Raw genomic sequence first — 46,049 nt, forward strand, 5'->3', positions numbered from 1 at the left:
AGGTGGTCGACCTGCGCAGCCTGAGCCCGTTCGACGACGAGACCGTCACGGCCAGCGTGCGGCGTACCGGCCGGGCCGTGGTCGTGCACGAGGCGGCGGGGTTCTGCGGGTACGGGGCCGAGGTGGCCGCGCGTCTCACCGAGCAGTGCTTCCATTCCCTCGCCGCCCCGATCCTGCGCGTCACGGGGTACGACATTCCTTATCCACCGCCCAAACTCGAGCACCAGCACCTGCCCGACGCCGATCGCGTCCTCGACGCGGTCAGCCGCCTGCAGTGGGAAGAGGGGCCCCGTCATGGCTGACTTCCTCCTGCCCGACCTGGGCGAGGGCCTGACCGAGGCCGAGATCGTGACCTGGCTGGTGGATGTCGGCGACGAGGTGAGCGTCGACCAGCCCGTCGTCGAGGTGGAGACCGCCAAGGCCTCGGTCGAGGTCCCGGTCCCCTTCGCCGGTGTCGTCACGGTGTTGCACGCCGAGCCGGGCGACGTCCTGGCCGTCGGCACACCCCTCATCACCGTCGCCGAGACCCGGCACTGGGAGCCGTCCTTCGGTGGCCTGCGCGAGCCCGGCGTGGAGGTCGCCCCGCCGGAGACAGACGCTGCCGGCGGTGACGAGAACACCGGCAGCGGCAACGTCCTGGTCGGCTACGGCACCTCGGCCGAGGGAACCCCCACGCCCCGCCGCCGCAGACCCCTGCGTCGGCCGGGCACACAGACCACTGCCCCCGAAGCTGCCGCCGTCACCGGCGCGGGCACCCCCTCACCGGCTCCCCGCGCTCTTCCACCGGGCACGGAAACACACGCCCTGCGCGTCATCTCCCCGCTGGTCCGGCGCCTGGCCCGCGACGCCGGGATCGATCTGCGTCAGGTGAGCGGCAGCGGCCCCGGCGGCCTGATCCTGCGGGCCGACGTCGAGCAGACAGCCCGAACCCAGACCAACCAGCTTCCCGGGCCCGGCGATGTACCGCACCCGGCCCCCACCACCGCGAAGGCCGCATCACCCGGCCCCGCATCACCCGGCCCGGCATCACCCGCACCCCTCTCGCCGGGAACTGGTTCCTCCGAAAGTCTCCGCACCGCAGCATCTCCGCGTCCCTCTTCCAGCCCCGCCTCCGCACCGTCCCCCGACCGCGGATTCGAGCGCATCGCCCTGACCGGGATCCGGCGGATGGCTGCCGAGAAGCTCAGCCGGTCGCGGCGGGAGATTCCCGAGGCCACGATCTGGGTCGATGCCGATGCGACCGGGTTGCTCGAGGCCCGGGCCGTTCTCAACGGCTCATCTCATGGTTCGGCCCAGGGGCCGTCGGTCAGCATCGTCGCGTTGCTGACCCGGTTCACCGTGGCGGGGCTGCGGCGGTATCCGGAGCTGAATGCCACGGTCGAGGGTGGGGAGATCCATCGGCATCGGGCGGTGCATCTGGGGTTCGCGGCGCAGACGGATCGGGGTCTGGTGGTGCCGGTGGTCAAGGACGCGGATCTGCTCAGTACCCGGCAGCTGGCCGGGGCGATCGGCGCGATGGCGGAGAGAGCGCGGGAGGGGGTGCTCACGCCGGGTGATCTGAGCGGCGGGACGTTCACGGTCAACAACTACGGGGTGTTCGGCACCGATGGCGCGGCGGCGATCATCAATCATCCGGAGGCGGCGATCCTCGGGATCGGGCGGATCGTCGAGCGGCCCTGGGCCGTGGCTGGTCAGGTGGTGGCGCGGCAGGTCACGCAGCTGACGCTGAGCTTCGATCACCGGGTGTGCGACGGCGCGGTGGCGGGTGGTTTCCTGCGGTTCGTCGCCGACTGCGTGGAGAGGCCGGTGACAGCGCTGGGTGACCTCTGAGGTAGCGTGAGGATGCCGTGGTGTTCGGGAATTCCGGTGTGATACCGGAGCGGCCCTCGCCACTGTGATCGGGAAGCTGCCGGTTCGCACAGTCCGAATCGGGCGCCACTGGGTGGGACCGTCCTGACGGGACCGCCTGGGAAGGTTCGCCGGCAGCGCTTGACCCGAGAGCCAGGAGACCGGCCACGGCACTTGTTTCGCAACCACGAGGTGCTGGAGGCGGTCTGTTCCATGGACCATGCGCGTGTTCTGAAGACTTCGGCGATCGCTACGGCGTTCGTCCTCTCCCTGCTCCCCCTGGCCGCCTGCGGCAGCGATTCCGACGCTGCCGGTAGTGACGGGCCCCAGACCCTGCGGTACGCCTACGCGTTCACACCGGTCGCGGCGCTCTCCCCGTACAGCGACGACGCGGTGACCAGCTACGGCGTCGGCGCCACGGAGACCCTGGCCAAGCTCGACGCCTCCGGCAGCCCCGAGGCGTCGCTGGCCACGGGCTGGGAGCAGACCGACGCCAGGACCTGGGAGCTCACGCTGCGCCCGGGCGTGACGTTCCAGGACGGCACCGCTATGGACGCCCAAGCCGTGGCCGGCTCCCTGACACACGCCACCGAGGCCGACCCGGCGCCGCGCTCGCTGTCGGGCACCGACCTGACCGTGACCGCCGACGGCGACACCAAGGTCACGATCGTCACCAAGACCGCCGACCCGGTGTTGATCCAGCGGCTGACCTCGCCCGAGCTGGCGATCCTCTCGGCGAAGGCGTACGCCGACCCGGCCTCGCCGTCCGTGGTCGGCACCGGAACCGGTCCGTACACGATCACGCAGCTGAACGGCACGACCTCGGCCGACCTGACGGCGAACACGAGCTACTGGGGCGGGCAGCCCGCGCTGGCCGGTATCGAGCTGAGCTTCGTGGCGGACGGCGACCAGCGCGCGTCCGCGCTGCGGGCCGGTCAGACCGACGTGGCGCAGGCCGTCCCGGCCGACCAGCTGGAACCGATCGGCACCGATCACGTGCTGGCCGTCCCCCTGCCGCGCACCGTGTCGCTGCACCTGACGCAGAGCTCCACGGTGTTCAGCGACCCGGCCCAGCGCGAGGCCTCCCGCGCGGCCCTCGACGGCCTGGACCTGGCCGGCACCATCTACGCCGGTGCCGCCGACCCGGCCAAGGGGCTGTTCTCGTCCGTGTCCACCTGGGCCGACGACCGCCCGACGCCGGACTACCCGAAGGCCGCGACCCCGCAGAAGCAGAAGATCACCCTGGCCACGTTCTCCGACCGCCCGGAGCTCGCCGAGATCGCCACCGTCGTCGCCGACCAGTGGCGCAAGGCCGGGTTCGACGTCAAGACGGTCGTGCAGGAGTACAACCAGATGGAGAGCGACTACCTGGCCGGCACCTACGACGCCGTGATCATGAGCCGCTCGTACGGGCAGGACACCGCCGACCCGATCAGCTACCTGCAGGCCGACTTCAGCTGCGACGGCGGCTACAACATCAGCCGGTTCTGCGACAAGACCCTCGACGCGGACCTGGCGAAGGCCGCCACCCAGACCGACGTGAACGCCCGCAACCAGGCCGCGGTCGCCGCCGAGCACGTGGTGCTGTCCGACGTCGCCGTCATCCCGCTGATCCACGACCGCACCCAGTTCGGCCTGGCCGACGGGGTCTTGGGACTGGCCGGTGACCCCTGGGAGCGTGCGGTGATCACGGCGAAGACCACGATCAGCCACTGATCGTCGCCCCATGAACGTGCCCGTCGTGTCCCCGCTCCTGCACGGTCCAGGGGCCCGGCGATGCGGCGGGCCGGGCCCGATGGCCGACCACGCCCGCCCCACCACCTCTTTCGTGGTCAGGCAGTCCCTCAGCACCCGTCCGGGGAAGGTCTGCATGATCACGAATAAGGTCGGGCGCCACCGCACCCGCACCCGTGCTCGTCACGTCACCGGGACAGGCCGATGAGCCGCGGATCGGCACCGTCCGGGCTGCGTTCCGTCCCCGGCACTTTCGCCACGTTCCTGCTCCTGCTGGTCGTGGTCGCCGCGCTGCCCTGGCTGCGGGGTGAAGACCCGGCGCAGACCGTGCTGCGGGTGCGCTTCACCGCACGGGGTGACGACCCGGCCGCGGTCGAGGCTCTGCGCCGGGAACTGGACCTTCCCTCGTCCCCCATTTCCGGGGTGCTGACCTGGCTCTCCCACGCCCTGCGGGGTGATCTGGGCACCAGCTGGGTGAGCCGCCGGCCCGTCGGTGAGCTGGTCGGCCCGGCGCTGGGCACGTCGCTGACCCTGGCCGGCACCGCCCTGGCGATCGCGATCGCCGTCGCCGGGCTGCTGCTCACCCCGACGATCCGGCGGGGCGCCCGCTCCGGCCCGAAACCCCGCTCCCGCCGTCCGGGTCTGCTCTCCGGGCCGGTGCCGGCGGCGCTCGCGGCCCTTCCCGAGGTCGTGGTGGCGGTCGCCGGGGTACTGCTGTTCGCCGTGACCTGGCGGGTACTACCGGTCTTCGGCTGGAACGGTCCGGCGAGCGCGGTGCTGCCGGGACTGTCACTGGGTCTTCCGGCGGGAGGGCTGCTCGCCCGGATGCTCTCGGCCAGTGCCGAGCAGATTCTGACCGAACCGTGGGTCCGGGCGTGGCGGGCGTCCGGTCTGGACCTGCGTCCTCTGCGCCGTGCGGTCGTGCGCCGCGTGGTCGCGGTGGGGGCGCCGCAGGCCGTGGTGGTGGGTATGTCGATCGTCGGTTCCTCGGTCGCGGTGGAGAAGGTCTTCTCGATCCCGGGGGCAGGCACGCTCGCTCTCGACGCGGTGCTGGCCGAGGACCTGCCCGTGGTGCAGGCGGTGCTGGCCGGGGTCGTCGTGGTCGGTCTGGTCGCCGCGGCGGTGGCCGCCGCGGTGCACCGGGTGCTCGCCGTGCCCGATGCCGAGCGCGCCGCCGGCGAGCCCACCCACCGGGGCACCCAGAATGAAGGACGACGCACCGCCTGGGTCCTCGTCCTCACTTTCGCGCTGGTGGTCGCGTCGGTCGGGTGGTTCCGCAACGGCACCGCGACCGATCTCTCCCTCCGCCTGGCCGCCCCGAGCCTCGCCCATCCCCTGGGCGCGGACGCCGTCGGGCACGACCAATGGGGACGCCTCGCGCACGGCACCCTCCTCACCGTGTCGCTGGCCGCGGGCATCACGCTGCTCGCGCTGGTGATCGGGGCACTGGCCGGCACGGCGGCGGGTCTGGCCGCACCGGGCCCCACCCCGGGCGCTCTCGACGTGCTGGCCACCGTGCCCTCGAACCTGGCCGGGCTGCTGGTCGCGGCCGCGCTCGGGCCGGGCCTGCGCGGGGCCTGCCTGGCGGTGCTGCTCGTAGCCTGGATCCCGCTGGCCGTGCACGCCCGCACCCTGGCCTCCGAGGCCCGGTCGGCCGGATACGTGCGGGCCGCGATCCTGACGGGGGCCGGTCCCGGGCGACTGCTGCGGGTGCACGTGCTGCCCGCCGTGCTCGGACCCCTGTTACGTCACGCCCTGGTCCGCCTGCCCGCCGCTGCCCTCGGCATAGCCGGCCTGAGCTTCCTCGGCCTGGGCGCCGACCCCGACCGCCCGGAACTGGGCGCCATGCTCGCGGCCGGGGTCGGCTACCTGGAGACCGCGCCCTGGCTCGTGCTCGGCCCGGCCGGCATCCTCGTCATCCTGGCCGTGCTCACCACCAGCAGCGCCCGTTCTGCTCAGCACTGATCAGACTGATCAGAACGGCACCCGCACCGCCACGAGAAACCCGAGCACCACGAAGACCACGGCCAGCACCACCACGCCCAGATCCGCCCCCGATGCCGCCCGCCGCCGCGGGAAGACCCGCACCCGGGGCAGGCCCAGCGAGGGCAACGCCGGCAGTCCCAGCCGAGGCCCGCGCGGCATCCCCACCCGCGGAAACCGCGGTAATCCCAAGCGCGGCAGGCGAATACGCCGCCGTCGCCGAGGACCCCGCGGCGACGAGACCCGTGAACCAGTACCCGTCCGGTGAGGATCGGTGAAGGGCACGGACGAGGCGGGTGGGGTGGGCCGGGCAGCGGGGCGAGCGCTTGGCCCAACCCCTTGTCCGTGATCATGCGAACTTTCCCGGGGAATGTATGCACGATCACGCCCGGATGAGGGGGATGTCGTGGTGCGGGCGGCCGGGCGGGTATGCAGCCCGTCTTCGCCGTCGTGGTCAGGGGTTCCCACCTTCGGCCCGGAAGCGTACTCACCGCCCTGGGGAAAGTTTGCATGATCACGAACAGGGGTGGGAGTGGCTCCGCCCGGGGCCGAAGGCTCACTGCCGGAAGCCGACTCGGGCCGGGTTCGGCGTTCCTCCTCGGCTTCCCGCCGCTGCCGGCGACGTTTCGCCACCTCCGCGCGGCTGGCGTCCAGAGGCCCGGTGCCACCTCCGGACTTCCACAACGCCGTATCCCGGTCACGGCCGTCCCACTGCTCACGACGCTGCCGCTCGGCCCACTCCGCCGCCCGCTCGGCCATGCGCTCGCCCGCCGAACTTCTCAGGGCCGAGGTTCTCAGAGCCGGACGACGGGTGGCCCGCCCCGAGAACCGCCCCCAGTACGGATCGGCCTGCCGCCGGGTCAGCACGAACGCGTCGTACGCGGCCCGGTGCCGGATCAGCCAGCGGTGCGCGGTGGTGACCTGGTGGGTCTCGTCCTCGACCCCTGAGTCATCACCACGCTCCGGCCGGCGGTCCGGATGCAGCTCGAGCATGCGCTGCCGGTAGCCCTTGTTGATCTCGTCCGGCCCGGCGCTCTCGGCCACCCCCAGTACCTCGTAGGCACTGCGACCGGAGAGGTCGTGGAAGCGGACGGCGTTCACCGGGAGATTGTCCCGCACCCGGCCGGGCGTCGAGGCGGCTTAACCCAAGGTCTCCGAGAACAGGTCGAGCATGGCCCGCCAGCTGCGCCGGTCGGCGAGCTCCCGGTACGGCGGGATACCGGGCAGCGTGAACGCGTGCGGGGCCCCGGCGTAGACGGTCACGGTCCAGTCCAGCTCCTCGCGGGTGCGCAGCTCGTTCTGGAACGCGACCAGGGTCTCGTCGGGCACCACCGGGTCGGAGCCACCGGTCAGCACCAGCAGTGGCCCGTTGATCTTGTCGACGTCGGCGGGCTCGTGCACCACCAGAGCACCGTGGAAGGACACCGTCGCGGCCACCGGGGCGCCGGTGCGGGCGAACTCCAGCGCCGCGCTGCCGCCGAAGCAGTAGCCGATCACGGCGATGCGGGCGTTGTCGGCGCGCTCGTCGAGCACCACCCGGTCGTAGGCGGCACCCACCCGGGCCTGCAGCAACGGCAGGTCACCGTAGTACTTGCCCGACTCGGTCTCGCAGTCTTCCATCGCCTCGAACCGGCGCCCCTGGCCGTAGACGTCCGCGCAGAACACGAAGTAGCCCAGCCGGGCCAGCATGTGGGCGCGGGCCTTGGGGTACTCGCGCAGACCGGTCCAGTCGTGCACCACGACGACCGCCGGGCGGGGCCCGGTGAGCGCGGCGTCGAACACCACGAAACCTTCGAGCGTGACGCCGTTGTGGTCGTAGACCACGACCTCTTCCTCGATCCGCGCGTCCGGTGAGAGCGGTACGCGGTCGATCAGGTCACGATGCACGGGGGAAAAGTCGGTCACTCTCGGTCTCCCAGGTCTAGAAGGACGGGTGGTTGCCCTCTCAACCTATTCGCAGGCCGGGTCTCACCGCTCGCCGAGCCGGTTCACATCGATGCGCGTGTACACCTCCCGCAGGACCGCCAGGTGGCCCCGCATCGCCCGGCTCGCGGCCCGGCTGTTGCGATCGCGCACGTGCTGAAGAATCTCGACGTGATCGGCCCCGACCCGGTCCCAGAACTGCGGGTCGTTCTGCTCGCGCCCGAACCGGTCGCGCAGCACCGCGAACACCGGCCGGGCCGTCATGTCGAGCACCGGATTCCCCGCCGCCCGCAGCAGCAGGATGTGGAACTCGCCGTGGTCGCGGCCCCGATCGGCCTCGGGCCCGGTCAGGGTGGCCTCGAGCCGCCGCAGGTCGTCGTCACTACGCCGCCGGGCCGCCAGATCGGCCGCCGGAACCTCCAGCTGAGAGCGCATTTCCAGCAGCTGACCGACGGTGACGCGGCTGCGCGACAGCAGGGTGAGCGCCGTCTGCAGGTAGTCCGCCACGTCATCGGGCGACGGCTCGGCGATGAAGGTGCCCCCGTTGACACCGCGCACACTGGTCAGCATCTTCTGCGCCGACAGCACCCGCAGGGCCTCGCGCAACGTGCCCCGGCTGACGCGCATCCGGGCCGTCAGCTCGCCCTCCGGGGGCAGGCGGTCGCCGGGCCGCAGATCGCCCTCGACGATCATCCGCCGCAGTTCGCCGGCCACCCGCTCGTACTCCAGCGGACGAGGCCCATTCTCGGACATGCGCCCACGCTAGCGGCAGATCAGGCACTCAGCGCACATCGCACCCGACCTACCGTGACGCTACGACGCTCCGGAACCAGACGGGTACGCAGGGCCATGGGGATCGACGGTATTCGGCGCGAACCGTACCCTTCGGCGCATGACCCCGGACCTCGCGACCATGCTCGACGACCTGCGCACGCTGATCGAGGTGGAGTCCCCGTCCGGCGACCTGACCGCTCTGAATGCCTCGGCCCAGGCGGTCGCCACGCTGCTGGAGACCCGGCTGGGCGGCACCGCGACTCTGGTCGAGAGCCCCGCGGGCCCGCACGTGCGCTGGAGCGGCGGCGGCGAGCCCCGCGTCCTGATCCTGGGCCACCACGACACCGTCTTCCCGCTCGGGACCCGGCACCGGCGTCCCTTTGCCGTGACCGACGGAAACGTCTACGGACCGGGCGTCTTCGACATGCTCGGGGGCCTGGTCCAGGCCGTTCACGGCCTGGCGCTGCTGGACGGCCTCTCCGGCGTGGAGATCCTGGTGACCTCGGACGAGGAGATCGGCTCCGCAGCGTCCCGCCCCCTCATCGAGGAACTGGCCCAGCAGTGCGGCGCCGTCCTGGTTTTCGAGGGATCCGGCGACGGTGGCGCGCTGAAGACCGCCCGGAAGGGCTGCGGCACCTTCGAGATCACGATCACCGGCCGCGCCGCGCACGCCGGCCTGGAGCCCGAGAAGGGCATCAACGCCCTGGTCGAGGCGTCCCACCAGATCCTCGCGATCGCAGCCCTGGCCGACCCCGGCCTCGGCACCTCGGTGGTGCCGAGCATGAGCACGGCCGGCACCGCCAGCAACGTGGTCCCCGCCCAGGCGACGATCACGGTGGACGTGCGGGTCGAGTCGTCCGGTGAGCGAACCAGAATTGAGGACGCCGTAGCCGGCTTGGTCCCGCGCCTCACCGGTGCGACGATCACTGTGAGCGGGGGCATTCACCGTCCACCCATGACCCCCGACCTGTCCGCCGACCTCTTCGCGATCGCCCAGAGGTTCGACCCCACCCTGAAAGCCGTTGCGGTGGGCGGAGGCAGCGACGGAAACCTGACCGCGGCGGTCGGCGTACCCACCCTCGACGGCCTCGGCGCCGTCGGCGGCGGGGCCCACGCCGACCACGAGTACCTGGTGGCCGCCACGATGCCCGACCGTGCGCGCCTGGCCGCCCACCTCGTCCATCATTTGATCTGCATCTGAGCCTATTTCACCGCCCCCGCCACCAGCCCGGCCACGTAGTACCGCTGCAGCAGCAGGTACAGCGCGACACAGGGAATGGCCGTCACCGCGACCCCGGCCTGCATGATGCCCCAGTTCAGGGTGCCGAGCTGGTTGGACGCGAGCACGGTCAGGGTGACCGGCAGGGTGAACCGGGCCTCGTCGGTCACCAGGACCAGGGCCGCGAAGAATTCGTTCCAGCAGGTGAAGAACGTGAAGAGGGCGGTGCTGATCAGGCCGGGGATCGCGATGGGCAGCATCACCCGGAGCAGGGCCGAGAGGTAGCCGCAGCCGTCGATCAGGGCCGCCTCCTCGATACTGGCCGGGAGGGCGGCAAAGCTGTTGCGCATGAGGAAGATCCCGAACGGCAGCTGGAACGTGGTGTAGACCAGCACCAGACCGAGCAGGCTGTTGTTCAGGCCCAGGGTGTGCAGGATCGAGAACAGCGGAGTGATCACGGCCTGGAACGGGATCATGAAGGTGGCCAGGATCAGGAAGAAGAGCACGCCGCTGCCGGTGAAGCGCATTCTGGCGAAGCCGTACCCGGCGAGCGTGGCGAACACGACGGTCAGCAGGGTGGCGCCGGCCGAGACCAGCACGCTGTTTCCGACGTGGGTCCAGATACCGACGGCCCCGGTGTTTCCCAGGGCCTGGTAGTTCTCCGGCGAGATCCCGTGCGGGTACAGCGTGGGCGGGTTCTGCGTGGCCTCCGCCGAGCTCTTCAGCGACTGGCTCAGCATGATCCACAAGGGATAGAGCACGATCACGCTGACACACAGGCAGGCGGCCCACCAGGCGGCCCGGGGCAGGCTCTGGCGCACGTCGGTGATGGTTCTCATGAGAAGTCCGTCTTCCGCAGCAGGAGCATCTGAACGGCGCTCACCGCACCCAGCACGATCATCAGCTGGGCCGAGAGAGCCGCTCCGTAGCCGAGGTCGAAGTTGATGAACGAGGTGCGGTAGATCTGGTAAACAGCCGTGATCGTGCTGTTCGAGGGCCCGCCGGCGGTCATGATGAAGAACTGGTCGAACGCCAGCAGCGATCCGGCCACCGAGAACACCAGCACCAGGGCGAGGGTGGGACGCAGCAGGGGAAGAACGATGTGCACGAACGACTTCCAGGGTCCGGCACCGTCGATACGCGCCGCCTCGGTGATTTCGGCCGGGATGGCCTGCAGGCCGGACAGCAGCAGGATCATTTGCATGCCGGTCACCTTCCAGACCACCATGAGCACCACCACGACCAGGGCACCGGCGCTCGTGGAGAACCAGTTCGACTCCCGGGTGCCGAGCCCGGCGTGCACCGAGAGGTCGCTCAGTGGGCCGATTCCCGGCTGGGCCAGGTACAGCCACAGATACGCGGCGGCGGCGAACCCGATCACCACCGGCAGGAAGAAGACCGTCTGGAACACCCGCGCCGGGCGGCCCGGACGGTTGACCAGCACCGCCAGGGCCAGGCCGGACACGAACAGCAACGGCGTGATGAACACCGTGTATTTCAGGGTGAACATCACCGAGTCCAGCCAGTTCCGGTCGTGCAGGGCGCGGGTGTAGTTGTCCAGCCCGACCCAGCGGTGCTCGCCCAGCAGCGGCCAGTCGTGCAGGCTCATCCAGAACGTCATGACCAGCGGGATCAGGAAGAAGATCCCGACGACCAGGAGCGCCGGCGACACCAGCGCCAGACCGGCGAGCTGCCGGCGGCGGCGCTGGGTGAGCCAGGGGGTGGGGCGGCGACGGGCCGTGGCCGTGCGCGGCGTCGGACTGAGCGTGGTGACCATCGTCGATCAGCCCGCGTCGATGATGGCCTGAGCGGCCTTCTGGGCCTCGGCCTGAGCCGCCTTCACGTCGCCGCCGCCGAACACCGCCTTGTTGATCATTGTCGCCCAGGGGCCGTTGTTGTCGTTGATGATGGCGTTCTCCACCACGCTGTACGGGGTACGGCCGGTGCTCATCGACTCGCCGAGCACCTGGTACCGGTCGTCGTCGGTGCCGTAGATCGAGCCGACCAGGTCGGTGCGCACCGGCACGATCGAGTTCTCCGCCAGGATGGTCTGGGCCTGCTCGTCCGTCGCCCACTTGACGAAGTCGTAGGCCACGGCCTTGTTCTTCGCCCCGGCTGTCACCGCGATCTCGTCACCACCCGCGAAAGAGGCAGTTCCACCATCTTTCCCGACGATCGGCGCGACCCCGAAGTCGATCTTGTGGTCCGCCGCCAGGGTCTGCACGAAGAACGCGCCGAGGTTGACCATGCCGATCTTGCCGGACTGGAAGGTCGAGCCCTGCGTGGCCCCGCTGTCGGTCTTGGACGAGGGCGCCATCAGGCCCTCCTGCCACAGGGTGCGGTAGAACTCCAGCGCGTCGGTGACCTCCGGGGAGTCGAACTGCGCGCTCCTGCCGTCCTGGCTGAGCACCTCTCCCCCGCTGGCCCACACGTGCGGGGCGAACTCGAAGATGTTGCACCCACCGCACTGCCCGGCCATCACGAACCCGTAGTTCCCGCCGCCGAGCTTCTTGATCGCCCGGGCCGCGTCGAGCATCTGCGCGTAGCTGGTCGGTGGCTTGTCCGGGTCCAGGCCCGCCTTCGTGAAGAGGTCCTTGTTGTAGAACGTCACCGAGGCCTCGGCGGTGAACGGCAGCGCGTACGTCTTGCCCTCGTACACCGCCAGTTTGCGGTGCGCCTCGCTGAGGCTGTCCTTCCAGGGGAGTTCGTCCTGCACGGCGGTCAGGTCGTCGAGCACCCCCTTGGAGGCGAAGTACGGCAGGTACACCAGGTCGATCGAGGCGATGTCGGGGCCCGAGCCCGACGCCGCCGCGGTGCCGAACTTCTGCACGAAGCTGCCCGTCGGCACCACCGACACCTTCACCTTCCCCTCGTGCGAGGAGTTGTAGGCGCCCGTCAGCAGATTGATGAAACCCTTCTGGTTGTCCCGGGCCCAGAGCGTCGCCGTGCCGACGGGCTCGTCGGTGGCGCTGCTGGTGTTCTCGTCATCACCGCCGCAGGCCGCCAGCCCCAGGAGGGCGGTGGCGACAGCGGCGGCAACTGCCACGAACCTCGTTGTCCTGACCGTTCTGCGCATGACGACTTCGCTTTCCGCCCGCGTCCGTCCCTGGCACAGCGGGCTGCCGGATTCAGCGATGATGGGTGGATCTCAGAGCAGGGGGAGCCACACTCGCATAGCACCCGGGCCGCGATTGGCCCAGGCGTGGTACGGAATCATGGTGAACTCGATGTCCTGAACGGTTTTCGCCGCAGCACCGGAGGTGTAAAGGGCCGGCTCCGGGGCCTTCACCACACCCGAGAGCCGCAGACGCACCGGAACGACGTCCTCGACCGTGATCGGCGCGGCCGGGTCCAGACGCACCTGCTCCACCAGCACGCCTGCGGGCAGGTCGGCCTGTTCCAGACAGAAGACCAGCGGCCCGTAGGTGACGGCCACGCAGCCGCGCACGGCGTCCACCCGCTCGTCCGCCCGCACCGCCACCGGGCGCAGGGACAGGCTGATTCGCAGCTCCTCCCCCTCCGCCAGCGGGGTTTTCAGATACTGCCCGGCGACCGCGTCCACCCGTACGTCACCGATCCGGGCCACCACCCCGCCCGCCCAGGACGGGATGCGCACGCTCAGCTCACCGGAGCCGGTCGCGGTGACGACCAGATCACCGGCGTACGGGTACCCCGTCTCCACGTTCACCGAAAAGCCATCGGTGGCGTAGGTTCCGGCATGCAGCAGATGCAGCTGCAGGGTTCCGGCCGATCCGGTGGCCACGTAGCCCTGCAACGAGGCCAGCAGCCGGGCGATGTTCGGCGGGCAGCAGGCGCAGTTGTACCAGGGCAGGCGCTCGCTCGGGGAGTCCTCGTCCGAGCCCTCGTGACCGGTGCGCAGCTGCAACGGGTTGGAGTAGAAGAACGCCGTGCCGGTGTGCGAGGTCGAGGCCGCGATGTTGTTGTAGAGGGCGCGTTCCATCTCCTCGGCGTAGCGCGCCTCGCCGGTGGCCAGCAGCATCCGCCAGCACCACTGGAAAGCCGCGATGGCCGCGCAGGTCTCGGCGTAGGCCCGGTCGGGCGGCAGCTCGAACGGGTCGCCGTAGGCCTCGTCGCGGTGACGCGATCCGTGCCCGCCGGTGATGTACATCTTCGTGCCGAAAGCGCTGTGCCACAGCTCTTCCATGGCCCGCAGCAGCGTCTCGTCGCCGTTCTCCAGGTACACGTCGGTGGCCCCGGCCGCGAGGTACAGCTGCCGCACCGAGTGCCCGAGTGCCTCGGTGCCCTCCCGCACCGGCAGATGGTCCTGGACGTAGATCGGGCCGAAATGCCCCCGGGGCAGGGCGCCACGGCCCCGGTGGTCGATGTGCCGCTGCGCCGTGGTGAGGTACTCCGCCTCCCCCGTCTCGCGGTACAGCTCGACCAGGGCGGTCTCCACCTCGGGATGCCCGTCCAGGATCGGGTTGCCCTGCCCGTCGTCCAGCGTCACCACCAGGTCGGCGCAACGCCGCGCGATTCGCAGGAACCGTTCGTCGCCGCTGCCCCGGTGCAGGGCCACGGCCGCCTGGATCAGGTGCCCGGCCGTGTACAGCTCGTGCGTGCGCTCGGGCTGGGCGAAACGCTCCTCCCCGGCCACCCCCTGCACGAACGTGTTCAGGTACCCGTCGTCGGCCTGTGCCTTCTCGAGCAGCCCGGCCAGGTCGGCCAGCCAGCCGTTCCAGCGGTCGGTGCCGGTGCGCCCGATCTCCCAGCCGATCGCCTCGACGCTCTTGTAGAGGTCGGTGTCAGCGAACCAGGGCCCGGCGAACTTCCCCGCCGGACCGTCCGCCCCCGCTTCCGCCAGACGACGGAAATTCTCGATGGCACCGGAGGATTCGAGATTCGCCAGGCAGTGCGGGATGGTCGCCGCACCGTTGCGTCGCTGCCAGTCACCGAGCATCGATTCCGGGTGCAGGGTGGCACCCCGCAAGGGCAGCGGGGTCAGGGCCGCCGGGCGGCGCGGTGCGGCCGGGCCCGGGGCCAGGAGATCGGTGTCGAGGCTCACGTGTCGCCCTCTCGTTCGGAGCCGGCCGGAGCACGCCGATCACGTCGGCCCCGCTGCCGGAAACTTCAGGAAACCGTTGGTTCGAGCATTAACGTAGGTCGCCTCGGTAAGCCGGTCAAGACCTCGAAACCATCAGAATTATGGACGACGGGTAGCGGCGAGTTGTCAGGCAAAGGGTTTCCTGATTACCTGATTCCCTCGTCCTTGTTCGTGATCAGGCACAACCTCCCCGGGGAGGTTGTGCCTGATCACGAACAAGGGGCATGCCGAACAGGAACGGACCTCCCGACGACCATGAACGACGCTGACCCCCGCTCCACGCCCTCGACCACCCCCGCCTCCCCCCGGCGGGCCGGGATCGCCGATGTCGCCGCGCGGGCGGGAGTCTCGGTGGGCACCGCGTCCAAGGCGCTGAACGGGCGCGGCACCCTGAAGGAGGAGACCCGGGCCCGGGTGCGCGCCGCGGCGCAGGAACTGGAGTTCGCCCCCAGCACGGTCGCGCGCAGCCTGCTCACCGGGCGCACGTTCACCGTCGGGATCATCACCTCCGACAGCTACGGCCGCTTCAGCATCCCGATCATGCGCGGGGCCGAAGACGCGCTGGGCCTGGGCGAGATGCTGGCCTTCCTGTGCGACAGCCGCGACGACCCGATCCGCGAACAGCACCATTTGCGGCGGCTTCTGGAGCGCCGGGTGGACGGCATCATCGTGGCCGGGCGCCGCACCGACGCCCGGCCCCCGATCGGCACGAACCTGCCCGTGCCCGTCGTCTACGCCCTGGCCCCCAGCGCCGACGAGGCCGACATCAGCGTCACCAGCGACGAGGGCGGGGCGGCCCGGCTGGCCGTCGAGCACCTGGTGCGCACCGGGCGCCGGCGGATCGCGCACATCACCGGGCCGCACTCCCACGCCTCCGCCCGCGAGCGCGCGTCCGCCACGGTCGAGGCGCTCTCGGGCCACGGCCTGGAGCTGGTCGGGGATCCGTGGTTCGGGGGCTGGACCGAGGCCTGGGGGCGGTTCGCGGTGACCCAGTTGCTGCGGGCGCATCCGGATGTCGACGGGGTGTTCTGCGGTGCCGACGTGATTGCCCGGGGAGCGACGGACGCCCTGCGCGAGTCCGGTGCCTCCCTGCCCCTTGAGGTCGGGGTGGTCGGGGTGGACAACTGGGGGGTGGTGGCCGAGGCGGCCCGCCCGCCGCTGACCACGGTGGACCTGGGTCTGCAGGAGATCGGGCGGCGCGCGGGCGAACTGCTGCTGGCTGCCATCGACGGGACGCCGGCTCCGGGACTGCACGTGGTGGCGGGTCATCTGGTGGTCCGCGAGAGCTGACCGTTCACCGCACATCACCGGCGATCGACCCCTTTTCGACACGGAAACGCCTCGCTCAGCGGACTTTCACCGCCACTGAGGTAAAGATGGCATTTCGGGTGCGCTACCGGCCCGTGATCGCCGAGGAGGGGTGTGTGGTCGTCGCAAGGCTGGTGCAGGTGCGGCCGCTGGTGACGCTGGACGAGGACGGCACCGGCCGGGTCGAGGTGCAGGTCCGGGTCGAGCGCGCGCCGGGTGGGGCCGCACCGCTCGAGGTTCGCCTCACGCTCGGTGACCCGGGAGACTGGGGCTCCACGTCGTGCGTCATGGGTGCGGGTGACACCACCGTGACCCTCGCCCTCACCGTGCCGGAGGCCCCGGTGTGGTGGCCCGTGGGGTACGGGGGGCAACCGCTGGTCGGGTTGGTGGTCACGCTCTCAGCAGAGGACGAGCTGGACCGGTACCAGCGGCGGATCGGTTTCCGCTCGGTGCGGGTCCAGGAGCCGGTGGACGAGGACGGCACGGTGTTCGGGCTCACGGTCAACGGACGCGCGGTGTTCGTCAAGGGGGTCGTCTGGTCTCCGGAAGCGGTTCGGCCACAGCGTCTTACCCGGCGTGATCGGGATGCGGTGGTGGGCCGGGTGGTCGCGGCCAACGTGAACCTGCTGCGGATCCGGGGCGAGGGTCCCGGGGAGAGCCTGGAGTTCTACGAGGCGTGTGACGAGCAGGGCGTGCTGGTGTGGCAGGACACGCCCCGGCCCGATCCGCATCCCTCGCTGGTGGTGTGCGGCGGTGACGGACGCAGAGCGCTGAGCGCGGTGCCTGCCCCGGAGGTTCCCGGTGACCGGCAGGCCGATCGGCAGTGGGAGAGCCAGCTGCGGCAGGCCCGGGCCACGACTTTCGCCGTGGACCAGGCCCGCGCGCGGGCACCGCGCACGGGTGGCTGCGTGATCGGGACGGACGACGGCATCCCGCCGGATACGTCCTGGGCTCTGGTGGACGGCGAGAACCGGCCGCTCCCGGCCTGGTTCGCCTTGCGCCGGGCCTGTGCGCCGCGTCTGCTGAGTCTGCGGCCGGACGGCGAGGGGGGCCTGGGGATAGCCGTGGTCAACGACAGCGACGAGCCGTTCCGGGGGCATCTGACCCTGCGCCGGATCACGTTCGGCGGGGCGGTGGTGGCCGGGGTGTCGTTGGCCCACGACGTGGCGGCCTGGTCGACGCAGCTGCTGGCGGTGCCGCGGGTGCTGGCCACGCCCGGTGACCCGGCCGCCGAGACGCTGGTGGCCGAGGCCGGATTCCTGCGCGCCACGTACCTGTTCGCCCGTGACCCGGATCTGTCCTACGCGCCCGCGCCGGTGCGCACGTCCGCCCGCCGCCTCCGGGACGGCTACGCGGTGACCGTGACCGCGCAGTCGTTCACGCGGGACGTCACGCTGCTGGCCGGTCACGCCCACCCGGACGCGGCCGCCGACGAGGCGCTGGTCTCGCTCCTCGCCGGCGAGTCGCACACGTTCCTCGTGCGGGCGCCGGGACCGCTCGCGCTCACGAGCCTGACCGGCCCGCCGGTGGTGCGCAGTGCGAACGAGGTCAGGCGAGCTCCGTCCGGGTCGTCCGGGCCATCAGGCGCGAGGCGACCTCTTCCAGCACCTTCACCCCTCCCTGGTACGGGCCGGAGGGGCGCGGCCAGTGAGTGATCACGTCGGTGAAGCCGAGTTCGCCCACCCGGCCGGTGATCTCCTCGTAGAAGTCGGCGCTGGACAGTGAGAACGGCACGTCGGGGCGGGAGCCCGGCGCGTCGAGCATCAGGTAGCGGGGGAAGTCCGCGCCCTCGCGCCCGGCCCCGGCCAGGGCCTCGTCCAGGAGCTTCTGCTGCCCGGCCAGCCCGGTGTACCACTCCTCCAGGGTGCCGGCGGCCGGGCCGAGCGTCATCCAGCCGTCGCCGGCCCGGGCCGCGTAGCGCACGCTGCGCGGGCCGTTGGCCGAGATGATCACGGGCAGGTCCGGCACCGCCGGCAGGGTGCGCGCGTCGTCGGTGGAGAACCAGCGGCCCTGCTCGCTGACGTGGTCCTCGCTGCGCAGGCGCAGCAGCTGACCGGTGAACTCCTGGAACCGGTCGACGCGCTCCCGGGTGGTCATCGGGGCCTGGCCGAGCACGCGGGAGTCGAGGTCACCGCCGGTGCCGACGCCCAGCACGAACCGGCCGCCGGAGATGTCGTGCACGGCCTGGGCCTCACGCAGCAGGGCGAAGGGGTGGCGGAAGTTCGGCGCGCACACCGCCGTGCCGAGCCGGATGCGGGAGGTGAGGGTGGCCGCGGCGGTGAGGGTCGGGATGCCTCCCAGCCAGGGCGAGTCGGGCAGGCCGCCCCAGATCAGGTGGTCGTAGGTCCAGGCGTGGTCGAACCCCATCTCCTCCGTCGCGGCCCACATCGGGCGCGACTGCGCCCATGGCTGGTCGGTGAGAATGGTGACGCCGTGCTTCACGGTGCTCCTTCTGATCAGCGGTCCTGGTCGCCGGGATGGCGGCCCCAGAGTATCGGCTCACGCGAAACCTCCTGATGCTCAGTCCAAACCGGTTCTCCGGGGCGGGATTGCCGGAACCGCTCGACGAGAAAGGTACATATCGGGAAGTTAGGGCCGTTGACTTCCCGTTAGGTGGCTGCCTGTAATGGGGTGCGTACGGCCACGGGAGGATGAGCTCACATGCACGACGACGTCGCCTGCATCATTGCTGAGATCCGCCGTTTGGCAATGGATTTCCCTGGCGAGAGCACACCGCCGACGGTGGCCGGGCGCAGCGGCTGGTTCAGCGGGTTGCACACCGGCGTGGCAGTCGCGACGGTGCTGCGCCTGAACACTCCCGCGCGGCACGCCCTGGCCCTGAGCGCCCAGGGGTACTCGGCCAGTCAGATCGCCCGCCTGACCGCCACCACCTCCGGGGTGGCCGCGCAGCGGGTGCGCCGGGCGCGCGAGGAACTGGGCGTCAGCGAGCGGTTCGGCGTGCTGTCATGACCGTCACGGCGTCACAGCTCGACGACACCCGGCGGATGTTCGCCCAGCTGCGCTGCCTGGCCGGCGCCACGAGCGATCCGGAGGCGAAACGGCGTCTGCAGCAGAAGGCGTCCTTGCTGCTGGAGGGCCTGTCGCCGTCCGGGCTGTCCACGGGCCGGTCCGTGCGCAGCCACGTCGTCTATCCCCAGCACCTGACCGGGCGGGAGGTGGACGTGCTGGCCGTCGTCGGGGTGGGTGCCACCAACAGCGAGGCGGCCGAGCGCCTGGGGGTGACCACCGAGACGGTCAAGGGCTATCTGCGCACCGCGATGCACAAACTCCAGGCGACGAACCGCTACAGCGCCGTCCAGTCGGCGCGCCAGCAGCGCTTCATCCCGTGAGCAGACCCGTGGTGACCACGACGGTGGCCGTCGTGACCCGCGTCCACCATTCTGGGTGATCAGCGCCGGGCAGACTCGGCGAACACCACCCCGGAATCGAACGGACGCCGGCCGGGGCGCCCGAAAAGCGCTGTGATGAATTTCGTTCCGCAGAACAGCGGGATGCCCGAGCCTGGGGCGGTGACCACGAAGGCCGGCCACCTTCCTGTTCGTGATCACGCAAGATCTCCCCGGGGAGGCTTTGCCTGATCACGAGCAAAGGAGGGCACCGGGCTGGCTACACGGGGGTCTTCTCCGGTTCTTCGGGCGCGGCGGGCCGGCGGGACAGCTCGCCCGGCCACCAGAACCAGCGTCCGAGCAGGGTGACCAGGGCCGGTACCAGCACGCTGCGCACCAGCAGGGTGTCGAGCAGCACGCCGAACCCGACGATCACGCCGATCTGGGTGAGGGTGATCAGGGGCAGGACCCCGAGCACCGCGAACACCGCCGCGAGCAGGATGCCGGCGCTGGTGATCACCCCGCCGGTCACCGCCAGGGCCACCGAGATCGGGCCGCGGGCGACATCTTCCGGTGACTTCGCGGCCTCCTCCCGGGCCCGGGTGGTGAGGAAGATGTTGTAGTCGACGCCCAGGGCCACCAGGAACAGGAACGCCATCAGGGGCACGATCAGGTCCAGCGCGGGGAAGCCGAACCAGCGGTCGAACGCGAACCAGGCGGCGCCCATCGCGGCGGCGTAGGTGGCCACCACGGTCAGCACCAGCAGCCCGGCCGCGACCAGGGAACGCAGCAGGACCAGCAGCACGGCCAGCACGACGAGCAGGACCAGGGGAATGACGATGCGGCGGTCGCGGTCGGCGATCCGGTCGGCGTCCAGGGCCTGGGCGTCGGAGCCACCCACCAGTGCCTGCGGGTCGATCCCGTCCACGGTGGTACGGATCTGCCGGATCGTGTCGAACGCCGCGCCGGAGGCCGGGGCGGCGTCGAGCACCACGTCGATGACGGTGCGGCCGGCGGTTGCGGACGTGTTCCGCTCGGGCCGGGCCGAGCGCACCCCGTCAAGGTCGGCGAGCGCGGTCTGGGCCTTCGCCGCGGCGTCGGTGGCGACCACCACGATCGTGGGCTGGGACGATCCGGCGGGGAAGTGCTCGCCCAGGGTCTCCTGGCCGGTGACCGACTCCGGGGTGGCGCGGAACTGCTCGGTCTGCGAGAGACCGGTACGCAGGCCGGCCAGGGGGATCATCAGCACCCCGAGCAGGACCAGGCTCGCGGAGCCGACCAGGACGGGGCGCCGGGTGACGCCCGCGGCCACGCGCCACCAGAAGCCGGAGCGCTCGGCGACCTCCTGCCCGGCGCGCGGCACGAACGGCCAGAACAGCCGACGGCCGGGCACGGTCATGGCGGCGGGCAGGACGAGCAGGGCGTACAGGACAGCGGTGACGATGCCGAGCGCGCCGCCCAGGCCGATGTTGCGGCTGGAGGGACTCTGCGCGAAGCCCAGGCACAGCAGGGCGAGCACGACCGTGCCGGAGCTGGCCAGGATCGCCGGGGCGGCCCGGTCGACGGCGATCCGCATGGCCTCGTACCGGTTCTCGTGACGCCGCAGCTCCTCGCGGTAGCGGGCGATGAGCAGCAGGGCGTAGTTCGTGCCGGCGCCGAACACCAGCACCGAGGTGATGCCGACCGAGGCACCGTCGGTGGTGAACGGCAGCACCTTGGTGCCGACCGCGACGACGGAGACGGCCACCTGGTCGGCGACGCCGACCACGGCCAGGGGCACCAGCCACAGCCAGGGGCTGCGGTAGGTCAGGAGCAGCAGCACGGCCACGACCAGGGCGGTGACCATCAGCAGCCGGGTGTCGGCGCCGTCGAACACCCCGGCCAGGTCGACGGTGAAGGCCGGGCCGCCGGTGACCTGGGCGCGCAGGCCGCCGGTCAGTTCCCGCCCCAGGTAGGTGCGCATGTCGCCGACCGTGGCGACCAGCTCGTCGTTGGAGGCCCGGGCCGACAGCGGCACGCCGACGATCGCGGCCGCCCCGTCGTCGGAGAACTGCTGAAACACGGTGGAGCCCTCGACGGCGTACCGCTGCAGGCTCTTGACCAGGGTCTCGACCGTGGCCCGGTCGTCGTCGGTGAGCTGGGCGCCGTCTGAGCCGGTGGCGCCGGCGCGGTCGATCACCACGATCGCGGGGACGATCTCGCTGCCGCCGAGTTCGTCGCGCACCTGCTCGGCCTGCCGGGACTCGGCGCCGGCGGGCACGTTGGCCACCCCGGCGTCCGACTCGTCGGCGGTGATCGGCAGGGCGAGCGCGAGGCCGGAGAACAGCACGGCCAGGAGCACGACCAGCCAGCTCAGTCGCGGGCCCACCAGATGCGGCAATCGGCGTTTAGTTCCACCGTCGAATAGTTCCACAGTCGAAAGAGTAGGATGGCGACGTGCCGGACCACCATTCGAGACCCGCCGAGGCCACCGCGCGTCCCCACTCCCACGGCGACCGGCGGCCCGAGGCGGTGCGGGCCGTGCGGGCGATGGCAGCGTTCGCCACCGAGTCGGAGATGTACCTGGCCGCGACCGGGCGTGACGAGGCGCTGCACCGCACCGACCTCAACGGCCTGCGCGTGGTGATGTCCTCCGGTGACGAGCCGGTCACGCCGCGGCGGCTGAGCCAGGCACTGCAACTGAGCGCGCCGGCGACCTCGGCCATGCTCGACCGACTGGAGCGGCTGGGTCACGTGGAGCGGCGCCCGCACCCGCACGACCGGCGCTCGGTCGTGGTGGTCGCCACCGATCACGCCCACACGGTGGGGGCGTCGATGTTCGGACGCGTCGGGGCCCGGATGGCACCGGTCCTGGCTTCCCGTAGCGCCGGCGAACTGGCCGTGATCGCACAGTTTCTCGAAGACGCGGCGGTGGCCACCGGGTCGGCCCGGGCCGACATCCGCACCACCTCCTGACCAGCGGCCAACTACCCGATGGGTCCCGGAAGCGGGCTGAAAGTCGTTGTTCCCGAACCAGATTCCGTACGCTCACGGCCCAGTCCGGCTCCGGCCACTGCACTCCGGCCGGTCACGACGGACCTGGGCCACACCTGATCGTCCTCTTCTCCGGCCCGGAGGGCTCGCCGGTCCAGATCACCGTGGCGGGCACCGGCGGCCGCAGATCCGGGCCGGACCAGCGTCACGGTCGAGCGGAAGCAGGACGAGAACCAGATCATGTTCCACGACCCGCTCGGTCCGGCCCCCGATCCGGACCCGATCACGCCGGACTGAACCCCACCCGGGATGTGCACGTGATGCAGGACAGGTGCAGGGCTGCACCTGTCCGGCATCCCCCTCCCCCGGAGGCAGCACGTTGGTCCAGCGCACCCTTCCCGCCCGGCGCGGGATCGTCCGCACCGGCCGTCCCGGTGTCCAGGCCGCGGTGGCCCTCACCCTGGCCCGCGCGGTTCTGGTGCTGCGGCTGGTCGGCTGCCTGATGGCGGCCCTGGCCGGGCTGGCCACCGTCGGCCCGCAGGCCTGGGCCCGGTTCCTGCTCCCCCTGGCCCTGGTCCTGGCCATCACCCTCGTCCAGGAACGGGTGCTGGACCGGCTCGGACCGGGACGGCCCCGCGTCGCCCTGATCGCCGCCGACACCGTCATCGGGCTGGGCGTCCTGCTCCTGGGCATCGGTGACCCGGTCTGCCTGATCTACCAGGCCGGCACCTCCGCCCTGGCCGGCGCCCTGCTGGGCCGGATGGCCACGCCGGTCTGGATCGGCCAGGCCCTGCTCGCGGCCGCCACCGAGGGGGTCGTGCTCGGCGAGAACGCCGCGTCCCCGGCCGGGGCGGCCTTCGTGCTCGTGGTGCCGATGCTGGTGTTCCTGGCCGGTGCCGGCGCCGGCGGCGCGGGTGGCCCGCTGCTCACGCGGCTCCAGAACGAACTGGAAGACGAACGGGAACAGGACGAGACCCCCACGGCCGACCGGGTGCGGAACCTGCTGCGCTCGGCCTCGCTGTCCGTGGTCCGGGCCTCGGCCCGGCCCGGACTCGCCGACCGGCTCGCCCGGCTGCTCGTCGATGACGCCTCGACCGCCCGGCAACTGGCCCGGACCCCGGTACGGGGGCTGCGTTTCGACGACCCGCGGACGGACTTCGCCGATCTGGTCGGGCGGATGTCGCGGGAATGGGCGGCCGGGCGGCCGATCCGGGTGCGCACCGAACTCACCCCGATCGCGCCCTCGCCGCCCGTGCGCCACGCCCTGGCGGTGATCCTCGACGAGGCCCTGGAGAACGTCCTGCGCCACGCCCACGCCACCCGGGCCGGCCTGGAACTGCGCGGGCAGGGACAGCATCTGGAACTGACCATCCAGGACAACGGCCGGGGATTCGCCGTCCCCAGCCACGACGAGGTCCTGTACACCGGCCGCTACGAGGGACTGAGACTGATGACTGCCCACGCGACCGGGATCGGCGCGACGCTGACCGTCACGTCCGAGCCGTACTCCGGCACCACGATCAGCGTGCGGCTGCCGGCATGAGCGCCCCCTCGCGGCGTTCCCTGGTCACCTCGCCCACCACCTCGCTGTGGCCCTCCGGGCGCCCGGTCTGGCTGATCAGCCTCATCGGACTGTCCGGGGGCCTGGCCGCGCTGGCCGTGCCGTTCCTGCCGCCGGTACTCGCCGAGGCCGGGCCGCCACCGACGGCCGCGACAGCCGCGACGGCCGCGACGGCCGCGACGGCCCAGGAACCCTCCGGTGAGCCCGGCACCCCGGCCGCGATGACGCAGACGACCGAGGTCAGCGAGCCCGCCCGGGCCGTCAGGACGTCCCGGGCCGCCGCGACCACGCCACCGGCCACCCCGAAGACCACCACCTCGTCCACCATCCCCCGGCCCTCGAAAACCTCTGCTCCCGAGCGGAAGACCCCGACCAGCAGACCACCGGCCCCGACCTTCGCCCCGGTGACCGTCAACGCCACCGACAGCGGCAACACCCGCGCCGACGTGCAGGCCGTGGACTGCCCCACGTGTGCGGCGGGCAGCCGCATCGCCTACCTGGCCGGGGCCTCCGGCCTGACCGTGCCGGTGAACGATGTGGCGGTCGCGGGCACCCGCACCCTGACGATCCTCTACGAGAGCGACGGCGCCCGTGACCTCTACGTCAGCGTGAACGGCGGCGCCGACCAGCAACTGGCCGGCCTGACCGGGCGCGGCGACTGGGAGACCCCGGCCGGCACCACCCTGCGCATCACCCTGGAGAAGGGCAGCAACACCCTCCTGTTCCACAACCCGGTCGGCCCGGCGCCGGACCTGGACCAGTTCAGCATCCGGTGATCAGATCGGGCGGAACCGCATTCCGGTAAGCTCGGGATCCACCCGCCGCTTTGGAGAACCGTCCTATGTCCGAGACACCGCCGCCCCGGCGGGTGCGTGCCGACGCCCAGCGCAACGTCGACCTGCTGCTGGAGGCGGCCACCGAAGTGTTCGCCGAGTCGGGGGTGGACGCGCCGGTGCGGGAGATCGCCGTGCGGGCCGGGGTCGGGGTGGGCACGCTCTACCGGCACTTCCCGCAGCGCTCGGACCTGATCGTGGCCGTGTTCAAGACCGAGGTGGACGCCTGTGCCGAGGTCGCGCCGGTGCTGGCGGCGCAGCACGACCCGCTCGAGGCCCTGATCCGCTGGCTCATGCGGTTCACCCGGTTCATCATCACCAAGCGGGGCCTGGCCAGTGCCCTGCAGTCGGGCGACCCGGCGTTCGAGCAGTTGCCCGGCTACTTCGACACCCGCTTCTCCCCCGTGCTCGGAGAACTGCTGAAGACCGCCGAGACGGCCGGTGAGATCAACGCGGACGACGTCGAGCCCATCGACCTGCTGCGGGCCGTCGCCAACCTGTCACTGCCCTCCGCCGAAGACCCGGACCACACGCTGCGCATGGTCCGGCTCCTGATCGACGGGCTCAGGTTCAGCGCTTTACGGCAGTAACCGGAACCCGGCCCGGTCGACCGACACCGAGGTCGCCGACAGCACCACCGCACCGGTACCGGCCTCGCGGTCCAGCCCGAGCCAGCTCCGGAACCCTCCGGTGCCGCCGTTGTGCCAGGTCACGGCCCGGCCCTTGTGCTCCTGGGTGAGCCAGGCGGCGCCGATCATCACGCCGCTGCTGCCGAAGCGGGCCACCGGGTCGAGCGCCGAGTGCCCCACGGCCCGCTCGTCCAGCAGCGCCTTCGCCAGGTCGGCGAGGTCGCCCACGCTCGAGCGCACTCCCCCGGTCGGTGCCAGGGCCTCGCCGGTCCAGACCTGCCGGGGCCGCCCCCGCCGGTCACGCCCGGTCAGTGACATGGCCCGCAGGTCCACCGGCAGCGACGGCGCGTACCAGGACTTCAGCCCGAGCCGCCCGGCCAGGCGATCGGCCACCAGCTCCGGGTACGAGGTGCCCACGGCGCTCGCCAGCGCGTGGCCGAGCAGCTCGAAGGCGAAGTGGGAGTAGCGCGGCCGGGGCGGGCCCGGAATCGCCGACCGGGCCTGGGCCAGGAGCTCCTCCAGCGTGTCGCCGTACGGGTTCTCGCCCCGGACCCGGAATCTCAGCGCCCGTCGCACCGGCGACGGGACACTCGGCAGCCCGGAACGGTGCTGGCTGATCGCGCCCAGCTCGATCCTCGCCACCGGGCTGTCGTCCAGCGGCAGCAGCTCGCCGAGGCTCGTGTCGGCCCGCACCACCTGACGCTCGACCGCGTCGCGGTACAGCAGACCGGTGATTCCCTTGCTGATGGAGCCGATCTCGAAGTCGGCCTCGGGCGCGCAGCCCCAGCCCGCCGTCACCACACCGCTGCGCGTCACGGTCGCCACCGCGGCCACCGGATGCCGCGCACCCAGCAGGCCCTGTGCCCTCTCGGCCAGAGCCGGGTCCCCCCAGAACGTGTTCACTAATGCGCCCCCAGCAGTCGGTCCCCACCGTACCGGCGGTGCACGGCCTGTTTGGTCACGCCGAGGGCCTGCGCGATCTGGGACCAGGTCACCCCGTCGAGGCGGGCGCGGCCCACCAGCGTGGCCTGACGCTGCTCCAGGCCCCGGGCCAGTTCGGCCGTGGCGGTCAGGGCGCTGAGCGGGTCGGGGGCCTGGGCGTCACGCGCCAGGTCGACGAGATGGGCACTGTCCATCGGTCAATGCTTGTTGACCCCTCCACCTCTGTCAACGCGAATTGACACCCCTGGGGCGGTTGGGCGCGATGAGGCAATTGGGACTCTCGATGGCGCGACGGCCGTGAGAACTCCGGGGGCCGGGCGCTACCGTGACGCGGTGAGTTCCCCGCCCGCGCGACGCGTCACCGAGTCGGTCCTGGGGGCCTGGCTGATCAAGGGCAATGCCGACGCCGGCGCGCTGGACGACCGGTTCCGCGCCGACCCCCACGTCACCCGCTGGTGCGTGCAGCGCAACTACCGGTCGGACCTGATGCGGGAGAAGCATCCGGTGGTGTTCTGGGCCAGTGGCAGCCGCTCCCGGGGCACCCCGTACGGCGTCTGGGGCCTGGGCCACCTCACCGGGCCCGTGTTCCGGGACGAGCAGGAACGCTGGTCCGTACCGCTGGACCTGGAGATCCTGCCCCCACGACAACGCCTGTCCCGGGAACGCTTCCGCGCGCACCCGCTCCTGGCCGGGGCCGAGGTTCTCCGCCAGCCCCAGGCCGGCAATCCGTCCTTCCTGACACCCTCCCAGTTCCGCGCGCTGCAAGCCCTCCTGGAAGACTTGGCCTGATCACGAACGAAGGGATGGGCGTTCGCCCGATGTCCAGCCCCGTCCTGCAGCCCCTGCGCCATCGCGCCTTCCGGCGTCTGCCCGGGGGTTTCACGATCGCGGCGCTGCCCGTGCCGGCCGTCGGGCCCGGCTGGCGCCGGACCCCGGCGTGCGCTCGCTGACCACCCCTCAGAACAGGGTGTGCACCAGGTCCACCACGCGCTCGTCCTCGTCGATCACCGGGATCACGCGCCACTTGTCGAGCGTGGTGCACGGGTGCGAAATACCCACGTGCACCAGGTCGCCCGGCCCGAGGTCGGATCCGGCCGGCAGGGACAGGAAGGCGTGCTGGTCGTTGAGCGCCGTGACGGTCAGGCCCCCGGCCGCCACCCGGCGCCCGTCGCGGTGCAGCACCTCACGCGGGATCGGCAGCCCCTCGTCGAACCCGGCGTCACGGCGACCGAGCAGCAGCAGGGCCAGTTCCGGCTCCGGGCGCGAGAGCACCGGCACCCATAGCGACAGGGCCGGGCGCAGCGCCGGGCCGTCGGCCCCGCGGTCGTGCGGGGTCACCGAGGCGTAGTAGCCGTCGTCGTGCACGGCGTAGGCACCGCTGCGCAGCACCACCACCGGATCACCGGCCCCCACCGAGCCCTTCAGGGTCGCCGCCACCACGTCCGGGAAGGCACTGCCCCCGGCCGTCACCACGTAACCGTCCGGCAGGAGCCCCTTCCCGTACAGCGTGGCCCCCAGCGACGCCAGCTCGTGCGCCCACTGCGCGACCCGCGCGTTCTCCTCCGGCAGCCCGTGATGGCCCAGCGTGCCCTCGTAACCGCTGACGCCGGCCACGCGCAGCTGAGGCCGCTGATGAGCCACCCGCGCCACCTCCAGCGCCACCGCGATCGACCGGGCCCCGGTGCGCCCACCCGGATGACCCAGCTCCACGAGGACATTCACCGAACCACCGGAGCGCGCCAGCTCGTCCGCCAGGAAAGTGACCCCGTCGACGGAGTCGACGTTCACCCACACCTGCGCATCCACCACCCCGGCGAGCCAGGCGATCGAGGCCCGGTCGGCCAGCTGGTTCGCCACGATGAACCGGCGCACCCCGTGCGCGTGATAGGCCTGCAACTGCGCCACACTCGCGACCGTGATCGCCCACGCCCCGGCCTCCAGCTGCTGGTGCGCGATCTCGGGCGACATGTAGGTCTTGCCGTGCGGGGCCAGCTCGACGCCCTGCGCCGCACACCAGGTCGCCATCGCCGCGATGTTGCCCGCCAGGGCCGCCCGATCCAGCACCGCCAGCGGGAAACTGAAATCACCGCCGTGCAGGGGAATCGGCGCCGCCCGCAGCGAGCGCGCGCTGACCTCGCCCCGCGCGGCCAGAGGCCCCCAGCCCTTCTCCGTCGGCGCGACCGGAAGATCTTCCAGAGTGCTCACCGCCTGATCTCCCCTCGCCGCAGGGCCCGGCCGCACGTCGCGCCCGTGAGTTGCCCGTTCTCCAGCACGATCTCGCCGTTCACCAGCACCGTGTCGACACCCTCGGCCAGGTTCAGCGGCTGCTCGTAGGTCGCGGTGTCGGCCAGCGCGGGCACATCGAGCACCGCGATGTCGGCCGCGTAGCCCTCCCGGATCTGCCCGCGCCCGGCCAGGCCGAAACGCTCGCAGGCGCGGGCCGACAGGTGCACGGCGGCCTGGCCCCAGGTCCAGTCGCCCAGGTCCCGGGTGTGGCGGGCCAGCATCCGGGCGAACGCCCCGCGCCCGCGCGGGTGCGGGTGGCCGCCGATCAGGATGCCGTCGGAACTGCCCATCTGCTCGGGCTGTCTCAGCAGGGTACGGATGTCGTCGAGGGTGTTCGCGGCGGGCTGGCGCACCACGCAGCCGACGGCCAGGTCGCAGGCGAGCACGAGTTCGCAGACCAGGTCGCCGGCCTCCAGGCCGGCCCGGTCGGCCGCCTCGGTCAGGGAAAGTCCTTCGGCCCAGTGCCATGGCGGGGCGGGCACGTGCGAGAGGGTGACGCGGGGGAAGAGGTCGCCCAGGCCGGGGAACCAGTCGGTGCGCAGCTGCTCGCGCACGGCGGGCGAGCGCAGCCGGGCCAGGGTCTGTGAGGGGGCGGCGTCCTGCAGGGAACGGGGCAGGGCCAGCATCGCCAGGATGGTGTTACCGCGGCGGTAGGGGTAGGTGTCGTAGGTCAGGTCGACACCCAGGTCGTGGGCCCGGGCGACCTCGGGCAGCAGCAGCGAGGCCGGCCCGTGGAAGTGCGAGACGTGCGAGCGGACCCCGGACTGCGCGCCGATCGCGAGGAACTCGGCCATCCCGGCCGGGGCGTCCTGCTCGTAGCCGCGGATGTGCGAGACGTGCACCCCGCCGGCTTCGCGCACCACCTGGCCCAACCGCACGAGCTCGGGGATCCCGGCCAGGCCGCCGGGCACGTACTCCAGGCCGGTGGACAGTCCCACGGCCCCCGCCGCCAGCCCGCTCTCCAGGAGAGCGACCTCGCGAGCGAGGTCCTCGTCCTCCATTCCGGGCCGGCCCGCACCGAAACCCCGCACCGATGCCCGCAGGGTGCCGCCGGGCACCAGGTAGGCCACGTTCAGCGCGCCGCGCCGGTCGTAGTGATCCAGCAGCTCCGCCACCGTGAACCCGCGCGCGAACGGCCCGTTGACCGCCGCGAAGTACCGGGAGGTCTCGGTCGCCACCAGACCGGCCGTCGGGGCCATCGAGACGCCGTCCTGCCCGACGATCACCGTGGTCACCCCCTGCCGCAGGCAGGCGAGCTCCAGTTCGGGCGTGCCGATGAGCGTCTCGGCGTGCGAGTGCGCGTCCACCAGACCCGGCAGCAGCAGGCGACCACGGACGTCCACAACTCGCCGGGCCTCGACCGGGCCTGCTGACCCGACCGACACGATCTGGCCGTCGAGCACCCCGACGTCCGCCCTCCGGGGCTCGGCCCCGGTACCGTCGGCGATCCGACCACCGGTGAGCAGCACGTCCAGCACAGGCCGCAGTCAAGCACACGGCCTACCGACCGGTCATGATGGTGCGATGTCGATTGCCGTGATCGGTGCCGGAGTGGTCGGGCTGGCCACCACCAGCGAACTCCTGGCGCGCGGGATGGATGTCACCTGTTTCGAGCGCGGTGCCCCGATGGGCGAGCGCTCGGTGGGCGAGTCGCGCATCTTCCGCTACGCCCACCAGGTGCCCGACCTGGTCGAGGCCGCCCGGCACGCCCGCCTGCTCTTCGGCGACTGGGAGAAAGCCGCCGGTCAGGATCTCATCGAGGCGGTCGGGACGGTGGTCAGCGGCGACGACGTGCACGGGTGGGCCGACGCGATGACCGAGGCCGGGGCCGAGCACTTCCTGGTCGGGCCCGGCTCCGCGCAGCTGCGCCTGCCGACGTCCATCACCGCGCAGCACTCGCTGATCGACCCGGCCGGCGGCGTGATCCGGGTGGACCGGATCCGCGAACTGCTCACCGACCGGTGCCGGGATGCGATCCGGAGCGAGCACGTCCACGGCCTGGAGGCCGGGCCCGAGGGTGTCACGGTTCACACCAGCCATTCCAGCCATCGCTACGACCAGGTGGTGCTGGCCGCCGGCGCCGCGACCGGACCGCTCGCCGCCCAGGTGGGCCTCTACACGCCCCTCGCACTGCACCATCACGCGCGTTTCACGTTCCCCCTGCGCGCCACGGCCCCCATCGGGCCACCGGCCTGGATCACCACCTCCGCCTCCGGTCTTCCCACCTACCAGCACTCCAGCACCCCGGGCCACTGGGCGGTGGGGCTCGAACTGGGCCCGGAGGCGATCGGGTGGACCGTCGGGCGGGACGCGGCGCTGGCCGCGCTGGAGGCCGCGACGCTCGACTACGTGCGCGCCGAACTGGAACTCGTCGAGCCGCGCATCGTGGACCGGGTGTACTGCACGCCCTACGACGGGCTCGCCGACGGCATCCACTACCGGCGCCGGGGCGGGGTTCTCGCGGTGTACGGGGAGAACCTGATGAAGTTCGCCCCGCTGATCGGCCGGGACTGCGCCGACGCGGTGATCAATGTGTCGATTCCGTCATCCCTTGGCCACGCGCAGTAATATCTCGCGTCATGAGCCAAGTCCTGCCGCCGATCGTCACCCAGTGGCTGGAGCGGATCAGCAATCGCGATGCGATCGGTGCCGCCGACTGCTTCACCCACGACGCCGTCTACTACTTCGCGATGCCGCATCCGCCGGTGCAGGGGCGTGACCACATCCGGGGCATGTTCTCCGGCCAGGCCACCATGTACAAGCGCATCAGCTGGGAGGTCACCGAGTCCGCGGTGGACGGCGACCGGGTCTGGATGGAGCGCCTCGACCGGTTCTTCACCCACGACGACCGGGAGATCTTCATCGAGTGCGTCGGGGTGGTCGAGCTCGAGGACGGGCTGATCAGCGAGGTGCGCGACTACGTGGACCTGCACACCTGGGAGGAACGCAACAAGTAAGGACGCACGTCACGACGGTTCGGTGGACAGGAACCGGGTCGGCACCCGGTCGGTGAGCCAGACACCGTTGGCCGCGCGGAAGTAGGGGTGACCGCTCCGGTGGGCCGCCCGGGCGAGCACCCGCAGGACCACCGGGCGGCCCCGGCGCGCGCCCACCGTGCGGGCGGTCTGCTCGTCGGCCGACAGGTGCACCAGCCGGCGGCCCATCGGCAGCAGTCCCCCGGCGGCGATCGCGGCGATCGCGCCGGGGTGGGTGCCGTGGAACAGGATCTCCGGCGGTGCCAGGGGCTCGAGCCCCAGCTCCACGTCGATCGAGTGCCCCTGGGCCGCCCGGATCCGGCCGCCCTCCAGCTGGAAACGCTGTTTGTCCGAGGCGGCGACCAGCGCCTCCAGGTCGGGCCGGGTCAGCGCCCGCCCGTGCGCGGCCAGTGCCTGCAGCAGCTCTCCGGCGTCGGCCCAGCCCGCCGCGTCCAGGTGCAGCCCGATGGCCTCCGGATGGTGACGCAACACGTAACTGAGGAAGCGGCTGTGGTTCATCCGGTCACCAGGTGCTCGACGATGTCGGCGGACAGGTCGTCCCGCTCCGGACGCCACGCCGCCCAGTACGGCACCTGCGGCAGGTCGCGGACGGGGACGGCGGCCACACCCTCGGGCGGCAGCACACAGCCGTTCACCACCGCGGCCCCCAGCCCCAGGGCCACGAAGTGCGTCATCAGGTCCCAGCCGTCGACCTCCGCGGCCACGGTGACGTCGACCCCGGCGTCGAGCAGGGCCCGGTCCAGACGCCGGCGGTGCGGTCGCTCGGCCGGCGGCAGCACCAGGGGCTGGGCCGTCAGGTCGCTCATCGCAACCCTTTTCCGGCCCGCCAGGCGATGACCGGCCGGCACCAGGAGAACCTGCGGATAGCGCGCGATCTCGCTCCAGGCGAAGCCGCCCGGCGGCGGGTCCCCGGCGAACACGCCCACATCCGCCCGGCCGGAGCGTACGTCACGCAGGCTGCCCTCCCGGTTCTGTGTGCGCACCTGCAGGGCCCGGTGGCTGCCCACGATGCGGCGCAGGCCCGGGCCGATCACCCAGCGGAACGCGCCCTGCCCGGCCGCGATCGTCACCGAGGTCGGCCGGCCTTGCTGCTCGGCGACGAAATCGTTCATGCGGCGGGTGTTCTCGGCGGCGAAGCGGGCCAGGTTCAGGCCGGCCGGGGTCAGGCGCAGCCCCCGCCCCTCGCGCTCGTACAGCTCCACGCCGAGCGTGCGCCCGAGTTTGCGGATCTTGGCGTGCAGCGACGGCTGGGCGATGTGCAGCTCCGCGGCCGCGGCGGTGAGGTTGAGGTGGCGGGCGAACACCGCGAAGGCGCGTAGCCCGTCCGAGTCCATGCTTTGACTATAGCCTGCGCCTATTTCCGGGCCGTGGATGAATAGTTCCGCCCTAGCCCCGCATCGTCCAGGCTGGGGATCATGAAACCAGAACCGCAGCCCCGGCTCGGCATCGACATCGGCCGGGTCATCATCGACGGATCCGCCCATCCCGACGGCGGTGACACGGCCTTCTTCAGCGGGAACGAGTCGGTCATGCTCGCCACCCCCGAGATGGCCGGAGCCTTCGCCGCGATCGCCCGCCTGACCGAGCTTTTCGAGGGACGGGCCTGGCTCGTCTCCAAGTGCGGCGAGCGCGTGCAGCAACGCAGCCGGCGCTGGCTCGCCGCCCACGACTTCCACGCCCTCACCGGCATCCCGCCCGAGCACCTGCGGTTCTGCCGGGAACGCCGCGACAAGCGACTCCACTGCCTCGAACTGGGCCTGACCCACTTCGTCGACGACCGACCCGACGTGCACGCCGCCATCGCCGACGTCGTGCCCCACCGCTACCTCTTCGGCCCCCAGGGCCCTCGCGTCTCCAGCGACGCGACCCGGGTGGCGGACTGGACCGAGACCGAGGCCGGCATCACCCGGCAACTACGGGGAAGGTCTGCCTGATCACCACAAATCCCCTTGGCCGTGATCATGCAAAACCTCCCCGGAGTTCTAGAACTGTTCGTGGCGTACCGTCCACCTCATGGATGACTGGCCCTCGCGACGACGCGAGGCGTTCGAGGCCCACGACCGGGCCCGGCAGCGGGCCGAGCAGGCTGAGACGCTCCAGGCCCGGCAGATCGTGGCCGGCTTCGTGGCCCGCGCCCGCGCCCTGGACCTGCCCACCGAGCCGCTGCGGGCACGCGCCTACAGCGGCAGCGCCACCTACCGCACCGGGCTGCTCGGCTGGTACCTGCAACCCAGCGGCCCCCTGGCCGTGGACCAGGACGGCGGGTTCTACACCCTCATCACGCCCGCCGGCCTGACCGCCCGGCTGCGCGGGGTCCGCCTGACCCCCGGCGACCCGCCCCTGGCCGTCGGGCGGGGCGCGCGCGACGGCGAGTCCATGTCCCTGCGTGAACTGCTCGACCGGCGCCTGGCCGCCGGCCGCGACTTCCGCCGCTACCCCTAGGAAATCAGCCGGACCGCCCGGGCTTCCAGGTCCCGCGCGGTCTCCTCCTCACCCAGAGCCCGCATCACCGCGGCCAGGTTGCGCAGGTAGGTGTCGATCGTGCCGTGCCCACTGCTCTCGCCCAGCGTGAGCGCCTGCCGGGCCAGGGGCCGGGCGGCGATCGGCAGACCCAGGTGCGCCGACAGCATCACCGCGAGATTGTTCGCGTACGCCGCGGCCTCCGGACGGCGCACCCGGCCCAGACGCTCGGCCCGCTGCGTCGCCTCCGCCAGCGCCTGCCGGGCCCCTTCGCCGTCACCGGTCATCAACCGGGCCCGGGCCAGGTTGCTCGCCACCGCGGCCAGTTCCGGCCCCGCCGACCCCTCCTGCCCGGCGATCGACCGGGCCCGCTCCAGCATCGCCAGACCGGACTCCGGGTCGTCCAGCCGCAGGCGTACCAGACCCAGGTTGTTCATGTGCCGGGCCACCCGCAGGTCTGAGCGCCCCACCGCGGCGACCGTCACCCCCAGCGCCCGCTCCAGCAGGTCGGCGGCCTGGCTCCACTCCCCGACCCGGGTCAGCGCGACCGCCAGATGCCCCAGCTGCGTAGCGGCGTAAGGATGATCGGCACCCACGGACTGTTCCGTCAGCGCCACCGCCCGGGCCGCCAGCGACCGCACCCGGGAACCGTCCTGCCGCAGGAACATGGCGAACGCCACCCCGTTACCGCGCAGGACCACCCGCGGATGCGCGGGCAGACCGGGCTCGTGCACCTCGACCAGCACCCGCGCACTCAGGGGCCGGTCGTCCCCCACGTCCCACACGTCCAGCATCAGCACCGCGACCGCGCGCGGCAGCGTGGACTCACCCCGCTGATGCAGGCGCAGGATCTCAGCCGTGTCTGCCATCCGCCCAGTGAACCATCAGGACGTCCGGTTCTCGTCGAGGTATTTGAGGACGGCGACCACGCGCCGGTCGGTGTGATCGGCCGGGGCCAGGTCGAGCTTGGCGAAGATGCTGCGGATGTGCTTGTGCACCGCGCCTTCCGTCACCACCAGCTTCTCCGCGATCGCGGTGTTGCCGAGCCCTTCGGCCATCAGCGCCAGCACGTCGCGCTCGCGCGGGCTCAGCCGCTCCATCCCGGCATCCGGGCGATGACGTGTCATCAACTGCGCCACCACCTCCGGATCGATCGCCGTACCGCCCCCGGCCACCCGGTTCAGCGCGACCAGGAACTCCTCGACCCGCCCCACCCGCTCCTTCAGCAGATACCCCAGACCGTCGGCCCCACCGGCGAGCAGGTCCGTGGCGAAAGACCTCTCGACATAAGCCGACAGCACCAGTACCGCCAGCCCCGGATGCCGGCGGCGTGCCTCGACCGCGGCCACGATGCCCTCGTCGGTGTGTGTCGGCGGCATCCGGACATCGACGATCGCGACATCCGGCTTCTGCTCCTGCACCGCCTCCAGGAACGGCTCCGGCCCGTCCGCCGTCGCCACCACGTCGAGCCCCTCCGCCCGCAGCAGCGAGGCCAGTCCCTCCCGCAGCAGGGCATCGTCCTCGGCGATCACGATCCGCACGGCAATTCCACCTTCAGCACTGTCGGCCCACCCACGGGACTGTCGATCGTGACGCTGCCGTCGTGCGCCTCGACCCGGCGGCGCATCCCGACCAGACCCGAACCGCCGGCCTCGTCCGCGCCGCCGTGACCGTCGTCCTCGATCTCGACCAGGAGACGCTCGTCACGGCGGCGCAGCCTAACAGCGGCCGCGCCCGCCCCCGAATGCCGCGCCACGTTCGTCAGCGCCTCCGCCACTACGAAATATGCTGTGGCCTCGACGGATGCGGCACACCGGCCGGGCACCTCGACGTCGACCGCGGTCGGCACCCCGCAGTTCGCGGCCAGACCCGACAACGCCCCCGCCAGACCCCGGTCCTCGATCACCGGCGGCAGGATGCTGCGCACCACCCCCCGCAACTCCTTCAGCGCATCCTCGGCGGCGTCCTGCGCCTGCGCGATGACCCGGTCGGCCAGCTCCCGGTCCTGGCGCGCCAGCGCCCGCCGCGCCGTACCCAGCAGCATCGTGACGGCCACCATCCGGTTCTGCGTACCGTCGTGCAGCGAGCGCTCGATCCGCCGCAGCTCCGTCGCGTGCGCGTCGAGGGCATTGGCCCGCGACGAGGTCAGCTCGGCGATCCGCCCGGTCAGGTCGGTCCCCGGCGGCGGAGCCAGCCACCGGCGGCCCGGACGCGCCTGCAACCGGGCCATTCCGGGCGTGAGGCCGAGCAGGATCGCGGTCCAGCCGACACCCATCAGGAACACGACCAGCACCCCGGGCCAGGTGTCCACCGTCCACAAACCGATCGACGCGCTGCCCGTGCGCGGCGGCAGGAACGGGTACCAGAGCGGGAACGAGGCGTCGCGCAACGCCATCAACGGCAACAGGACCCCGATCAGGCCGAGCAGCGAACCCGCCGGGGCATGCACCAGCAACCACCCCAGCTCGCGCCGCGTGGTCGAGTCAGCCAGCGCCGCCCGAAGATTCGTGATGCGCCGAGGCGGGCCGAGCACCGGCTCACCCCAGCGCGAGAGCCGGTCGCGCTCCCGGGAGGCCGCTGCGTGCACCAGGTACAGCACGGCCGGCGCCAGGGGAAGCCCCACTCCCACCAGGCACAACGCGGCCGTGACGACCACCAGGAAGAGGACGGAGGAAGCCACGACTGCGGTGCTCAGACCACTGGCGAGTTGCTCGACCGCCTCCAGCGATTGACGCGAGGCCTGCCGGAACGCCGTCGCCAGGTCCGGTGGCCCGGACTTCTCACGCTGCCGGTCGGTTGCTTCCGTGCGATCCACAGGCAAGACGATATGACGTCGGGCCGACCGGCGGGCACTCTCGACCCGGCCAGTCCTGTCCGACGCTCGTTGGACGTCACTGTTCGAGCGCGCGGCCGGAGACCGGCCTGTCTCCGGCCGACGTCGGCACGACCTCGGCCGCCCAGGTCGACGGCGTAGACCGGCTCCTGCCTCCGGTCAGACCAGGGCAGCTCTCGCTGCCGCGACCGCCTCGGCCGCGAGAGCACTGACCTCGTCCCACCTCTCGCCGTTGACCAGTGACTTCTCGACCATCCAGGAACCACTGACCGCCGGCACGCAGGGCAGCGCCAGGTATTCCCGGAGATTGGCCAGGCCGACGCCACCGGACGGCATGAAGGTGATACCACCGAACGGCGCCGACAGGGCCTTGATCATGGCCGGGCCACCGAGCAGGCCGGCCGGGAAGAACTTGACCTCTTTCAGGCCGAGCGACACCGCCGTCATCAGATCGGTGGAACTCGAGATGCCTGGCAGCGCCGGCACTCCCAGGGCCTGCGCCCGCCGGACCACGTCGGGTGAGATGCCCGGGCTGACCACGAACGTGGCCCCGGCGTCCACCACCTCGTTTACCTGCTCGACCGTCAGCACCGAACCCGCGCCCACCGTCATCCCTTCCAGCGCGCGGAGCCGCCGGATGCCCTCCAGCCCGGCGGCGGTGCGCAGCGTCACCTCCATCACCGCGATCCCCCCGGCCAGCAGGGCCTGACCGAGAGGGACGGCCTGGTCGGCGTCGTCGATCACGACGACGGGGACGACCGGGTGGGCGGCGAGCAACGGGGCGGTCATGACGACGACTCCTCAGAAGTCAGGGGGTTCAGAGCGGAAATTAGCGGACGACGTCGGTGGACGCGTCCAGAGCGTCCAGTTCGGCCCGGGTCGGCAGGGCCTCCCAGTCACCGGGCGCCTGGCACACCGCCCCACCGATGCGGTTGGCGAGAGCCAGACACTGCTGCGGTGAGCCGGACTCGAGCAGGGCGGCCAGGTATCCGCCGACGAACGCGTCCCCCGCGCCGACCGGGTCGGTCGCCACGATCGGCGTGGTCGGGCCGTGGTGCGCGTCTTCGCCCTGGAGGGCAATCGCGCCCAGCGCCCCCAGCTTGAGCACCACCACACCGCCGACCGCCGCGGCGAGCAGCCGGGCCAGTTTCTCGCCCTCCTCGAACGATGCCACCGAACGCGGGTTTTCACCGAGCAGGAGGCACGCCTCCTCCGGGCCGGCGAAGGTCAGGTCGGACCGCCGCGCCAGATCGGCCAGCACCGGTCCGGCCTGTTCGGACGACCACAGCGCCGCCCGGTGATTGACGTCGAAGGAGACGAAGGTGTCGTTGCGCCGGGCGATCTCGACCGCCGCCGGCACAGCCCGGGCCGGGCCGGGGCCCAGGGCCGGGCTGATCCCGGTGACGTGCAGGATCGCGGCCCCGGCGATCGCCTCGGCGTGCCGGTCGACATCGGCGACGTCCAGCCGCGACGCCGCGCTGCCGGCCCGGTAGTACCGTACCCGGGTGGTGCGCCCGGCCCGGCCTTCCTTGACCATCAGCCCGGTCGGGGCGGCGGCGTCCCGACCGGCCAGCACCCTCACGCCCTCGGCCCGGATCTCCCGCACGATCAGCGTGCCGAAGTCGTCGTCGCCGACCCGGCTGATCCAGGTGCTGGGAAAACCCAGCCGGGCCAGGCCGATCGCCACGTTCGACTCGGCGCCCCCGATCCCCAGCTGCATCTGGGCGCCGTCCCGCAGCCGCGGGGCCGAGGGAGGCGTCAGGAGCGCCATCGTCTCGCCGAAGGTGACCACTCCGTTACCCGTCAGAGCCACGTGAAGTTCCGATCGTCGCGGTTGTCAGCCAATGTGCAGCATGACCTTACTGCTACCACTGTCCGGGTCGAGGGCCGCGTGCATCGCCTCGGCCGCCTGCTCGAGCTCGAAGGTGTGGGTGATCAGCGGCGACACGTCGAGCCCGTCGCCCAGGGCCTCGACCGCGTCGGTGATCTCGTCGACGAACCGGTACGAGCCGATCCAGGTGATCTCCCGGGTGACGAGATCACCCAGCACGGTCTGGATCTCGGAACCGGGCAGGTTGCCGACCTGCACCAGGGTGCCGCCGCGCGCGGTGGCCCGCAGCACCGGCCCCAGGGCCCGGGGCGAGCCCGATGCCTCGAAGACGATCTCGGCGTCCGGCGGCAAGGTGCCGCCCGAGGCCACGTTCACGGTCTCGTCGGCGCCCATCCGCCGGGCGATCTCCAGGGCCCGGTCGCTGACGTCGGAGGCGATGACCGTGTCCGCGCCGCAGAACTTGGCGGCGGCCACCACCAGCGACCCGATCGGCCCGGCGCCGTTCACGAGAACGGTCTTGCCGTGCAGTTTCCCGGGCCGCCCGACGGCGTGGAAGGCCACTCCCAGCGGCTCGGCCAGGGCACCGTGCTGCGTGCTGACCCCGTCGGGGAGCACCCGGACCTGGTCGGCCCGGGCGGTGCGGAACCCGCTGAAACCGCCGTCGGTGTGCGGGTCGAACGCCGCCGACCCGAAATACCGGCTCGGCGTGTAGAGATTGGTGCGCCCGGCCAGCCGTTCGGGCATCACTCCGTCGCCCACCAGCGTGGCCGGATGCACCGTGACCGGCTGCCCGACCTCGAGACCCGTGACCCTCGTCCCCAGTTCGACCAGACGACCGGCGATCTCGTGACCCAGCACCAACGGGTGCCGCAGCTGGGCGGTACCCGAGACGCCGTGCCGGTAGTAGGACGTGTCGGAACCGCAGATTCCGCCCCACTCCACGGCGATCAGCACCTCGTCCTCACCCGGTTGCGGGTCGGGCAGCTCGTCGATCCGCAGGTCACCCGGACCGTGCACCACAGCGGCTCTCATACGGCGTCCTCCAGGGCGGACAGGTCACGGTCGGCGACCTCGGGCATCAGGTACGCGGTGACCAGCGCGATGAACGAATAGGCCACGAGCATCGCGGCGATCGGCCACCAGCTGTCGAAGGCGGCGGTCAGGCCGGCCGCGATCACCGGGCCCGCGGCGACGGTGGCGATACCGCCGATCTCCTTGGCCAGACCGACCTGGGTGAACCGGTTGCGACCGCCCAGCAGCTCGGAGATCGTCACGTTCTCCAGCGCGAAAAGACCCAGCACGGACACGTTGTAGCCGAGAATCATGCCGATCACCAGGCCCGGCGTGCTGCCGCCGGTGACCAGGAGCAGCATCGGGAAGGCCAGCACCATCGAGATCGCGCTGATGCCCATGTACATGACCCGGCGACCGAACCGGTCGCTGAGCAGGCCCACCACCGGCACCGTGGCGAAACCGAGCACGGAGCCGACCAGCAGCGAGTCGGTGGCCACGGACTTGTCCAGGCCCAGCGTGGTGCCGATGTAGCCGACCAGGAAGGTCTGCACCAGGCCCGAGTTACCGGCCTGGCCGATCCGCAGGCCCAGCGCCATGAAGAACGCCTTGCCCTTGTTCTGCCGGAGACCGGCCTCCAGCTTGCTCTCGCCGTGCAGCTCCTCCCGCTTCAGCGCGACGCCGTCGACCACGTCGTCCCGGGCCTCGAAGACCGGGCTCTCCTTGACGTTGCGGCGGATCCAGAGGGCCAGGATCAGCAGCACGAAGCTGAGCAGGAACGGGATCCGCCAGCCCCAGCTGCGCAGCTGGTCGTCCGACAGCGTGGCCAGCAGCAGCGCCCAGATCCCGGTCGCGACCAGGGTTCCCGAGTTGGTGCCCAGGGCGATCAGCGAGGAGATCAGGCCCCGGCGGCCCTTCGGCGCGTACTCCACGAGCATCACCGAGGCACCGGCGATCTCGGCGCCGGCCCCGAAGCCCTGCACCAGCCGCAGCACCACCAGCAGGATCGGGGCCAGGATGCCGATCTGACCGTAGGTGGGCAGCGCGCCGATCAGCGTGGTCGACAGACCCATCATCGCGATCGTGATGAACAGGACCCGCTTACGGCCGATCCGGTCGCCCATCCGCCCGAAGTACACGGCTCCCGCGAGCCGGGCCACGTAGCCGACCCCGTACGTCGCCATCGCCGCGATCAGGCCGATCGCGGGGCTGACGTCGGGGAAGAAGATCTCGTTGAAGACGATGGCCGCCGCCAGCGAGTACAGCTGGAAGTCGAGGAACTCCATCGCCGTGCCGAGCCACCCGGACACGGCCGCGCGGGCCAGATCCTGCGTGGACCGCGCGGGTGGCGACGTGTCGCTCACCGCCGAAGCTTCCGTACTCATCGATTGCTCCCTTGCTCATCGACCTTGTGTGGCAGGTGAAATATACAAGCTCTGTACGTCAGAACAAGAGGCCCGGGGAGACCAAAACCCCCTTGTTCGTGATCATGCAAATCCTCCCCGGAGTTCTAGAACTTTGCTCATGAGAGTTCTAGAACTCCGGGGAGCTTCTGCATGATCACGGGGGATGGGGAGCGCCGCGGCCTTCAGCTGGGAATGACGCCTCGGGCCAGGTCGGGCAGCAGGGCTTCGGTGGCGCTCGTCAGAGCCTCGTCGTCGGCCAGGTCGGGGGCACCCAGCACCCTCAGCAGGCGCGCGACCACTCCCCCGGGCGAGCCGGTCCAGCAGTTCATCAGGGCGTCCGCGGCCGGGTCGGGGGTGCCGAAGAGCAGGCCACCGGAGGATGCATCGGGACGGGTCGCACTGGCCCAGGCGGCCAGGGCGAGGATCTGGTGGTCGCCGGGCCGGGACGAGGAGTCGCGCAGCACCTGCACCCATCGCTGGGGCAGCTTGAGCGATCCGTCCGCGCCGATCTGCCGGAGCTCGTGCCGGACGGCGGTATTCGCGAAGCGGGCGACGAGAGCCTCGACGTACTGCGCCGGGTCGGGGCCGCCGGGCGGGAGCGAGGCCGCGACCTCGGCCCCGAACCCGCGCACGAATGTCTCGCCCCAGCCGGTGGCGAGCACGTCACCGATCGTGCGGCAGCCGGCGGCCAGGCCCAGATAGGCCAGGCCGGAATGGCTTCCGTTGAGCAGGCGGAGCTTGGTCAGCTGGAAGGGGACCACGTCGGCCACGAACTGCGCGCCACCGTGCTCCCAGGCGGGCCGGACGGCGCGAAAGGCGTCTTCCAGCACCCACTGGCTGTACGGCTCGCCGCTGACGGCCAGGTCGTCACGCGTCCCGAGCGCGGCCTGCGCCTGGTCAAGATCGTCCGGCGTCGTGGCGGGCACGATGCGGTCCACCACGGTCGAGGGGAAACCCACGTCGCGGCCGAGCCATTCGACGATCCGGGCGCTGTCGGGCCAGTTCGCCGCGGTGACGAAGTCACGCACCACCGTGGCCAGGGCCGGGCCGTTGCCGTCGAGGTTGTCGCAGCTCACCACGTCGATCGGGGCACCGGACGAGCGGAACCGGCCGGCCAGGGCGACGGCCAGAGCGCCCGGCACGGTCCGAACGACTCCCGCGGCCCGGCCCGGCCTGGTGCCACGAGCCCCGGCGGCCGATACCGCCTGACCCGCCGCCTCGAGGTCACTCGCGATCCGGGGATCGGCCAGGTCGAGCGGGCCGCCGCCCGGCACCCGGTGGTAGCCCTTCTCGGTCACGGTCAGGGTCACGGTGGTCACCTCCGGCGAGGCGATGAGCCGGTTCAGCTCCGCCGCGTCGTCGGCCAGGTGCAGCGCACCGACGAGCGATCCGACCACCTTCGGGCTGGCACCCTCCGGCGATCGGGTGGTCACGGAGAACAGGTGATCCTGGGCTCGGGCGCGGGCCACCACGGAGGCGTCGCGCGGGGCGACGGCCACGATCCCGGCGTCCGACCCGGTCGCCGCCGACGCGGCCTCGGTGTAAACGGCCTGATGAGCGCGGTGGAAGGCGCCGAGCCCGACATGCACCAGCCGGGCCCGCAGATCGCGGGGATCGACGGCGGGGCGGCACACCTCGGCCAGCCTTCCCAGCCCGTTCAGACTCAGGTGGGACGACGGCCGGTGCCCACCCCCCGGGGGCTGGGGGACCACCCTGGGATTCTCGCCGTTCACCAGTCGTGCACCGACCCGTCGAGACGACGCGCCACCGGCAGATATCTGGGGTCGTAGGGGTGACGCTCGGCGGCCTTCTCGTCGTACTCGACGCCGAGACCGGGTGCGTCGGAGAGGTTCAGCATGCCCTTCTCGAGCGTGACACCGGTGCGGAAGACCTCCATCGTCTCGGCCACGTGCGGCATGTACTCCTGGATACCGAAGTTCGGCACGGTCAGGTCGACGTGCACGGCGGCGGCGAGACTCACGGGTGACAGGTCGGTGGCGCCGTGCGACCCGGTGCGCACGTGGTAGAGCGCGGCCAGGTCGAAAATCCGCCGCAGGTGCGTGATCCCGCCGGCGTGGGTGACAGTCGTGCGCACGTAGTCGATGAGCTGCTCGGTGATCAGGTCCTTGACGTCCCAGATCGAGTTGAGGATCTCACCGGTCGCGATCGGCGTGGTGGTGTGCTGACGGATCAGCCGGAACGCGTCCTGGTTCTCGGCCGGCGTCGGGTCTTCCATCCAGAACAGGCGCACGTCCTCGACCGCCTTGCCCAAGCGCGCGGCCTCGATCGGGGTGAGCCGATGGTGGACGTCGTGGAGCAGGTGGAACCCGAACCCGAACTTCTCGCGGACCTGGGTCAGGTAGGTGGGGGCGAAGTCGAGGTAGGCCTCGGTCGACCAGGGCTGCTCGTCGGGCAGACTCGTGCTCGCGGGTTCGTAGACCACGCCCTTGCGCACCCCGTAGGAACCGCCGATGCCAGGTACGGCCGTTTGCGCGCGGATGGCCTGATAGCCCAGGTCACGAAAGCGCGCCACGTCGTCGAGCAGCGAGGGCACGTCGGTGCCGGAGGCGTGCGAGTAGACCATCACGCCGTCCCGCGAGCGCCCGCCCAGCAGCTGGTAGACGGGCAGGTTCGCGACCTTTCCCTTGATGTCCCACAGGGCCATGTCCACGGCCGCGATCGCCGTCATGGTGACCGGGCCCCGCCGCCAGTAGGCGCCGCGGTAGAGGTACTGCCAGATGTCTTCGATGCGGGCGGGGTCACGGCCGATGAGCAGGGGGACGAGGTGGTCCTTCAGGTAGCTGGCCACCGCGAGCTCACGACCGTTGAGGGTGGCGTCACCCAGGCCGGTCACGCCGTCCGACGTGGTGATCCTCAGGGTGACGAAGTTCCGTCCCGGGGAGGCGACGAAGACCTCCGCACGTTCGATCGTGCTCATTGACCCATCTCCTTCGGCGGTCACCGTGCGATGCAGCACTAGTATACAAGCACTTGTTCATCAGCAGTGTGCCGCAGAATGGCGGTCCATTACGATGGCCACCATGTCCCCCCGAAAAGCTGGTGGCAGTAGCCGGCAGGCCGTCTACGACTCGCTGCGCCGCCGCATCCTCGGCCTCGAGCTGGCCCCGGGCACCGCGCTGTCGGAGAACGACCTGGCCGCCGAGATGGGGGTGTCGCGCACCCCGGTGCGCGAGAGCATGATCCTGCTGTCGGAAGAGGGTCTGGTGCAGGTCTTCCCGAAGGTGGGCACGTTCGTCTCCCGGGTCGACGCCGGGCGCGTCGCCGACGCCCAGTTCCTGCGTGAGGCCGTGGAACTGAGCGCCCTGGACGACGTACCCGTCTCCCCCGACCCGGACCTCGTCGCCGCCCTGCGCGAGAACCTGGCGCAGCAACAGGTCCCGGACATCGACCGGGAAGAGTTCTTCCGCCTCGACGAGGAGTTCCACCATCACCTGATGAGCCTCAGCGGGCACGGGAACTCCTGGTCCGCCGTGGCTTCCGCCAAAGGACACCTGGACCGGGCCCGCCGCCTCGGCCTCTACGACGCCGCCTCGCCCCGGCCCTTCATCGACCAGCACGCCGACGTGCTCGGGGCGGTGCTGTCGGGCGACACCGAGGCCGCCCGGGCCACGCTGCGCGGCCATCTGCGCGCGGTGTTCGAAGACGTCGAGCGCATCCGCCGCCGCTCCCCCGAGCTCTTCGCCGCCGACCCGCACGCCGTGCCCGTGCGTCGCAGCGTGGCGGTGTGGGGCAACTAGTTCCGGTTGGGAGCCTCGGCCGCCACGGCCAGCCGGCGCAGCGACGACGTCAGGGCCTCTTCGGTGTTGGCGCGGGCCCGCCCGAAGCGCCGTTCGTCGGTCAGCTGCGACCAGTCGTAGGTGTGTGTGACCCGGGTGTTCGCGTCGTCCAGGGGCTCCAGCTCCCAGCGCCACAGATGACCGGGCGCCGTCGAACCGGGTTCGGACGGGTTCCAGGCGATCAGCCTGCCCTCCTCGAACTCCACCACCCGGTTCTCCCGGATCCCACCCCGGGTCAGCGCCATGACGAATACTTCGCCCAGCGCCCGCACCCGCTGACCCGACTCGGCCCGGGCCAGATTGTCGTTGCCGTCCCAGACCGGCTGCAGGCGCGGATCCGCGATCAGCTCGAAGATCCTCCCGGGCGTCGCGGCAATGTCCCGGACGGCCCGCACGACGCGCTCTTCAACCTCACTGGTCATGTCGCCAGTCTGGTGCACGTGGACGGGTTCGGCTCGTTCGCGCCGCGAAAGCCTGTTATCGGGGATGGGGAGGATCCGGGGTGGCGAGCCCCTCCGGGAGCGCCAGGTGTGGCGCAACCTCGGGTTGGCTCGTGTCAGATGCTGCCGGGGCCGGAGATCGGGTTCGGGTAGCTGCGGGGGCCCACCTGGTAGGTGGGGGCGGGGCGTTCGGGGGCCTTGGGCCCGGGGGGCGGTGGCGGTGCGGGGGTTTCCGTCTCATTGCTTGAGGACGAGGCACGCGCCAGTGCTGTCGGTCCCCCCAGCGCGGGTGGCTGGGCCACGCGCGGAATACTGCCCGCCGAACCAACGGCCGGCGGCGGACTGTTCGCTGCGTAAAGCCTTCCGAGGGAACCGCTGGTACCCGGGGCCGAGACCGCCACCGGGCCGGTGCCTCCCGGACCAGGGACAGCACCGGACCCTGGGGTCCCGCCCAGGCCAGGTACCGTCCCGGCACCGGGCATCCCGGAACCGGACACTCCCGCGCCGGGCAACCCAGATCCGGGTGCTCCCGCGCCAGGCAAGCCTGCGCCGGGCAGACCGGCGCCGGGCACTCCCGTGCCGGACATACCCGCGCCCAGCAGTCCACCGCCCGGCATACCTCCGACACCAGGCATGGCTCCAGCCCCAGACGCCGCTCCGACACCCGCACCCGGTATCGTCCCGGCGCCCGGAAGACTTCCGGCGCCCGGACCAGTTGCACCGGGAAGGTTCACGACACCCCCGCCAACGCCGGCTCCAGCGCCCGGTACGGCTCCGGCACCGGGCCTGACTCCAGCCCCAGGGGCCGCGCCCGCTCCCGGAACCGCACCAGCACCCGGAACCACCCCGGCAC

Annotated in this window: 45 protein-coding genes and 1 riboswitch (1 of these 46 only partly in view); of the genes, 20 read left to right on the forward strand and 25 right to left on the reverse strand. The window is 71.6% G+C overall.

Translation table 11 applies throughout. From position 1 onward, the window contains the following. The 4 genes from LR393_RS28970 to LR393_RS28985 all read left to right on the forward strand — a co-directional run. Positions 1–302, forward strand: the final stretch of a protein-coding gene (locus LR393_RS28970; RefSeq protein ID WP_231488162.1) for an alpha-ketoacid dehydrogenase subunit beta. 736 nt of this gene lie to the left of the window's left edge; only the last 302 of its 1,038 coding nucleotides appear in the window; its start codon lies beyond the left edge, outside the window; it ends in the stop codon at positions 300–302. After that, on the forward strand, positions 295–1,830 hold the full coding sequence (locus LR393_RS28975; protein WP_231488164.1) for a dihydrolipoamide acetyltransferase family protein: 1,536 nt from the start codon (positions 295–297) through the stop codon (positions 1,828–1,830). The genes LR393_RS28970 and LR393_RS28975 overlap by 8 nt, the downstream gene beginning before the upstream one ends. Position 1,831: 1 nt before the next feature. Next, a riboswitch (cobalamin riboswitch) is annotated at positions 1,832–2,032 on the forward strand. Positions 2,033–2,061: 29 nt separating this feature from the next. Continuing rightward, positions 2,062–3,564, forward strand: coding sequence for an ABC transporter substrate-binding protein (locus LR393_RS28980; RefSeq protein ID WP_231488166.1), 1,503 nt, complete (start codon positions 2,062–2,064; stop codon positions 3,562–3,564). 222 nt (positions 3,565–3,786) lie between these two features. Continuing rightward, complete coding sequence (locus LR393_RS28985) at positions 3,787–5,547, forward strand: ABC transporter permease subunit (protein WP_231488168.1); 1,761 nt, start codon at positions 3,787–3,789, stop codon at positions 5,545–5,547. 9 nt (positions 5,548–5,556) lie between these two features. Here LR393_RS28985 and LR393_RS28990 read toward each other — a convergent pair whose 3' ends face one another. The 3 genes from LR393_RS28990 to LR393_RS29000 form a co-directional block, all read right to left on the reverse strand. Further along, positions 5,557–6,666: a J domain-containing protein gene (locus LR393_RS28990; RefSeq protein WP_231488169.1), complete on the reverse strand. Its 1,110-nt coding sequence runs from the start codon at positions 6,664–6,666 to the stop codon at positions 5,557–5,559. A gap of 39 nt (positions 6,667–6,705) precedes the next feature. Then, the gene (locus LR393_RS28995) at positions 6,706–7,470 is read right to left on the reverse strand and encodes a dienelactone hydrolase family protein (protein ID WP_231488170.1); all 765 of its coding nucleotides are present in this window, start codon (positions 7,468–7,470) and stop codon (positions 6,706–6,708) included. A gap of 63 nt (positions 7,471–7,533) precedes the next feature. After that, a complete protein-coding gene (locus tag LR393_RS29000; protein ID WP_231488172.1) occupies positions 7,534–8,241 on the reverse strand; it encodes a FadR/GntR family transcriptional regulator in 708 nt (235 codons plus the stop codon). Positions 8,242–8,380: 139 nt separating this feature from the next. On the opposite strand from LR393_RS29000, the gene LR393_RS29005 reads away from it, so the two are divergent. Continuing rightward, the gene (locus LR393_RS29005) at positions 8,381–9,463 is read left to right on the forward strand and encodes a M20 family metallopeptidase (RefSeq protein WP_231488174.1); all 1,083 of its coding nucleotides are present in this window, start codon (positions 8,381–8,383) and stop codon (positions 9,461–9,463) included. Positions 9,464–9,465: 2 nt separating this feature from the next. Here LR393_RS29005 and LR393_RS29010 read toward each other — a convergent pair whose 3' ends face one another. From LR393_RS29010 to LR393_RS29025, 4 genes are all read right to left on the reverse strand, one after another. Beyond that, positions 9,466–10,320 (reverse strand): carbohydrate ABC transporter permease, encoded by an 855-nt coding sequence (locus LR393_RS29010; RefSeq protein ID WP_231488177.1) that lies wholly within the window; start codon positions 10,318–10,320, stop codon positions 9,466–9,468. Beyond that, on the reverse strand, positions 10,317–11,258 hold the full coding sequence (locus LR393_RS29015; RefSeq protein WP_231488179.1) for a carbohydrate ABC transporter permease: 942 nt from the start codon (positions 11,256–11,258) through the stop codon (positions 10,317–10,319). The genes LR393_RS29010 and LR393_RS29015 overlap by 4 nt, the downstream gene beginning before the upstream one ends. Positions 11,259–11,264: 6 nt before the next feature. Beyond that, entirely contained in the window at positions 11,265–12,527 is a 1,263-nt protein-coding gene (locus LR393_RS29020) for an ABC transporter substrate-binding protein (protein WP_231488181.1), read from the reverse strand. Between the two features lie 102 nt (positions 12,528–12,629). After that, positions 12,630–14,504 carry a glycoside hydrolase family 127 protein gene (locus LR393_RS29025; RefSeq protein ID WP_231488182.1) on the reverse strand — a complete coding sequence of 625 codons (1,875 nt, stop codon included), beginning with the start codon at positions 14,502–14,504 and terminating at the stop codon, positions 12,630–12,632. Positions 14,505–14,798: 294 nt separating this feature from the next. On the opposite strand from LR393_RS29025, the gene LR393_RS29030 reads away from it, so the two are divergent. Together LR393_RS29030 and LR393_RS29035 are read left to right on the forward strand one after the other, a co-directional pair. Next, positions 14,799–15,833, forward strand: a complete 1,035-nt coding sequence (locus LR393_RS29030; RefSeq protein WP_231488185.1) for a LacI family DNA-binding transcriptional regulator — start codon at positions 14,799–14,801, stop codon at positions 15,831–15,833. A gap of 86 nt (positions 15,834–15,919) precedes the next feature. Further along, positions 15,920–17,506 (forward strand): glycoside hydrolase family 2 protein, encoded by a 1,587-nt coding sequence (locus tag LR393_RS29035; RefSeq protein ID WP_231488186.1) that lies wholly within the window; start codon positions 15,920–15,922, stop codon positions 17,504–17,506. On the opposite strand, the gene LR393_RS29040 is transcribed toward LR393_RS29035, so the two are convergent. After that, complete coding sequence (locus LR393_RS29040; RefSeq protein WP_231488187.1) at positions 17,400–18,293, reverse strand: LLM class flavin-dependent oxidoreductase; 894 nt, start codon at positions 18,291–18,293, stop codon at positions 17,400–17,402. The genes LR393_RS29035 and LR393_RS29040 overlap by 107 nt on opposite strands. 219 nt (positions 18,294–18,512) lie before the next feature. Between LR393_RS29040 and LR393_RS29045 the strand changes: the two genes are divergently transcribed. Further along, positions 18,513–18,821, forward strand: coding sequence for a hypothetical protein (locus tag LR393_RS29045; RefSeq protein WP_231488189.1), 309 nt, complete (start codon positions 18,513–18,515; stop codon positions 18,819–18,821). Next, a complete protein-coding gene (locus tag LR393_RS29050) occupies positions 18,818–19,201 on the forward strand; it encodes a response regulator transcription factor (RefSeq protein ID WP_231488191.1) in 384 nt (127 codons plus the stop codon). The genes LR393_RS29045 and LR393_RS29050 overlap by 4 nt, the downstream gene beginning before the upstream one ends. 277 nt (positions 19,202–19,478) lie before the next feature. On the opposite strand, the gene LR393_RS29055 is transcribed toward LR393_RS29050, so the two are convergent. Beyond that, entirely contained in the window at positions 19,479–21,578 is a 2,100-nt protein-coding gene (locus tag LR393_RS29055) for an MMPL family transporter (RefSeq protein ID WP_231488193.1), read from the reverse strand. Between the two features lie 56 nt (positions 21,579–21,634). Between LR393_RS29055 and LR393_RS36730 the strand changes: the two genes are divergently transcribed. The 4 genes from LR393_RS36730 to LR393_RS29075 all read left to right on the forward strand — a co-directional run bounded on the left by LR393_RS36730 (position 21,635) and on the right by LR393_RS29075 (position 25,155). Next, positions 21,635–22,153, forward strand: a complete 519-nt coding sequence (locus LR393_RS36730) for a MarR family winged helix-turn-helix transcriptional regulator (protein WP_231488195.1) — start codon at positions 21,635–21,637, stop codon at positions 22,151–22,153. A gap of 397 nt (positions 22,154–22,550) precedes the next feature. Next, complete coding sequence (locus tag LR393_RS29065; protein WP_231488196.1) at positions 22,551–23,714, forward strand: sensor histidine kinase; 1,164 nt, start codon at positions 22,551–22,553, stop codon at positions 23,712–23,714. Further along, entirely contained in the window at positions 23,711–24,508 is a 798-nt protein-coding gene (locus LR393_RS29070; protein WP_231488197.1) for a carbohydrate-binding protein, read from the forward strand. The genes LR393_RS29065 and LR393_RS29070 overlap by 4 nt, the downstream gene beginning before the upstream one ends. A gap of 65 nt (positions 24,509–24,573) precedes the next feature. Further along, the gene (locus LR393_RS29075) at positions 24,574–25,155 is read left to right on the forward strand and encodes a TetR/AcrR family transcriptional regulator (RefSeq protein WP_231488198.1); all 582 of its coding nucleotides are present in this window, start codon (positions 24,574–24,576) and stop codon (positions 25,153–25,155) included. Here LR393_RS29075 and LR393_RS29080 read toward each other — a convergent pair. Together LR393_RS29080 and LR393_RS29085 are read right to left on the reverse strand one after the other, a co-directional pair. Then, positions 25,144–26,097, reverse strand: a complete 954-nt coding sequence (locus tag LR393_RS29080) for a serine hydrolase domain-containing protein (RefSeq protein ID WP_231488199.1) — start codon at positions 26,095–26,097, stop codon at positions 25,144–25,146. The genes LR393_RS29075 and LR393_RS29080 overlap by 12 nt on opposite strands. After that, a complete protein-coding gene (locus LR393_RS29085) occupies positions 26,097–26,330 on the reverse strand; it encodes an ECF-type sigma factor (protein WP_231488200.1) in 234 nt (77 codons plus the stop codon). Before LR393_RS29085 ends, LR393_RS29080 begins: the two co-directional genes overlap by 1 nt. Before the next feature lie 139 nt (positions 26,331–26,469). Here LR393_RS29085 and LR393_RS29090 point away from each other — a divergent pair, with 139 nt between their 5' ends. Together LR393_RS29090 and LR393_RS35875 are read left to right on the forward strand one after the other, a co-directional pair. Continuing rightward, complete coding sequence (locus tag LR393_RS29090) at positions 26,470–26,925, forward strand: EVE domain-containing protein (RefSeq protein WP_231488201.1); 456 nt, start codon at positions 26,470–26,472, stop codon at positions 26,923–26,925. A gap of 29 nt (positions 26,926–26,954) precedes the next feature. Further along, positions 26,955–27,086 (forward strand): hypothetical protein, encoded by a 132-nt coding sequence (locus tag LR393_RS35875; protein WP_269328050.1) that lies wholly within the window; start codon positions 26,955–26,957, stop codon positions 27,084–27,086. Positions 27,087–27,093: 7 nt separating this feature from the next. On the opposite strand, the gene LR393_RS29095 is transcribed toward LR393_RS35875, so the two are convergent. Both LR393_RS29095 and LR393_RS29100 read right to left on the reverse strand, forming a co-directional pair. Then, entirely contained in the window at positions 27,094–28,341 is a 1,248-nt protein-coding gene (locus LR393_RS29095) for an alanine racemase (protein ID WP_231488202.1), read from the reverse strand. Beyond that, positions 28,338–29,900, reverse strand: coding sequence for an N-acyl-D-amino-acid deacylase family protein (locus LR393_RS29100; RefSeq protein ID WP_231488204.1), 1,563 nt, complete (start codon positions 29,898–29,900; stop codon positions 28,338–28,340). The genes LR393_RS29095 and LR393_RS29100 overlap by 4 nt, the downstream gene beginning before the upstream one ends. 46 nt (positions 29,901–29,946) lie before the next feature. Between LR393_RS29100 and LR393_RS29105 the strand changes: the two genes are divergently transcribed. Next, positions 29,947–30,990, forward strand: a complete 1,044-nt coding sequence (locus LR393_RS29105; protein WP_231488206.1) for an NAD(P)/FAD-dependent oxidoreductase — start codon at positions 29,947–29,949, stop codon at positions 30,988–30,990. Positions 30,991–31,001: 11 nt separating this feature from the next. Beyond that, entirely contained in the window at positions 31,002–31,379 is a 378-nt protein-coding gene (locus LR393_RS29110; RefSeq protein WP_231488208.1) for a nuclear transport factor 2 family protein, read from the forward strand. Positions 31,380–31,388: 9 nt separating this feature from the next. Here LR393_RS29110 and LR393_RS29115 read toward each other — a convergent pair whose 3' ends face one another. Continuing rightward, entirely contained in the window at positions 31,389–31,916 is a 528-nt protein-coding gene (locus LR393_RS29115) for an RNA 2'-phosphotransferase (RefSeq protein ID WP_231488209.1), read from the reverse strand. Next, entirely contained in the window at positions 31,913–32,752 is an 840-nt protein-coding gene (locus LR393_RS29120) for a LysR family transcriptional regulator (RefSeq protein ID WP_231488210.1), read from the reverse strand. The genes LR393_RS29115 and LR393_RS29120 overlap by 4 nt, the downstream gene beginning before the upstream one ends. Before the next feature lie 81 nt (positions 32,753–32,833). On the opposite strand from LR393_RS29120, the gene LR393_RS29125 reads away from it, so the two are divergent. After that, positions 32,834–33,352 (forward strand): hypothetical protein, encoded by a 519-nt coding sequence (locus LR393_RS29125; protein WP_231488211.1) that lies wholly within the window; start codon positions 32,834–32,836, stop codon positions 33,350–33,352. Between the two features lie 79 nt (positions 33,353–33,431). Then, positions 33,432–33,860 carry a hypothetical protein gene (locus tag LR393_RS29130; protein WP_231488212.1) on the forward strand — a complete coding sequence of 143 codons (429 nt, stop codon included), beginning with the start codon at positions 33,432–33,434 and terminating at the stop codon, positions 33,858–33,860. Here the strand turns inward: LR393_RS29130 and LR393_RS29135 are convergent. The 9 genes from LR393_RS29135 to manD all read right to left on the reverse strand — a co-directional run bounded on the left by LR393_RS29135 (position 33,857) and on the right by manD (position 43,897). Then, positions 33,857–34,747: a tetratricopeptide repeat protein gene (locus LR393_RS29135; protein WP_231488213.1), complete on the reverse strand. Its 891-nt coding sequence runs from the start codon at positions 34,745–34,747 to the stop codon at positions 33,857–33,859. The two genes, LR393_RS29130 and LR393_RS29135, sit on opposite strands and share 4 nt — an antisense overlap. 15 nt (positions 34,748–34,762) lie before the next feature. Then, positions 34,763–35,419, reverse strand: coding sequence for a response regulator transcription factor (locus LR393_RS29140; protein WP_231488214.1), 657 nt, complete (start codon positions 35,417–35,419; stop codon positions 34,763–34,765). Next, positions 35,407–36,639, reverse strand: coding sequence for a sensor histidine kinase (locus LR393_RS29145; protein ID WP_345718946.1), 1,233 nt, complete (start codon positions 36,637–36,639; stop codon positions 35,407–35,409). Before LR393_RS29145 ends, LR393_RS29140 begins: the two co-directional genes overlap by 13 nt. A 231-nt stretch (positions 36,640–36,870) precedes the next feature. After that, positions 36,871–37,500: a bifunctional 4-hydroxy-2-oxoglutarate aldolase/2-dehydro-3-deoxy-phosphogluconate aldolase gene (gene eda, locus LR393_RS29150; protein ID WP_231488216.1), complete on the reverse strand. Its 630-nt coding sequence runs from the start codon at positions 37,498–37,500 to the stop codon at positions 36,871–36,873. A 40-nt stretch (positions 37,501–37,540) separates the two neighbouring features. Beyond that, entirely contained in the window at positions 37,541–38,524 is a 984-nt protein-coding gene (locus LR393_RS29155) for a sugar kinase (protein ID WP_231488217.1), read from the reverse strand. A 24-nt stretch (positions 38,525–38,548) separates the two neighbouring features. Then, positions 38,549–39,574, reverse strand: coding sequence for an L-idonate 5-dehydrogenase (locus LR393_RS29160; RefSeq protein WP_231488218.1), 1,026 nt, complete (start codon positions 39,572–39,574; stop codon positions 38,549–38,551). Next, the gene (locus LR393_RS29165) at positions 39,571–40,938 is read right to left on the reverse strand and encodes an MFS transporter (protein WP_231488219.1); all 1,368 of its coding nucleotides are present in this window, start codon (positions 40,936–40,938) and stop codon (positions 39,571–39,573) included. The genes LR393_RS29160 and LR393_RS29165 overlap by 4 nt, the downstream gene beginning before the upstream one ends. A gap of 203 nt (positions 40,939–41,141) precedes the next feature. Further along, on the reverse strand, positions 41,142–42,671 hold the full coding sequence (locus tag LR393_RS29170) for a mannitol dehydrogenase family protein (protein WP_231488220.1): 1,530 nt from the start codon (positions 42,669–42,671) through the stop codon (positions 41,142–41,144). 17 nt (positions 42,672–42,688) lie between these two features. Beyond that, on the reverse strand, positions 42,689–43,897 hold the full coding sequence (gene manD, locus LR393_RS29175; protein WP_231488221.1) for a D-mannonate dehydratase ManD: 1,209 nt from the start codon (positions 43,895–43,897) through the stop codon (positions 42,689–42,691). 103 nt (positions 43,898–44,000) lie between these two features. Here manD and LR393_RS29180 point away from each other — a divergent pair, with 103 nt between their 5' ends. Next, positions 44,001–44,717 (forward strand): GntR family transcriptional regulator, encoded by a 717-nt coding sequence (locus LR393_RS29180; RefSeq protein WP_231488223.1) that lies wholly within the window; start codon positions 44,001–44,003, stop codon positions 44,715–44,717. Here LR393_RS29180 and LR393_RS29185 read toward each other — a convergent pair. Next, positions 44,714–45,178, reverse strand: coding sequence for an SRPBCC family protein (locus LR393_RS29185; RefSeq protein ID WP_231488225.1), 465 nt, complete (start codon positions 45,176–45,178; stop codon positions 44,714–44,716). The two genes, LR393_RS29180 and LR393_RS29185, sit on opposite strands and share 4 nt — an antisense overlap. Between the last annotated feature and the right edge of the window lie 871 nt (positions 45,179–46,049).

Origin of the sequence: Kineosporia mesophila (genome assembly GCF_021129235.1) — a bacterium.
Taxonomy (GTDB): Bacteria; Actinomycetota; Actinomycetes; order Actinomycetales; family Kineosporiaceae; genus Kineosporia; species Kineosporia mesophila.

Excerpts from the sequence above, each read along its gene's own strand:
- LR393_RS28975 (WP_231488164.1), top strand. The coding sequence starts at position 295 with ATGGCTGACTTCCTCCTGCCCGACCTGGGCGAGGGCCTGACCGAGGCC.
- LR393_RS28980 (WP_231488166.1), top strand. The coding sequence starts at position 2,062 with ATGGACCATGCGCGTGTTCTGAAGACTTCGGCGATCGCTACGGCGTTC.
- LR393_RS28985 (WP_231488168.1), top strand. The coding sequence starts at position 3,787 with ATGAGCCGCGGATCGGCACCGTCCGGGCTGCGTTCCGTCCCCGGCACT.
- LR393_RS29000 (WP_231488172.1), bottom strand. The coding sequence starts at position 8,241 with ATGTCCGAGAATGGGCCTCGTCCGCTGGAGTACGAGCGGGTGGCCGGC.
- LR393_RS29005 (WP_231488174.1), top strand. The coding sequence starts at position 8,381 with ATGACCCCGGACCTCGCGACCATGCTCGACGACCTGCGCACGCTGATC.
- LR393_RS29010 (WP_231488177.1), bottom strand. The coding sequence starts at position 10,320 with ATGAGAACCATCACCGACGTGCGCCAGAGCCTGCCCCGGGCCGCCTGG.
- LR393_RS29015 (WP_231488179.1), bottom strand. The coding sequence starts at position 11,258 with ATGGTCACCACGCTCAGTCCGACGCCGCGCACGGCCACGGCCCGTCGC.
- LR393_RS29030 (WP_231488185.1), top strand. The coding sequence starts at position 14,799 with ATGAACGACGCTGACCCCCGCTCCACGCCCTCGACCACCCCCGCCTCC.
- LR393_RS29035 (WP_231488186.1), top strand. The coding sequence starts at position 15,920 with ATGGCATTTCGGGTGCGCTACCGGCCCGTGATCGCCGAGGAGGGGTGT.
- LR393_RS29045 (WP_231488189.1), top strand. The coding sequence starts at position 18,513 with ATGCACGACGACGTCGCCTGCATCATTGCTGAGATCCGCCGTTTGGCA.
- LR393_RS29050 (WP_231488191.1), top strand. The coding sequence starts at position 18,818 with ATGACCGTCACGGCGTCACAGCTCGACGACACCCGGCGGATGTTCGCC.
- LR393_RS29070 (WP_231488197.1), top strand. The coding sequence starts at position 23,711 with ATGAGCGCCCCCTCGCGGCGTTCCCTGGTCACCTCGCCCACCACCTCG.
- LR393_RS29075 (WP_231488198.1), top strand. The coding sequence starts at position 24,574 with ATGTCCGAGACACCGCCGCCCCGGCGGGTGCGTGCCGACGCCCAGCGC.
- LR393_RS29085 (WP_231488200.1), bottom strand. The coding sequence starts at position 26,330 with ATGGACAGTGCCCATCTCGTCGACCTGGCGCGTGACGCCCAGGCCCCC.
- LR393_RS35875 (WP_269328050.1), top strand. The coding sequence starts at position 26,955 with ATGTCCAGCCCCGTCCTGCAGCCCCTGCGCCATCGCGCCTTCCGGCGT.
- LR393_RS29105 (WP_231488206.1), top strand. The coding sequence starts at position 29,947 with ATGTCGATTGCCGTGATCGGTGCCGGAGTGGTCGGGCTGGCCACCACC.
- LR393_RS29110 (WP_231488208.1), top strand. The coding sequence starts at position 31,002 with ATGAGCCAAGTCCTGCCGCCGATCGTCACCCAGTGGCTGGAGCGGATC.
- LR393_RS29115 (WP_231488209.1), bottom strand. The coding sequence starts at position 31,916 with ATGAACCACAGCCGCTTCCTCAGTTACGTGTTGCGTCACCATCCGGAG.
- LR393_RS29120 (WP_231488210.1), bottom strand. The coding sequence starts at position 32,752 with ATGGACTCGGACGGGCTACGCGCCTTCGCGGTGTTCGCCCGCCACCTC.
- LR393_RS29125 (WP_231488211.1), top strand. The coding sequence starts at position 32,834 with ATGAAACCAGAACCGCAGCCCCGGCTCGGCATCGACATCGGCCGGGTC.
- LR393_RS29130 (WP_231488212.1), top strand. The coding sequence starts at position 33,432 with ATGGATGACTGGCCCTCGCGACGACGCGAGGCGTTCGAGGCCCACGAC.
- LR393_RS29135 (WP_231488213.1), bottom strand. The coding sequence starts at position 34,747 with ATGGCAGACACGGCTGAGATCCTGCGCCTGCATCAGCGGGGTGAGTCC.
- eda (WP_231488216.1), bottom strand. The coding sequence starts at position 37,500 with ATGACCGCCCCGTTGCTCGCCGCCCACCCGGTCGTCCCCGTCGTCGTG.
- LR393_RS29160 (WP_231488218.1), bottom strand. The coding sequence starts at position 39,574 with ATGAGAGCCGCTGTGGTGCACGGTCCGGGTGACCTGCGGATCGACGAG.
- LR393_RS29165 (WP_231488219.1), bottom strand. The coding sequence starts at position 40,938 with ATGAGTACGGAAGCTTCGGCGGTGAGCGACACGTCGCCACCCGCGCGG.
- manD (WP_231488221.1), bottom strand. The coding sequence starts at position 43,897 with ATGAGCACGATCGAACGTGCGGAGGTCTTCGTCGCCTCCCCGGGACGG.
- LR393_RS29180 (WP_231488223.1), top strand. The coding sequence starts at position 44,001 with ATGTCCCCCCGAAAAGCTGGTGGCAGTAGCCGGCAGGCCGTCTACGAC.
- LR393_RS29185 (WP_231488225.1), bottom strand. The coding sequence starts at position 45,178 with ATGACCAGTGAGGTTGAAGAGCGCGTCGTGCGGGCCGTCCGGGACATT.